50 protein-coding genes and 1 riboswitch (2 of these 51 cut by a window edge) are annotated in these 56,842 nt (G+C 73.2%); of the genes, 33 read left to right on the top strand and 17 right to left on the bottom strand.

The genetic code is table 11. The features are described 5' to 3' along the window. Nucleotides 1-114, top strand: partial view of an endonuclease/exonuclease/phosphatase family protein gene (locus AB0J08_RS06990; protein WP_360628099.1) — the final stretch only. The gene continues 630 nt to the left of window position 1, outside the view; 114 of the gene's 744 nt are visible here — the last part of the coding sequence; its start codon lies beyond the left edge, outside the window; the stop codon is at nt 112-114. A gap of 83 nt (nt 115-197) precedes the next feature. Here AB0J08_RS06990 and AB0J08_RS06995 read toward each other — a convergent pair whose 3' ends face one another. Together AB0J08_RS06995 and AB0J08_RS07000 are read right to left on the bottom strand one after the other, a co-directional pair. Next, nucleotides 198-935: a hypothetical protein gene (locus tag AB0J08_RS06995; protein WP_360628102.1), complete on the bottom strand. Its 738-nt coding sequence runs from the start codon at nt 933-935 to the stop codon at nt 198-200. 10 nt (nt 936-945) lie between these two features. Then, nucleotides 946-1,740, bottom strand: a complete 795-nt coding sequence (locus tag AB0J08_RS07000; RefSeq protein ID WP_360628105.1) for an alpha/beta fold hydrolase — start codon at nt 1,738-1,740, stop codon at nt 946-948. Between the two features lie 191 nt (nt 1,741-1,931). On the opposite strand from AB0J08_RS07000, the gene AB0J08_RS07005 reads away from it, so the two are divergent. Genes AB0J08_RS07005 through AB0J08_RS07015 form a run of 3 tightly spaced genes read left to right on the top strand, consistent with a single transcriptional unit; the run spans nt 1,932 to nt 4,689 of the window. Further along, nucleotides 1,932-2,750 (top strand): lysophospholipid acyltransferase family protein, encoded by an 819-nt coding sequence (locus tag AB0J08_RS07005; protein ID WP_360628108.1) that lies wholly within the window; start codon nt 1,932-1,934, stop codon nt 2,748-2,750. 27 nt (nt 2,751-2,777) lie between these two features. Continuing rightward, nucleotides 2,778-3,968 (top strand): DUF5931 domain-containing protein, encoded by a 1,191-nt coding sequence (locus AB0J08_RS07010; RefSeq protein ID WP_360628111.1) that lies wholly within the window; start codon nt 2,778-2,780, stop codon nt 3,966-3,968. 22 nt (nt 3,969-3,990) lie between these two features. After that, nucleotides 3,991-4,689, top strand: coding sequence for a response regulator transcription factor (locus tag AB0J08_RS07015; RefSeq protein ID WP_360628274.1), 699 nt, complete (start codon nt 3,991-3,993; stop codon nt 4,687-4,689). A 70-nt stretch (nt 4,690-4,759) separates the two neighbouring features. Here AB0J08_RS07015 and AB0J08_RS07020 read toward each other — a convergent pair whose 3' ends face one another. Further along, nucleotides 4,760-6,718, bottom strand: coding sequence for an anthranilate synthase family protein (locus AB0J08_RS07020; RefSeq protein WP_360628114.1), 1,959 nt, complete (start codon nt 6,716-6,718; stop codon nt 4,760-4,762). A gap of 302 nt (nt 6,719-7,020) precedes the next feature. Between AB0J08_RS07020 and AB0J08_RS07025 the strand changes: the two genes are divergently transcribed. Then, nucleotides 7,021-8,358 (top strand): class II 3-deoxy-7-phosphoheptulonate synthase, encoded by a 1,338-nt coding sequence (locus AB0J08_RS07025; protein WP_360628117.1) that lies wholly within the window; start codon nt 7,021-7,023, stop codon nt 8,356-8,358. 191 nt (nt 8,359-8,549) lie between these two features. Next, the gene (locus tag AB0J08_RS07030) at nt 8,550-8,831 is read left to right on the top strand and encodes a (2Fe-2S)-binding protein (RefSeq protein WP_360628120.1); all 282 of its coding nucleotides are present in this window, start codon (nt 8,550-8,552) and stop codon (nt 8,829-8,831) included. A 15-nt stretch (nt 8,832-8,846) separates the two neighbouring features. Here the strand turns inward: AB0J08_RS07030 and bfr are convergent, their stop codons facing one another. Further along, complete coding sequence (gene bfr, locus AB0J08_RS07035; RefSeq protein WP_360628122.1) at nt 8,847-9,326, bottom strand: bacterioferritin; 480 nt, start codon at nt 9,324-9,326, stop codon at nt 8,847-8,849. A 218-nt stretch (nt 9,327-9,544) separates the two neighbouring features. Here bfr and AB0J08_RS07040 point away from each other — a divergent pair, with 218 nt between their 5' ends. Next, nucleotides 9,545-10,174, top strand: a complete 630-nt coding sequence (locus AB0J08_RS07040) for a sulfite oxidase-like oxidoreductase (RefSeq protein ID WP_360628125.1) — start codon at nt 9,545-9,547, stop codon at nt 10,172-10,174. Nucleotides 10,175-10,183: 9 nt separating this feature from the next. On the opposite strand, the gene AB0J08_RS07045 is transcribed toward AB0J08_RS07040, so the two are convergent. The 5 genes from AB0J08_RS07045 to thiO all read right to left on the bottom strand — a co-directional run bounded on the left by AB0J08_RS07045 (nt 10,184) and on the right by thiO (nt 15,730). Beyond that, nucleotides 10,184-11,554, bottom strand: a complete 1,371-nt coding sequence (locus AB0J08_RS07045; RefSeq protein WP_360628128.1) for an FAD-binding oxidoreductase — start codon at nt 11,552-11,554, stop codon at nt 10,184-10,186. A gap of 141 nt (nt 11,555-11,695) precedes the next feature. Next, nucleotides 11,696-13,462: a Stk1 family PASTA domain-containing Ser/Thr kinase gene (gene pknB / locus AB0J08_RS07050; RefSeq protein WP_360628277.1), complete on the bottom strand. Its 1,767-nt coding sequence runs from the start codon at nt 13,460-13,462 to the stop codon at nt 11,696-11,698. Nucleotides 13,463-13,563: 101 nt separating this feature from the next. Next, on the bottom strand, nt 13,564-14,361 hold the full coding sequence (locus tag AB0J08_RS07055) for a thiazole synthase (RefSeq protein WP_360628131.1): 798 nt from the start codon (nt 14,359-14,361) through the stop codon (nt 13,564-13,566). A gap of 2 nt (nt 14,362-14,363) precedes the next feature. Then, entirely contained in the window at nt 14,364-14,573 is a 210-nt protein-coding gene (gene thiS / locus AB0J08_RS07060) for a sulfur carrier protein ThiS (RefSeq protein ID WP_360628134.1), read from the bottom strand. Beyond that, complete coding sequence (gene thiO, locus AB0J08_RS07065) at nt 14,570-15,730, bottom strand: glycine oxidase ThiO (protein WP_360628137.1); 1,161 nt, start codon at nt 15,728-15,730, stop codon at nt 14,570-14,572. Before thiO ends, thiS begins: the two co-directional genes overlap by 4 nt. A 3-nt stretch (nt 15,731-15,733) precedes the next feature. Beyond that, nucleotides 15,734-15,846, bottom strand: a riboswitch (TPP riboswitch). Nucleotides 15,847-15,990: 144 nt separating this feature from the next. Between thiO and AB0J08_RS07070 the strand changes: the two genes are divergently transcribed. From AB0J08_RS07070 to thiE, 3 genes are read left to right on the top strand one after another with little or no spacing between them, the layout of a single operon-like run. Continuing rightward, the gene (locus AB0J08_RS07070) at nt 15,991-17,196 is read left to right on the top strand and encodes an FAD-dependent oxidoreductase (RefSeq protein ID WP_360628140.1); all 1,206 of its coding nucleotides are present in this window, start codon (nt 15,991-15,993) and stop codon (nt 17,194-17,196) included. A 52-nt stretch (nt 17,197-17,248) separates the two neighbouring features. Further along, entirely contained in the window at nt 17,249-17,614 is a 366-nt protein-coding gene (locus AB0J08_RS07075) for an Rv2175c family DNA-binding protein (RefSeq protein ID WP_360628143.1), read from the top strand. Then, on the top strand, nt 17,614-18,264 hold the full coding sequence (gene thiE / locus AB0J08_RS07080) for a thiamine phosphate synthase (protein WP_360628146.1): 651 nt from the start codon (nt 17,614-17,616) through the stop codon (nt 18,262-18,264). The genes AB0J08_RS07075 and thiE overlap by 1 nt, the downstream gene beginning before the upstream one ends. A gap of 104 nt (nt 18,265-18,368) precedes the next feature. On the opposite strand, the gene AB0J08_RS07085 is transcribed toward thiE, so the two are convergent. Then, entirely contained in the window at nt 18,369-19,475 is a 1,107-nt protein-coding gene (locus tag AB0J08_RS07085; protein ID WP_360628149.1) for a polyprenyl synthetase family protein, read from the bottom strand. A gap of 177 nt (nt 19,476-19,652) precedes the next feature. Between AB0J08_RS07085 and metF the strand changes: the two genes are divergently transcribed. Both metF and AB0J08_RS07095 read left to right on the top strand, forming a co-directional pair. Continuing rightward, nucleotides 19,653-20,567: a methylenetetrahydrofolate reductase [NAD(P)H] gene (gene metF, locus AB0J08_RS07090; RefSeq protein ID WP_360628152.1), complete on the top strand. Its 915-nt coding sequence runs from the start codon at nt 19,653-19,655 to the stop codon at nt 20,565-20,567. A 130-nt stretch (nt 20,568-20,697) separates the two neighbouring features. Beyond that, entirely contained in the window at nt 20,698-21,564 is an 867-nt protein-coding gene (locus AB0J08_RS07095; RefSeq protein WP_360628155.1) for a hypothetical protein, read from the top strand. 42 nt (nt 21,565-21,606) lie between these two features. Here the strand turns inward: AB0J08_RS07095 and AB0J08_RS07100 are convergent, their stop codons facing one another. Both AB0J08_RS07100 and AB0J08_RS07105 read right to left on the bottom strand, forming a co-directional pair. Next, nucleotides 21,607-23,106: an NAD(P)/FAD-dependent oxidoreductase gene (locus AB0J08_RS07100; protein WP_360628158.1), complete on the bottom strand. Its 1,500-nt coding sequence runs from the start codon at nt 23,104-23,106 to the stop codon at nt 21,607-21,609. 10 nt (nt 23,107-23,116) lie between these two features. Continuing rightward, nucleotides 23,117-23,746, bottom strand: a complete 630-nt coding sequence (locus AB0J08_RS07105) for a DUF4126 domain-containing protein (RefSeq protein ID WP_360628161.1) — start codon at nt 23,744-23,746, stop codon at nt 23,117-23,119. Nucleotides 23,747-24,322: 576 nt separating this feature from the next. Between AB0J08_RS07105 and AB0J08_RS07110 the strand changes: the two genes are divergently transcribed. The 3 genes from AB0J08_RS07110 to AB0J08_RS07120 all read left to right on the top strand — a co-directional run bounded on the left by AB0J08_RS07110 (nt 24,323) and on the right by AB0J08_RS07120 (nt 26,524). Next, nucleotides 24,323-24,886 carry an SAV_6107 family HEPN domain-containing protein gene (locus AB0J08_RS07110; protein WP_360628164.1) on the top strand — a complete coding sequence of 188 codons (564 nt, stop codon included), beginning with the start codon at nt 24,323-24,325 and terminating at the stop codon, nt 24,884-24,886. 130 nt (nt 24,887-25,016) lie between these two features. Beyond that, entirely contained in the window at nt 25,017-25,769 is a 753-nt protein-coding gene (locus tag AB0J08_RS07115; RefSeq protein ID WP_360628167.1) for a methyltransferase domain-containing protein, read from the top strand. Between the two features lie 365 nt (nt 25,770-26,134). Further along, nucleotides 26,135-26,524: a DUF3040 domain-containing protein gene (locus AB0J08_RS07120; protein ID WP_329487266.1), complete on the top strand. Its 390-nt coding sequence runs from the start codon at nt 26,135-26,137 to the stop codon at nt 26,522-26,524. Nucleotides 26,525-26,628: 104 nt separating this feature from the next. Here the strand turns inward: AB0J08_RS07120 and AB0J08_RS07125 are convergent, their stop codons facing one another. From AB0J08_RS07125 to AB0J08_RS07140, 4 genes are all read right to left on the bottom strand, one after another. Then, nucleotides 26,629-29,061, bottom strand: a complete 2,433-nt coding sequence (locus tag AB0J08_RS07125; protein ID WP_360628170.1) for a DUF3488 and transglutaminase-like domain-containing protein — start codon at nt 29,059-29,061, stop codon at nt 26,629-26,631. After that, a complete protein-coding gene (locus AB0J08_RS07130) occupies nt 29,058-30,380 on the bottom strand; it encodes a DUF58 domain-containing protein (RefSeq protein WP_360628173.1) in 1,323 nt (440 codons plus the stop codon). The genes AB0J08_RS07125 and AB0J08_RS07130 overlap by 4 nt, the downstream gene beginning before the upstream one ends. Nucleotide 30,381: 1 nt before the next feature. Continuing rightward, nucleotides 30,382-31,353, bottom strand: a complete 972-nt coding sequence (locus tag AB0J08_RS07135) for a MoxR family ATPase (RefSeq protein ID WP_360628280.1) — start codon at nt 31,351-31,353, stop codon at nt 30,382-30,384. Between the two features lie 404 nt (nt 31,354-31,757). Then, on the bottom strand, nt 31,758-32,300 hold the full coding sequence (locus AB0J08_RS07140) for a carbonic anhydrase (RefSeq protein WP_360628176.1): 543 nt from the start codon (nt 32,298-32,300) through the stop codon (nt 31,758-31,760). A gap of 580 nt (nt 32,301-32,880) precedes the next feature. Between AB0J08_RS07140 and rsmH the strand changes: the two genes are divergently transcribed. The 16 genes from rsmH to AB0J08_RS07220 all read left to right on the top strand — a co-directional run bounded on the left by rsmH (nt 32,881) and on the right by AB0J08_RS07220 (nt 51,795). After that, nucleotides 32,881-33,855 carry a 16S rRNA (cytosine(1402)-N(4))-methyltransferase RsmH gene (rsmH, locus tag AB0J08_RS07145; protein ID WP_360628179.1) on the top strand — a complete coding sequence of 325 codons (975 nt, stop codon included), beginning with the start codon at nt 32,881-32,883 and terminating at the stop codon, nt 33,853-33,855. A gap of 39 nt (nt 33,856-33,894) precedes the next feature. Continuing rightward, nucleotides 33,895-34,485: a cell division protein FtsL gene (locus tag AB0J08_RS07150; protein ID WP_360628182.1), complete on the top strand. Its 591-nt coding sequence runs from the start codon at nt 33,895-33,897 to the stop codon at nt 34,483-34,485. A 143-nt stretch (nt 34,486-34,628) separates the two neighbouring features. Continuing rightward, a complete protein-coding gene (locus AB0J08_RS07155) occupies nt 34,629-36,923 on the top strand; it encodes a penicillin-binding transpeptidase domain-containing protein (RefSeq protein ID WP_360628185.1) in 2,295 nt (764 codons plus the stop codon). Between the two features lie 6 nt (nt 36,924-36,929). Then, nucleotides 36,930-38,582, top strand: coding sequence for a UDP-N-acetylmuramoyl-L-alanyl-D-glutamate--2,6-diaminopimelate ligase (locus tag AB0J08_RS07160; RefSeq protein ID WP_360628187.1), 1,653 nt, complete (start codon nt 36,930-36,932; stop codon nt 38,580-38,582). Continuing rightward, on the top strand, nt 38,579-39,982 hold the full coding sequence (gene murF, locus AB0J08_RS07165; protein WP_360628190.1) for a UDP-N-acetylmuramoyl-tripeptide--D-alanyl-D-alanine ligase: 1,404 nt from the start codon (nt 38,579-38,581) through the stop codon (nt 39,980-39,982). The genes AB0J08_RS07160 and murF overlap by 4 nt, the downstream gene beginning before the upstream one ends. Then, nucleotides 39,982-41,043, top strand: coding sequence for a phospho-N-acetylmuramoyl-pentapeptide-transferase (gene mraY, locus AB0J08_RS07170; protein ID WP_360628193.1), 1,062 nt, complete (start codon nt 39,982-39,984; stop codon nt 41,041-41,043). The genes murF and mraY overlap by 1 nt, the downstream gene beginning before the upstream one ends. Continuing rightward, complete coding sequence (gene murD / locus AB0J08_RS07175) at nt 41,040-42,473, top strand: UDP-N-acetylmuramoyl-L-alanine--D-glutamate ligase (RefSeq protein ID WP_360628196.1); 1,434 nt, start codon at nt 41,040-41,042, stop codon at nt 42,471-42,473. Before mraY ends, murD begins: the two co-directional genes overlap by 4 nt. Nucleotides 42,474-42,826: 353 nt before the next feature. After that, nucleotides 42,827-44,092 carry a putative lipid II flippase FtsW gene (ftsW, locus tag AB0J08_RS07180; RefSeq protein WP_360628283.1) on the top strand — a complete coding sequence of 422 codons (1,266 nt, stop codon included), beginning with the start codon at nt 42,827-42,829 and terminating at the stop codon, nt 44,090-44,092. A gap of 6 nt (nt 44,093-44,098) precedes the next feature. Next, entirely contained in the window at nt 44,099-45,205 is a 1,107-nt protein-coding gene (gene murG / locus AB0J08_RS07185) for an undecaprenyldiphospho-muramoylpentapeptide beta-N-acetylglucosaminyltransferase (RefSeq protein WP_360628199.1), read from the top strand. Continuing rightward, nucleotides 45,198-46,034: an FtsQ-type POTRA domain-containing protein gene (locus AB0J08_RS07190; protein WP_360628202.1), complete on the top strand. Its 837-nt coding sequence runs from the start codon at nt 45,198-45,200 to the stop codon at nt 46,032-46,034. The genes murG and AB0J08_RS07190 overlap by 8 nt, the downstream gene beginning before the upstream one ends. Before the next feature lie 362 nt (nt 46,035-46,396). Then, on the top strand, nt 46,397-47,608 hold the full coding sequence (gene ftsZ, locus AB0J08_RS07195) for a cell division protein FtsZ (RefSeq protein ID WP_360628205.1): 1,212 nt from the start codon (nt 46,397-46,399) through the stop codon (nt 47,606-47,608). A gap of 3 nt (nt 47,609-47,611) precedes the next feature. Continuing rightward, nucleotides 47,612-48,346, top strand: a complete 735-nt coding sequence (pgeF, locus tag AB0J08_RS07200) for a peptidoglycan editing factor PgeF (RefSeq protein WP_360628208.1) — start codon at nt 47,612-47,614, stop codon at nt 48,344-48,346. After that, nucleotides 48,343-49,131: a YggS family pyridoxal phosphate-dependent enzyme gene (locus AB0J08_RS07205; RefSeq protein ID WP_360628211.1), complete on the top strand. Its 789-nt coding sequence runs from the start codon at nt 48,343-48,345 to the stop codon at nt 49,129-49,131. The genes pgeF and AB0J08_RS07205 overlap by 4 nt, the downstream gene beginning before the upstream one ends. Before the next feature lie 301 nt (nt 49,132-49,432). Then, nucleotides 49,433-50,032 carry a cell division protein SepF gene (gene sepF, locus AB0J08_RS07210; protein WP_329487250.1) on the top strand — a complete coding sequence of 200 codons (600 nt, stop codon included), beginning with the start codon at nt 49,433-49,435 and terminating at the stop codon, nt 50,030-50,032. 93 nt (nt 50,033-50,125) lie between these two features. Beyond that, a complete protein-coding gene (locus AB0J08_RS07215; protein ID WP_148645520.1) occupies nt 50,126-50,407 on the top strand; it encodes a YggT family protein in 282 nt (93 codons plus the stop codon). Nucleotides 50,408-50,466: 59 nt separating this feature from the next. Continuing rightward, entirely contained in the window at nt 50,467-51,795 is a 1,329-nt protein-coding gene (locus AB0J08_RS07220) for a DivIVA domain-containing protein (protein ID WP_360628214.1), read from the top strand. A 212-nt stretch (nt 51,796-52,007) separates the two neighbouring features. On the opposite strand, the gene ileS is transcribed toward AB0J08_RS07220, so the two are convergent. After that, nucleotides 52,008-55,136, bottom strand: coding sequence for an isoleucine--tRNA ligase (gene ileS / locus AB0J08_RS07225; protein WP_360628217.1), 3,129 nt, complete (start codon nt 55,134-55,136; stop codon nt 52,008-52,010). A gap of 608 nt (nt 55,137-55,744) precedes the next feature. Here ileS and AB0J08_RS07230 point away from each other — a divergent pair. Together AB0J08_RS07230 and lspA are read left to right on the top strand one after the other, a co-directional pair. Continuing rightward, nucleotides 55,745-56,254 carry a TraR/DksA family transcriptional regulator gene (locus AB0J08_RS07230; RefSeq protein WP_360628220.1) on the top strand — a complete coding sequence of 170 codons (510 nt, stop codon included), beginning with the start codon at nt 55,745-55,747 and terminating at the stop codon, nt 56,252-56,254. 209 nt (nt 56,255-56,463) lie between these two features. Continuing rightward, nucleotides 56,464-56,842 carry the 5' portion of a signal peptidase II gene (lspA, locus tag AB0J08_RS07235; protein WP_360628223.1) on the top strand. Its footprint extends 233 nt past the window's final position, so the window shows 379 of its 612 coding nt (coding positions 1-379); it begins with the start codon at nt 56,464-56,466; its stop codon lies beyond the right edge, outside the window.

Genomic DNA, 56,842 nt, shown 5'->3' on the forward strand with positions numbered 1-56,842 from the left:
CGGGTCCTCGCCTGCGGAGTGCCGCACGGCCTGCCGGGTGTCACCGAGGCCGATCTGCGGGCCGCCACCGACCACCTGCCGGTGCTCGCCGTCCTGGAACTCCCGGCCGGCTGAACCCCTGGCCCCGAGGAGCGGCCGGACCGGGCCGAGGCCGGGTCCGGCCGCTCGGGTCGGGCGCGCGCGACGCCGGACAGGGCCTAGACGACGGCGCCGCCGTGCGGATCCTCCGGCTCGTCCTCGTCGCGTTCCTTCATCCGGACCACCAGGGTGACGAAGCCGCCGAGGAAGGCGGTCACGCCGACCCAGGCCGGCCAGCCGGCCACCTCGCGCCAGACCACCGCGTCGAACAGCAGCAGGGCCGGCCCGCCGAGCACGGCGAGCCAGGCGAACTTGGCGGTGGTGTCGGCGGCGGGCAGCGGTGGCGGCTCCGGCGGGACGAAGTGGCCCTCGTCCGTCTCCTCGGTCAGCTCGAAGTCGCGCGGGCCCGAGCCGCCCGCCGGCATCACCGGCCGGCCGGAGCGGGGCCGGGGCTGCGGTGCCAGGTCGGCGAGGTCGTCCGGGCCGGCGCGGTGGTCCGGGTTCTCCTTGAAGCCGCCCTTGGACCCGCCGCGCGCCCGGTGGTCCTCGACCTCCGGCCAGTTCGGGTTGTTGAGATCGACGGGGTCGTCGAACTGGGCGACCAGCGCGGCGAAGATCGCGTCCTGCTCGGCCTGGCTGCGCTCGGGCGCGCGCCGCACCCGGGCCGGTTCGGGCGCCGGAGCGGCCTCCGCGGTCTCCCCCGCGGGGCCCCCGCCTCTCGCACCCCCGCCCTTCGCACCCTCGGCCTTCACCTCGTCGGCCTTGGCGGCCTCGGCCTTCGCGGCGTCGGCCTTCGTGTTCTCCGCGTCCTCGCGGGGCGCCTCGTCCTCGCCGCCCGCCGTGCTGCTCTCGTGCACTTCCGGCCCTTCAGCCTTGGTGATCGTCGGATTCGACCCGGGTGACGCCCGCCGCGTGTGCGGGAGCCAGCCGTCGGATGAAGTCCTGGCCGGCCGCGAATATTTCCGCCGCGTCGTGGTCCAGCGTCGCGACGTGGTAGCTGCGCTGGCACAACCGCTCCGTCACATCGGTCGAGGATATCCGCGCCAACACCAGTTCCGAGTTGGCCGGTGAGACGACGTGGTCGTGCGGGCTGCGGAAGAGCAGCACCGGCTGGGTCACCTGCGGCAGCCGCCGGCGGACGTCCTTCCAGAGCCGGGCCAGTGACCAGGCGGCGTGCAGCGGTGTCCGGTCGTAGCCGACCTCGACCGAGCCCGGACGGGCGATGTCGTCGGCGATCCCTGGCAGGCTCGGCACCAGGTGGCGCAGGACCGGAAGCAGCACACTCGCGGGGTTGTCGGAACGCACCGACGGGTTGACCAGCACCAGCCCGGAGATCACCGGGCCGTGCAGCGCGGCCAGCCGCAGCGCCAGTGCGCCGCCCATCGACAGGGCGAAGACGAAGACCTGCTCGCACTCGGCGGCCAGCGCCAGCAACTCCCGTTCGACCTCCGCGTACCAGTCCTCCCAGCGGGTCACCTGCATGTCCTGCCAGCGGGTGCCGTGGCCGGGCAGCAGCGGCAGCGAGACGGTGAACCCGGCCGCCGCCAGTTCCTCGGCCCACGGGCGCAGCGACTGCGGTGAGCCGGTGAATCCGTGGCAGAGCAGCACACCCACCGGCCCGCCCCGGTGGCGGTACGGTTCGGCACCGGGCAGCAGCGGCATGGCGGGCTCCTTCGCGGGCGGCGGCGCGTTGGGAAACGGGGGCGGTGCAACGGCGGGCTGCGGAAACCGCATCGTCCCACGGCCCGCACACGCCGTACACCCCTGCCGGACACCCCGCCGGGGCGGGGCGGGGCGCGGGCGGTGGCCGCGGGGCATTAGGATCGACCGGTCCGCATAACAGGAGGCCCGGGTTGTTCTACCGACTGATGAAGATGATCGTCGCGCCACTGCTACGGATCTTCTTCCGGCCGTGGATCGAGGGTGAGGAGAACATCCCCACCGAGGGTGCCGCGATCATCGCGAGCAACCACCTCTCGTTCTCGGACTCCTTCTTCTTCCCAGCGCTGATCAAGCGCCGGGTGACCTTCATCGCCAAGGCGGAGTACTTCAACACGCCCGGCCTGAAGGGCAAGCTGACGGCCGCTTTCTTCAAGGGCGTCGGCCAGCTGCCGGTGGACCGCTCGGGTGTGCGCGGCGCCGGCGAGGCGGCGATCCGCAGCGCGATCGCCGTGCTGGAGCGCGGTGAGCTGTTCGGCGTCTACCCGGAGGGCACCCGCTCGCCCGACGGCAAGCTGTACCGCGGCAAGGTCGGCGGCCTGGCCCGCGTCGCGCTGGCCACCGGTGCGCCGGTGATCCCGGTCGCGATGATCGACACCGAGAAGGTGCAGCCGCCCGGCCAGGTGGTGCCCAACTTCGGCATCCGTCCGGGCATCCGGATCGGCCGTCCGCTGGACTTCTCCCGCTACCACGGCATGGAGAACGACCGCTTCATCCTCCGTTCGGTGACGGACGAGGTGATGTACGAGATCATGCGGCTCTCCGGCCAGGAGTACGTGGACATCTACGCGACCGCCGCCAAGCGGCAGATCGCCGACGACAAGAAGCGCGCCGACGCCGAGCGCAAGGCCGTTCAGAAGGCCGAACAGGCCGCCGCCAAGGCCGAGAAGGCCGAGGCGGAGAAGGCCCAGAAGGCCGCCGAGCAGGAGCAGAAGGAGAGCGGGTCGGCGTAGGCCCGCCCGCCGGGGAGGGGCGCGGAGATGACGGACGGCAATAGAACGGGGTCGGTCGGCGCAGCGGTCGCGGCCGGCGGCATGTCCGTCGAACTGCCGCTCTGGCGGGCCATCTCGTTCTTCCGGATGCTGGCGCTCTGCTACGCGGTGCTGCGCTACTTCAACTCCTACCTGGATTTCCTGCACCCCGTCGCCGGCTGGATCTACCTCGGCGCGCTGACGCTCTGGACGCTGGCCAGTACCCGCGCCTTCGCCGGACCGCAGCGCTGCACCTGGTACGTGCTCGGCACCGACCTCACCCTCGTCGTCACCGGCATCGTGATGAGCGGGATGACCGACGATCCGGCCCGGATCAGCCACGGCGCGCCCACCCTGCCCACCATCTGGGCGGCCGGCACCGTCCTGGGCTTCGCGGGCCGGGGCGGCTGGCGCTGGGCGGCGGCGGCCGGGTCGGTGATCGGGGTGGCCAACATCCTCGGCCACGGCGGTCCGACCGGCGACAACATCCACAACATCGTGCTGCTGATGGTGGCCGGCTGCGCGATCGGCTACGTCATCGAACTCGCCCGCGCCAGCGAGGCGACGCTGACCCGGGCGCTCCAGGTCGAGGCCGCGAACCGGGAGCGCGAGCGGCTCTCCCGGGACATCCACGACGGCGTGCTCCAGGTGCTCGCCCTGGTCCAGCGCCGCGGCGCCGAGCAGGGCACCGGCCGGGAGGCGGACTTCGCCGAGCTCGGCCGACTGGCCGGGGAACAGGAGCGCGCGCTGCGGGCTCTGATGAGCGGCGGCCCGCTGCCCGCCCAGCGCGCGCCGCTGGAGCCGCAGGACCTGCGCACCCTGCTCGGCCCCCACACGGACGAGCGGATCACCCTCTCCGCCCCCGGCACCCCGGTCCTGCTGCCCGGCCCGGCGGCCGGCGAGCTGGCCGCGGCCGTCGGCGCCGCGGTGGACAACGTCCGTCGGCACGCCGGTCCCGGGGCGCGCGCCTGGATCCTGTTGGAGGACGAGCCGCAGGCCGTCACGGTCAGCATCCGCGACGACGGGCCGGGCTTCGCGCCCGGCCGGCTCGGCGAGGCGGAGCAGGCCGGCCGGCTGGGCGTCTCCCAGTCGATCCGCGGCCGGCTGCTGGACCTCGGCGGTACTGCCGAGCTGTACTCGGTGCCCGGGGAGGGGGTCGAGGTCGAACTGCGCGTCCCGAGGAAGGTTTCTGATGACTGACCAGCCGATGACCGACCAGCCGATGGCAGAGCGGCCGACGACCGGCCGGCCGGCGGCCGCCGAGGCGCCGGTGCGGGTGATGGTCGTGGACGACCACCCGATGTGGCGCGACGCCGTCTCGCGCGACCTCGCCGAGGCCGGGCTGGACGTGGTGGCCACCGCCGGGGACGGCGAGGAGGCCGTCCGCCGGGCCCGCGCCTGCACCCCGCAGGTGGTGGTGCTCGACCTCAACCTGCCCGGCCTGTCCGGTGCCGAGGCCTGCCGCCAGGTGGTCGCCCAGGACCCTTCGGTGCGCGTCCTGGTGCTCTCCGCGAGCGGTGAGCACGCGGACGTGCTGGAGGCGGTGAAGTCCGGGGCGACCGGCTACCTGGTGAAGTCGGCCGGCCGCGAGGAACTGCTGGACGCGGTGCGCCGCACCGCCGTCGGCGACGCGGTCTTCACCCCGGGCCTGGCCGGGCTGGTGCTCGGCGAGTTCCGTCGGCTGGCCGCCGAACCGGGCACCCCGACGGCCCCCGCCGCCCCCCAGCTGACGGCGCGGGAGACCGAGGTGCTGCGGCTCGTCGCCAAGGGCCTGTCCTACCGGCAGATCGCCGACCGGCTGGTGCTCTCCCACCGCACGGTGCAGAACCACGTCCAGAACACCCTCGGCAAGCTCCAGCTGCACAACCGGGTCGAGCTGGTCCGGTACGCGATCGAGCAGGGCCTGGACGACGAGATCTGACGCGGTCTGACGCGGTCCGACGCGATCGGTCCCGGGCGGGGCGCGCCGTCCGGCACGCCCCGCCGGGGCCTCAGCCGCGGACGGCGGCGGCCGCCCGCAGCAGGCCGGCGACGATGCCGACCCCGTCCCGGGTGAGCACCGACTCCGGGTGGAACTGCAGGCCGGCGAAGCCGGGGCCGCGCAGCGCGTGGACGTCACCGGTCAGCGCGTCCCGGGAGACCTCGACGCCCTCGGCGGCGAGCCGGGCCGCGTCCTCGTCCGAGCAGCGCGCGGTGAAGGTGTTGTAGAAGCCCACCGTGTGCCGGGCGCCGAAGAGGTCGATCGTCTCCTGCGCGCCCTGGTGGGGCACGACCTTGCGGGTCAGCGGCAGGCCGAGGACGTCCGCGAGCAGCTGGTGGCTCAGGCAGACGGCGAGCAGCGGCGCGGTGCGGGCGCCGGAGCGGACGGCGGCCAGCGCGTCGGCGACGATCGGGCGCAGCACGGCCATCTTGGGGTCGTCGGCGGCGGCCGGGTCCCCAGGGCCGGGGCCGAGCACCAGCGGGCCGGGGTGGGCGGCGACCCGTGCGCGCAGGCCGGGCTCGTCGAACCGGGCCACGGTGACCTGGTGGCCGAGCGAGGTCAGCAGGTGGGCGAGCATCGAGGTGAAGGTGTCCTCGCCGTCCACCACCAGGGTGGGCGCGGCCTGGGTGACCGGGGCCGGCTCCTGCATCCGCAGCCAGAACGGGGCGAGGTCGGCGCGCCGGGCGTCCAGCGCGGCTTGGACCCGGTGGTCGTCGGCGAGCCGCGGGCCGGACGGGTTCGGCACCCGGGCGGGGGCCGGGCGGGCGCCGATCGCGGTGAGCACCCCGGCGGCCTTGGCATGGGTCTCGGCGACCTCGGAGTCCGGGTCGGAGTGGCGGACCAGGGTCGCCCCGACCCGGACGACCAGTCGGCCGGTGGCCGGGTCGATGTCGGCGGCGCGGATGCAGATCGGGGAGTCCAGCTGCTGACCGCCGCTGGCCGAGCGGCCGATCAGGGCGAGCGCGCCGGCGTAGTAGCCGCGCCCGCCGCGCTCGTAGCGGCTGATCACCCGGGTGGCGTTCTGGACCGGGCTGCCGGTGACGGTGGCGGCGAACATGGTCTCCTTCAGCACCTCGCGGACGTCCAGCGAGGTGCGCCCGCGCAGCTCGTACTCGGTGTGCGCGAGGTGGGACATCTCCTTGAGCCGGGGGCCGAGCACCTGGCCGCCGAGGTCGCCGACGGTGCACATCATCTTGAGTTCCTCGTCGACCACCATGGTGAGCTCCTCCAGCTCCTTGGGGTCGCGGAGGAAGGCGAGCAGCGAGTCGATGTCGGAGCCGCCGGCCGGATAGCGGTAGGTGCCGGAGATCGGGTTCATCACGACCGTGCCGCCGCTCTGGCGGACGTGCACCTCGGGGGAGGCGCCGACCAGCACCCTCTCGCCGGTGTGCACCAGGAAGGTCCAGTAGGCGCCGCGCTCCTGTTCCAGCAGCCGGCGGAAGAGCGTGAGCGCGAGCGCGGGGGAGCAGTGTCCGTCTGCGGCTCCGCCGGGGGCCTCCAGGGTGGCGGTGAAGTCGCGCCGGATCACGAAGTTGGCGCCCTCGCCGCGCCCGATCTCCTCCGCGATCACCCGGCGGACGATGCCGGCGTACTCCTGGTCGTCGATGTCGAACGCGCCGCCGGTCAGCGTGAACGGCACCTGCGGGAGCGCGCGGGTCAGTTCGGCCAGCGGGAGGGCGTACTGCTCGGTCACCGACAGCGCCTGCAACGGGGTGGCGTCGTCCACCGCCTCGAAACCGCGCTCGCGGATCTGCCGGTAGGGGACGAGCGCGAGCAGGTCGTGCACCGGGCCGTCGGCCGGGACGCCCGCTCGGACCGGCAGGTCGGCGAGGCGCTCGTAGCCGTCGACGGTGCCCAGCAGCACCTCGACGGTGTCCGGGGCGAGCCGGGGGGCGCGGCGGTGCAGCAGGGCGAACGCCGGGGCGTCGGGGCCGGTGAGGCGGGCGAGCAGGTCGGCAGCGGTGGTCACGGTGGCGGCTTCCTTCCGGGAGGGCGGGGTGCGGTGACTCGGGGTTCCGCTCCCGGGAGGGCCGTCTGCGCAAACGCCGACGGCCGCCCCGAGGGGCGGCCGTCGTGTTCGTCTAGGAACGCGCGTTCTGTGGGCCACCCGAGGGGTCGGCCCACCACCAGGAGAAGGTGTGCGGCGTGTTCATGCGTCGAGAGTAGCGGATCCGGCGGGCGGCGTGAGGCGCCTCACACGAATGTCCACCGGGTGTCTCACCCACCGAGCGGCGGTCACAAATCGGTTGTCCCACCCCGTAGCCTTGCCGTGTGACCGTGACGAATCCCCACCCCTGGCAGTCCCTGCCCGCGGCGCAGCAGCCTGAATGGCCGGACCACGAGGCTCTGCGCAAGACCCTTGCGGAGCTCGCCTCCTATCCGCCGCTCGTCTTCGCGGGCGAGTGCGACCAGCTGCGCGCCCGGCTCGGTGCCGTGGCGCGTGGTGAGGCGTTCCTCCTGCAGGGCGGTGACTGTGCCGAGGCCTTCGACGGTGTCTCGGCCGAGCACATCCGGAACAAGCTGAAGACCCTGCTGCAGATGGCGGCCGTGCTGACGTATGCCGCCTCCGTCCCCGTGGTGAAGGTCGGCCGGATCGCCGGCCAGTACTCCAAGCCGCGCTCCAAGTCGACCGAGACCCGTGACGGCGTGACGCTGCCGGTCTACCGCGGCGACTCGGTGAACGGCTTCGACTTCACCCCCGAGTCCCGCAACCCGGACCCGGAGCGCCTGAAGCGGATGTACAACGCGTCCGCCGCGACGCTCAACCTGGTCCGCGCCTTCACCACCGGTGGGTACGCGGACCTGCGCCAGGTGCACGCCTGGAACCAGGACTTCGTGCGCAACTCGCCGGCCGGCCAGCGCTACGAGCAGCTCGCCCGCGAGATCGACAACGCGCTGGCGTTCATGAACGCCTGCGGCGTGGCGCCGGAGGAGTTCAAGACGGTCGAGTTCTACTCCTCGCACGAGGCGCTGATCCTCGACTACGAGACCGCGCTGACCCGCGTGGACTCGCGCACCGGCGAGCTGTACGACGTCTCGGGCCACATGGTCTGGATCGGTGAGCGCACCCGCCAGCTGGACCACGCGCACATCGAGTTCGCGTCCAGGATCCGCAACCCGATCGGGGTGAAGCTCGGCCCGACCACCTCGGTCGACGAGGCGCTCACCCTGATCGAGAAGCTGGACCCGGAGCGCGAGCCCGGTCGGCTCACCTTCATCACCCGGATGGGCGCGGGCAAGATCCGCGAGCACCTGCCCACCCTGGTGGAGAAGGTCACCGCCTCCGGTGCCCAGCCGGTCTGGATCTGCGACCCGATGCACGGCAACACCTTCGAGGCCTCCAGCGGCCACAAGACCCGTCGCTTCGACGACGTGCTCGACGAGGTCAAGGGCTTCTTCGAGGTGCACCGTGCCCTCGGGACCCACCCGGGCGGCATCCACGTGGAGCTGACCGGCGACGACGTCACCGAGTGCGTCGGCGGTGGCGACGAGGTGCTGGTCGACGACCTGCACCAGCGCTACGAGACGGCCTGCGACCCGCGGCTCAACCGCAGCCAGTCGCTGGACCTCGCCTTCCTGGTGGCCGAGATGTACCGCGGCGGCAACTGAGCCGTCGCCCCCGGCGGGCCCCGCGGCCGGCCAGATGTGACGAAAGCCCCTCCGGATTCGGGATTCCCGAGCCCGGAGGGGCTTTTTCAGGCCCGGATCGCCGGGTAAGGTAAGGCTTAGTGAGCTAAGGCATGCCTTAGTCAAGATCGATTCGAGCCAGTCGCCCTCGCACCACCCCGGGAGAGCCCGCGATGTACGTGTGCATGTGCCATGCGGTCACCGAGGCCCAGGTGAAGAAGGAGATCGACGCGGGTGCCAACACCCCGCGCCAGATAGCCCGGGGCTGCAAGGCCGGCACCGACTGCGGGTCCTGCGTCCGGCGCATCCAGGCACTGCTCGGCGAGCACGGCGCGCGGCCCTGCCCGACCGCCCGCCTGGCGGCCAAGCTGGGCCTGGCCGACTCGGAGGCCGAGCCGCAGGACGGGGCCGGGGCTCCGGTCGCCCCGCCGGCCCGGTCGCTGCGCGCGGCCTGAGGGCACGGCCGGGGCTCAGGACTCCGGCTGCTCGATCAGCTGGGCGAGGTAGAGTGCCTCCCCGAGCTTCTCCAGGAGTTCCAGCTGGGTGTCGAGGTAGTCGATGTGCTGCTCCTCGTCGGCCAGGATGGACTCGAAGATGTTCGCCGAGGTGACGTCGTTCTTGGCGCGCATCACCACGATCCCGCGCTTCAGCCGGTCGATCGCCTCGACCTCGACCTGGCGGTCCGCCTCGAACATCTCCTTGACCGTCTGGCCGATCCGGACGTGGAAGAGCCGCTGGTAGTTGGGCAGCCCGTCCAGGAAGAGGATCCGGTCGGTGAGCACCTCGGCGTGCTTCATCTCGTCGAAGGACTCGTGCCGGGTGTACTTGGCGAGCTTGGTCCAGCCGAAGTTCTCCTGCATCTTCGCGTGCAGGAAGTACTGGTTGATGGCGGTCAGCTCGGCGGTGAGCTGCTCGTTGAGGAATTCGATGACCTCTGTGTCGCCCTTCATGGCGGTGCCTTCCTGCTTCGCGTCCGGGACTCACGGCCGTACCCTCCGGCTGCACGCATCCTGGCACCGCGCCGGGGCGAAATTCCAGTAAGTTCACACTCACTAGGACATGTGTCGGAATATCCGATTTGGTCTCTCATTGGGCCGTCCGGGCGGGGCGCACGGCGCCCGAAAGGGGCGCGCGTCGGGCGTTGTCCGCCGTCTGTCACCATGGAGCCATGGGTCAGTCCGAACAAGAACCACTTCCGCCGTCTGACCCGAGACTCCCCCCGGGGCAGCGGACGCAGCGTGGCTGGCCCGCCCTGCACTACGGGCCCGTACCCCGCTTCAAGCCGCTGGCCTGGGACTTCCAGGTGTTCGGTGCCACCGCCTCGGCGGAGAAGCACCGCTGGGACTTCGCCGGCTTCAACGCCCTGCCCCGTACGACGGTCCACGCCGACTTCCACTGCGTGACCAAGTTCTCGATCCTCGGCAGCGACTGGACGGGCGTGTCGGCCTCGGCCGTGCTGGAGGAGGTGCCTCCGGCGCCCGGCGTCACCCATGTGATGGTCTGGGCCGAGTACGGCTACAGCGCCAACCTGCGGCTGGCCGACTTCGCCGACCCCGCGACGCTCTTCGCCACCCACCGCAACGGCGAGCCGCTCACCGCCGAGCACGGCTTCCCCGTCCGGCTGGTCGTCCCGCACCTCTACGCCTGGAAGGGGCCCAAGTGGGTGCGGGCGGTCGAGTACATGCGGGCCGACCGGCGCGGTTTCTGGGAGGAGCGCGGGTACCACAACCTGGCCGACCCCTGGCGCGAGCAGCGCTACTCCTACCAGGAGGAGCCGGGCGACGGCCCGCTGCGGTAGACCCGGACCCTAGGGCCGGATGTTCTGGTTCAGGTGGAACAGGTTGCCCGGGTCGTACCGCCGTTTCAGCTCCGCCAGGCGGGTGTAGTTGCCGCGGTAGTTGGCCTCGATCCGGTGCTGGTCGTCGTGGTCCATGAAGCCGACGTAGCCGCCCTCGTCGGAGTGCGGGGCGAGCGCGGCGTAGTAGTCGCGGACGAAGGCGGTGTTCGGCGCGTCGTCGGCCGGGTCCGGCCAGGCCGCCAGGAGCACGGTGGCGAAGGTCGCCTCCCGGTGCGCGAAGGCCGTCGCGTCGGCGGGCACCCGGTGGCAGGCGCCGTTGATCGGGTAGATGTGCACCGCCGAGTGGACCGTCGGCACCAGCGGGCCGTGCTCGGCGTGCGCGGCGATCGCGCCGTCCGTCAGCTCGCTCGCGAAGACGCCCTTCCAGTACTGCTGGAGGCCGGGCGGCAGCAGCGGGTCGAAGGCCGAGGCGAAGGCCGGGTACGGCACCGGGCCGACCCCCTCGGCGAACACGGGTGCGGCGTCCCGCAGCGGGGCCAGGACCTCCTCGGCCCGCTCCGGCGGCCCCGACCAGCACGGGATCAGCAGGATGAAGGGGTCGCCGACCCGGTCCTCCGGGATGAACGGCAGCGGCGGCGCCCGGTGGAAGCCGGGGAAGAGGCCCAGCTGTTCGGGGGCCTCCCGGATGTACTCGCGGTAGAACCGCAGCACATCGGCCGCGTGCTCCAGCTCGTAGACGAACGGCCCGGCGACCACGTCCTTGACCGGGCTCAGCCGGTACTCGAAGGACGTCACCGCGCCGAAGTTGCCGCCGCCGCCGCGCAGGGCCCAGAAGAGGTCCGGCTCCTCCTCCTCGCTCACCGTCCGGAACCGCCCGTCGGCGGTGACCACGTCGGCCGAGATCAGGTTGTCGCTGCTCAGCCCCAGCCCCCGGGCGAGGTGGCCGAAGCCGCCGTTGAGGGTCAGCCCGGCGATGCCGGTGGTGGAGATGATCCCGCCGGTCACCCCCAGTCCGAAGGCGTACCCGGCGTCGTTGAGATCGCCCCAGGTGACGCCGCCCTCGCAGCGGGCCGTCCGGCGCACCGGGTCGATCCGGACGCCGCGCAGGCCGGAGAAGTCGATCACCAGGCCGTCGTCGCAGGTGCCGAAGCCGGGCGCGCTGTGGGCTCCGCCGCGTACCGCCAGCTCCAGCGCGTTCGTCCGGGCGAAGTCGACGGCGGCCATCACGTCCCCGGCGTGGGCCACCCGGACGACCGCCGCCGGCCGGCGGTCCACCATGCCGTTGTAGACCCGGCGGGCCTGTTCGTAGCCCTCGTCCGCGGGGGTGATCACCGCACCCCGTACGCGCTCCCTCAAGCCGTCGACGGACCGTCCGCCCATGGCGACCACATCCTCGGGTACCGGCCGCCGCGCAGCCCCGTCCGGAGATCCCGGCGCCGCAACCCTCCTGGCCGTGGCAGGCGGGGCCGGGCAGGCCTGGTCCCACGCTACGCCGGCTGGCCTCAAGGCCAGGCAAAATCCTTAGAGGAAAGGGAAGTTGACCGTCACCACGGAGCGCTGCGGGCGGCGCTCGCCCGGGGCGGGAGACTGGCTGGAGACCTTGCCGGTGCCGAACAGGTTGACGCCGCTGCTCTGCATGGCGAACCCGGCGGCCTGCAGCGCCTTCGCGGCGTCGTCCTTGGACATCCCGGTGACGTCCGGGACGGGCACCATGCCCTTGCTGACCACCAGCGACACCGGGGTGTTCTCCGGCACCTGCTGCCCGGCCACCGGCGAGCTGCTGATCACCGAGCCCTCCGGCACGGTGTCGTGGTACGTCTCGGTGACACCACCGCGCGCCAGCTGCGCCCCGGTCAGGGCGGCGGCGGCCTGCTCGGCGGGCCGGCCGGCCAGCTCGGGGACGGCGATCCGCTTCGGGCCCCGGGAGACGGTGACACCCACCGCGTCACTCTTGCGGGCCCGCGCCCCGACCCCGGGGTCGGTGGAGATCACCTGCCCGGCCGGGACGCTCTCGCTGTACACCTCGCTGAACCGACCGTGCATCCCCGCGCCGTCCAGGATCCGCTGCGCCTCGGCGCGGTCCTTGCCGATCACACCGGGCACCGTCGTGTACAGCGCGCCGGAGAGCGCGTAGGTGGTGCCGCCGACCAGCAGCACCAGGGCCGCCAGGACGGAGGCCCAGATCAGCGGCTTGCGCGGGAGGCGGCGCCACGGGCCGCGGCGCCGGGTGCGCGCCGGCGGCGGTTCGTCGTACGGGCGCGGCTCGGTGAGCAGCTGGTCCATCACCTCCGGCGGGACGTCCAGCACGCTGGTGCGCTCGACCGGCGGCGCCACGACCGCCGGCCGTATCACCGAGGTCGGCTCATTGGTCGGGTACTGCGGGCTGGGCCGGGTGGAGGCGGGCGGCTCGGCGTCCAGCTGGGCGGGGGTGAGCGCGCGGCGGGCCCGCTGAAGGGAGGCCAGCAGCTCGACCGCGTCGTACGGGCGGGCCCGCGGGTCGCGCGCGCAGGCCCCGGCCACTATCGCGTCCAGCTCGGGGACGACGCTCGGCACGGTCAGCGACGGCGCCGGAACGTCCTCGTGCAGGTGGCGGTACATGACCTGGACGGGGTTCTCGCCGGTGTGCGGGCGGTGGCCGGTGAGCATCTCGTACAGCAGGATGCCGGCCGCGTAGACGTCCACCCGCTGGTCGGTCCCGGCGCCGGGGCGGATCTGCTCGGGGGCCAGGTAGGAGACGGTGCCGAGGACGGTGCCGGTGGTCGCGGTGCCGGAGCTCGCCGCGCCGTCGCCGGCGTTCAGCACCCGGACCAGGCCGAAGTCGGCGACCTTGACCAGGCCGCCGTCGGTGATCAGCACGTTCTCCGGTTTGACGTCGCGGTGGACCAGACCGGCCCGGTGGGCGGCGCCGAGCGCGGCGAGCACCGGCTCCAGGACGTCCAGGGCGGCCCGGATGGACAGTGCGCCCCGGTCCCGCAGCAGGTCGCGCAAGGTCCGGCCGGGTACGTACTCCATCGCGAGGAACACGTGGCCGCCGTCCGCGCCCTGGTCGAAGACGTTGACCACGTTGGGGTGCGCGAGCCGGGCCACCGCCTTGGCCTCGCGGATGAACCGGCCGGTGAAGTCCTCGTCGCCGGCGAGCGAGGGGTGCATCACCTTGACCGCCACGACCCGGTCCAGCCGGGTGTCGGTGCCCCGGTAGACGGTGGACATCCCGCCGGCCGCGATGCGCTGCTCGACCCGGTACCGACGGTCGAGCAGGGTACCGATCAGGGGGTCGTGCAAGGCCATGTCCACCCGGCGATTCTAGTGCGCGGGCCGGCCCCGGCCCCGGGAGGCACCGCTCCCGGGGCGGTCTGTGCCCGGCTTGTGACACCCCGGACGCTCCGGGCTCAGAACGCCGGGTGCTCGCGGGTGTCCAGGTCGGCCCGGCCGGCCATCGCCGAAGAGGCCTCGGCGTGGAAGCGGCGCGGGATCCGGCCGGCCCGGTGGGCGAGCCGGCCGGCCTCGACGGCGTGCCGCATCGCGTCGGCCATCAGCACCGGCTTCTGGGCACGGGTCACCGCCGAGGCGAGCATCACTGCGGCGCAGCCGAGCTCCATCGCCAGGGCGACGTCCGAGGCGGTGCCGGCGCCCGCGTCCAGGATCACCGGGACGCCCGCGCTCTCCACGATCAGCTGGAAGTTGTGCGGGTTGCGGATGCCCAGGCCGGAGCCGATCGGCGAGCCCAGCGGCATGATCGCCGCACAGCCGACGTCCTCCAGCTTCCGGGCCAGTACCGGGTCGTCATTGGTGTAGGGCAGGACGGTGAAGCCGTCGTCGACCAGTGTCTCGGCCGCGTCCAGCAGTTCGATCGGGTCGGGCAGCAGGGTCCGCTCGTCGGCGATGACCTCCAGCTTCACCCAGTCGGTGCCGAGCGCCTCGCGGGCCAGCCGGGCCGTCAACACGGCCTCGCCGGCGGTGAAGCAGCCCGCCGTGTTGGGCAGGACGCGGATGCCGTTGCGGGTCAGTACGTCCAGGACGGAGCCCTGGGTGGTGGTGTCGACCCGGCGCATCGCCACGGTGGTCAGCTCGGTGCCGGAGACCCGCAGGGCCTGCTCCAGGACCTCCAGGCTGGGGGCGCCGCCGGTGCCCATGATCAGGCGCGAGCCGAAGGTCGTCCCGGCGATGGAGAACACGTCGTCGGCCATGGTCAGCCTCCCTGGACGGCGGTGAGGATCTCGACCCGGTCGCCGGCGGCCAGCCGGGTCAGCGGCCACGAACCGCGCGGCACCACGGCCTCGTTGAGCGCCGCGGCGACGCCGGAGTTGGCCTGGCTGAGGGTGGTCACCACCTCGGCCAGGGTGGTGTCGGCGGGCACCCGGCGGGGCTCGCCGTTGACGGTGAGTTCGATCTCGCTCATGCGGGGGCCTTCGTGGTGAAGCGGGTGGGGGAGAACGGCGCGGCGAGCTCGGGCGTCGCGCCGGTGACCAGGTGTTCGGCGACCAGGTCGGCCGTCACCGGGGTGAGCAGCACGCCGTTGCGGTAGTGGCCGGTGGCGGCGACCAGGCCGGGCAGGGCGGTCGGCCCGAGCAGCGGGGCGTTGTCCGGCGAGCCCGGGCGCAGCCCGGCGGAGGTCTCCACCAGGGGCAGCTCGGTGATGCCGGGGACCAGCTCGTGGGCGTCGCGCAGCAGCTCGTACACCCCGCCGGCGGTGACGGTGGTGTCGTAGCCCTGCTCCTCGCTGGTCGCGCCGATCACCAGCTCGCCGTTCTCGCGTGGCACCAGGTAGAGGTGCTGACCGCGCACCACCGCGCGGACGTTGCGGGAGAGGAACGGCCGGTAGGCGGGCGGGATCCGCAGCCGCAGGATCTGGCCCTTCACCGGGCGGATCGCCGGCAGCACGCCCTCGGGCAGGCCGGGCAGCAGATGACTGCGGGAGCCGGCGGCCAGCACGATCCGGTCGGCGGTCAGGGTTTCCCGCGTGCCCAGCTGGGCGCCGACGGCCCGGCCTCCCTCGACCAGCAGCTCGGTGGCCTCGGCGCGGTGCAGTCGTACGTTCGCCCGCTCGCAGGCGAGGACCAGGGCCCTGGCCAGCCGGCGGCCGTCCACCTGGTGGTCGTCGGTGACGTGCAGGCCGCCGCGGACGCCCGGGGCGAGCATCGGCTCCAGCTTGCGGGCCTCCCGGCCGGTCAGCCACTGCGAGTCGAGGCCGAGCCGCCGGTGGAAGGCGTGCAGTTCGCGCAGTTCCTCGCGGTCGTCGGAGTCGAGGGCGACGGCGACGGTGCCGCACTGGCGGTAGCCGGTGTCCTGACCGCCGGAGGCCTCGGCGAGTTCGGCGGCGAAGGCCGCGTACCGCTCGTTGGAGGCCATCCCGAGGCGTAGCAACGGCTCCTCGCCGTACTGGAGTTCGGTGACGGGGGCGAGCATGCCGGCCGCGACCCGGGCGGCGCCGCCGCCGGGGTCCGGGTCGACCACGGCGATGTTCCTCACCCCGAGCCGGGCCGCCCGCCAGGCGACGGCGAGGCCGATGATGCCGCCGCCGATGACCAGCACGTCGGCATGGGTACCTGCTGCCAAGCGTGTCAAAGTCGCTGTTCTCCCTTCGCCGGTATGACCCGGATCAGGTTCGGACGGTCGCAGGCCGTGTCAGCCCGCCTCTCAGCCCGGTCCGCCGGGCTCCCGTGATGGTGCCCCCACCATAACTCCGGGGGTTGTCGCCACCGAAGGCGCGTACGAGGGCTGGACGGCGGGCTGGACGGCGGAGTGGTCGGCGGGTCGGCCCCGGGCCGGGTGCGGGGCTCGACGGCCCTCTGGTGCCCCGGACGGGCGCCAGTACAGTGACGGGCGTGGCAGAGCTGAGCGGGACGGATCAGGTGGTCGTGGTCGGGGCCGGGCTGGCCGGGGCGCACTGCGCCGCGGGCCTGCGGCGGGGTGGCTGGCGGGGGCGGATCCTCCTGGTCGGCGAGGAGCCGCACCAGCCGTACGACCGGCCGCCGCTCTCCAAGGAGGTGCTGCTCGGCAAGGCCGAAGCCACCCCGCTCGACCTCGACCTCGCGCAGCTGGGCGTCGAACTGCTCACCGGCCGCCGGGCCACCGGCCTCACCCCCGGTGTGCTGCACACCGACGCCGGCGACCTGCCGTACGACGCCCTGGTGCTCGCCACCGGCGCCACCCCGCGCGCGCTGCCCGGCGCCGAGCGCGCCCACCTGCTGCACACCCTGGACGACGCGCTGGCCCTGCGCGCCCTGCTCCGCCCGGGGCTGCGCCTGGTCCTGGTCGGCGCGGGCTGGATCGGCGCCGAGGTGGCCACCGCCGCCCGGGCGGCCGGCTGCGAGGTCACCGTCGTCGAGGCGGGCCCGGCGCCCGTCCCCGGCGCACTGCCGCTCGGGATCGGCCGGGCGATGGCGGCCTGGTACGCGGAGGCCGGCGTGGAGCTGCGCTGCGGCGTCGGGGTCGCCGCGGTCGAGCCCGGCGCGGTGCTGCTGGCGGACGGCTCGCACCTGCCCGCCGACGAGGTCGTGGTCGGCATCGGCGCCCGCCCGGCCACCGACTGGCTGGCCGGCTCCGGCGTCGGGCTGGACGCCGCCGGCGCCGTCCTGGTGGACGAGCGGCTGCGCACCACCCTGCCCGGCGTCTACGCGGCCGGCGACTGCGTGAGCTACCCGTCGGCCCGCGCCGGCGCCCGGCTGACCGTCCAGCACTGGGACCACGCGCTGCAGTCCGGCGGGGCCGCGGCCGCCGCCGTGCTCGGCGCGGACCTGCCGTACGACCCGGTGCCGTACTTCTGGTCGGAGCAGTTCGGCCGGATGGTGCAGTACGCCGGGCGGCACGGCGACGGCGACGAACTGCTCTGGCGCGGCTCACCGCAGGACCGCTCCTGGGCGGTGCTCTGGCTGCGCGACGGCACGCTGCGCGCCCTGCTGACGGTGGACCGCCCGCGCGATCTCACCCAGGGGCGCCGCCTGGTCGAGCGCTCGGCGGTGCTCGATCCGGTGCGGGCGGCGGACCCGGCGGTGGCACTGAAGTCGGCCGTCGCGGGGTAGCCCCGGCGGCGGATTGGTGCGCGGCGGGCCGTGGAGGTGGCAGTCTGGTGACGTGAGTGAGATCGAAAGCAAGATTGAAGCCCTGGTCACCGAGTGGATGTACCTGCCCGACATCTCGGAGCAGTGGGGGGTCCGGGTCACCGAGGTGCGCGACCTGGTCAAGAACGGCGGGCTGATCGCCGTCCGGCGCGGCCCGAACAGGTCGCTCCAGGTGCCGGCCGCGTTCATCGACGGCCCGGGCCTGGTCAAGCACCTGTCCGGCACCCTGACGGTGCTGCGCGACTGCGGGTACAACGACGTGGAGATCCTGGAGTGGCTCTTCACCGAGGACCCGTCGCTGCCAGGCAGCCCGATCCAGGCGCTCCAGGAGAACCGTGGCACCGAGGTGAAGCGCCGTGCCCAGGCGATGCTGATCTGATGGCGGCGGACACACCGCGTCGGCGGCTCGCCGACGCCCGGCTCTACCTGTGCACCGACGCCCGCCGCGAGCAGGGCGACCTCGTGCAGTTCCTGGACGCGGCGCTGGCCGGCGGGGTGGACATCGTCCAGCTCCGCGACAAGAACCTGGAGGCCAAGCAGGAACTGGCGGCGCTGGAGGTCTTCGCCGACGCCTGCCGCCGCCACGGGAAGCTGCTCGCCGTCAACGACCGCGCCGACGTCGCGCACGCGGCCCGGCCCGACGTGCTGCACCTCGGGCAGGACGACCTGCCCGTCCCGGCCGCCCGGGCGATCCTCGGCGAGGACGTGCTGATCGGCCGCTCCTGCCACGCCGAGTCCGAGGTGGACGCGGCGATCGCCGAGCCCGGCGTGGACTACTTCTGCACCGGCCCGGTCTGGCCCACCCCGACCAAGCCGGGCCGTCACGCGCCCGGCCTCGGCCTGGTCGCCCACGCGGCGAAGCAGACCACCGACCGGCCGTGGTTCGCCATCGGTGGCATCGACCTGGGCAACCTGGACGAGGTGCTGGCGGCCGGCGCGAGCCGGGTCGTGGTGGTGCGCGCCATCACCGCCGCGGACGACCCGCGGGCGGCGGCCGCCGCGTTCGCCCGGCGGCTGCGGGCGGTCTGACCCGGACGGCTGCCGCCGTCCCGGTACTCCCGGGCAGGGGTTCCCGGCCCGCGGTCGGAGCCTCCGGCACATCAGGGGCGACGCCGCCCCCGTGCCGGAGGCGCTCAGTGCTTGCGGACGGTGGCGGCCTCGGCCAGCGCCAGCAGTGCCTCGCGGGCCCGCTCGTCGGCCAGCGGCGCCGCCTCCAGCGCGGCCAGCGACTGCCGCATCAGCTCCTCGATCCGCTGCTCCACCCGCTCCGGCGCGCCGCTGCGCCCGACCAGTTCGCGCAGTCGGGCCACCTCCTCGGGCGCCAGGTCCGGCGCGCCGAGCCGCTCGTCCAGATGACGGGCGTCGGCGGCGGGCAGCCCCCGCATCGCGTGCGCGACCAGCAGCGTCCGCTTGCCCTCGCGCAGGTCGTCCCCGGCGGGCTTGCCGGTGACCGCAGGGTCCCCGAAGACGCCGAGCAGGTCGTCCCTCAGCTGGAACGCCTCGCCCAGCGGCAGGCCGAACGCCCCGTACGCCTCGACCAGCTCCGGCCCGGCACCCGCCAGCAGCGCGCCGACCTGCAGCGGCCGCTCGATCGTGTACTTGGCCGACTTGTAGTGCAGCACGGTCCGCGCCCGGTCCAGCGCGCCCTCGTCCGCGGAGTCCCCGGCGACCGGTTCCAGGACGTCCAGGTACTGGCCGACCATGACCTCGGTGCGCATCAGGTCGAACACCGGCTTGGCGGTCAGCACGGCGGCCGGGTCCAGGCCCGAGCGCAGGAACAGCTCGTCGCACCAGATCAGCAGCAGGTCGCCGAGCAGCACCGCCGCCGAGGCGCCGAACTGCTCGCGGTCGCCGCGCCAGCCGCTCGCCCGGTGCAGCGCCTCGAAGCGGCGGTGGACGGAGGGCAGGCCGCGCCGGGTGTCGCTGCGGTCCATCAGGTCGTCGTGGACCAGCGCGCTGGCCTGGAGCAGTTCCAGGGCGGCCGCGGCGTGCGCGATGCCCTCCCCGGCGGCGGGGCCGCCGGCGCCGCGCCAGCCCCAGTAGCAGAACGCCGGGCGCAGCCGCTTGCCGCCGTCCAGCAGGAAGTCGCGCAGTGCCTCGACGGCGGGCGTCAGCTGCGGGGAGATCTTCCCCAGCAGGGCCGACTGGCCGTCCATGAACCCGGCGAGGGCGGCGTTGACGCGCTCGCGCACGTCCTCCACGTCGATCGGGTTGGCCGGCCGGTTGCTGGACGAGGTCACGATGAGGCTCCGGAGGTTTCGCTGGGGGTGCGGCAAGCGTAGCCGGACGGACGCGAACAGCTGTCCGGACGAGGCCCGGTTACCCGGGTCGGCGGTAAGCGGAATGTCGTCCATCAATTGTCTCAATACCTGGAACCGGGTTGTCCGTGCCCTTCGGCCGACGGTTAACCTGCCACCATGGCACTCGGCATCGCTACCACCAGAACAGACCGCGCTTCGACGGTCCGCGAGCTTCTGGCGGCCGGCAAGCGGTCCTTCTCCTTCGAGTTCATGCCCCCGCGGACCGAGGTCGGTGAGCACCGCCTCTGGGACGCCATCCGCCGCCTCGAACCGCTCGACCCCAACTTCGTCTGCATGACGTACGGAGCCGGTGGTTCCTCGCGCGAGCGCACGGTCAACATGGTCGGCCGGATCGCCACCGAGACCACGCTGACCCCGGTGGCCCACCTGACCGCGGTGGACCACTCGGTCGCCGAGCTGCGCAACATCATCGGCCACTACGCCGACCAGGGCGTGCGGAACGTCCTCGCCGTGCGCGGCGACCCGCCCGGCGACCCGACGGGCGAGTGGGTCAGCCACCCCGAGGGCGTCACCTACGCCTACGAGCTGGTGGAGCTGATCAAGGGGATCGGCGACTTCTGCGTGGGCGTCGCCGCCTCGCCGAACATGCACCCACGCTCGACCGACTGGGACGAGGACATCCGGCACTTCGTGGCGAAGATCCGCTCCGGGGCCGACTACGCGATCACCCAGATGTTCTTCGAGGTCGACGACTACCTGCGGCTGCGCGACCGCGTCGCGGCCGCGGGCTGCGAGGCGCCGATCATCCCGGAGATCATGCCGGTCACCAACGCCAAGCAGCTGGAGCGCTTCCCGCAACTGAGCGGGTCGGCCTTCCCGGTCGACCTGGAGGAGCGGCTGCGGGGCGCGATCGACGACCCGGCGGCGCTGCGCGCGATCGGCATGGAGCACGCCACCGCGATGTCCGAGCGGCTGCTGGCGGAGGGCGCCCCCGGGCTGCACTTCATCACGCTCAACCACTCGACCGCGACGCTGGAGATCTACCAGAACCTCGGCCTGCACCAGCGCTGACCGGGCCGCGTTCCCGGCCGGCCCGGCCCCCGGACGGGCCGGGAACGCGATGCGGTACCCGGGGCGTTCAACCGGTACAGTCGCCGCACACGCGCGGCGAGCGCGGGCACGCGACTGGAGGTAGCGGGCGATGGGCATCGGATACCTGCTGCTGTACGCCGCGTTGGCGGTGGTGGCGCTCTGGCTGCTGGCCGAGCTGCTGCTGCAGAACCGTGCCCCGGTGCACTGGCGCGCGCTCGCCCTGGCCGGCTTCCTCGGCGTGTCCGCCGGGATGGCGGCCGGCTCGGTCGTGGTGATCGGCGCGGGCGCCGCGCTGTTCGCGCTGGGCCAGACCCTCGTCACTCTCTCCGTGAAGCGCGGCTACGCGGCCGGCTGGTCGCTGCGCCGGCCCGACGGCGGCCTGCCCGGTCCGCTGGCCAAGGTGCCCCTGCTGGGTGCACTGACCGGTGGTGCGGCCGTGGCCACCGCGGTGGCGGCCGAGCGGATCGGCACGGTCAGCGCGGTCGAGGAGACCCCGGAGCCGGTCGCGGTGGCCGAGGACGTCCCGGCCGTCGAGCAGACCGCCGCCTTCGAGATGCAGGAGCTCGCCGCGGACGGCGTCTACGCCCCCGGCTACTACGAGCAGCAGCAGCCCGCCCCGCAGGCCCAGCCCGACCCGTACGCCGAGGCCTACCAGGCCGGCTACGACGCCCCGCAGCAGCAGCCCGTCTGGGACGCGAACGCCCAGCAGCAGTGGCAGACCCAGCAGCAGCCGGCCGTCGCCTACGACCAGGGCTACGGCACCTACCAGCAGCAGGCCGTCCAGCCGGACCCGTACGCGGGGTACCAGCAGCAGGTGGACGCGTACGGCGGCTACCAGCAGCAGCCCGACCAGTACGGCTACGACCAGCAGGCCCAGCAGGCCCAGCAGCAGTGGCAGCCCCACCCGGGCATCCCGCAGCAGCCCGGCTACGACTACGGCTACCAGCAGCAGACCACCTGGCAGCAGCAGGGCTGAGCCCGCTCCCCGGACCGCTGTTCGGACCGCCCGGCCGACTCCTCAGGCCGGGCCGATGAGGTTGGCCGCGATGCAGGCCGACATGCCGACCCGGGCCAGCCCGCCGCCGGGGTGGGCCGCGCCGCCCACCAGGTAGAGGCCGGGGAGGGGGGACTCGTTCGCGCTCCGGAGCCAGTTCCCGCCGTGGCCGGCCAGGGCGGGTCGGGGGACGGCGCCCATGAAGGCGCCGGTCTCCCGGCGGGTGTCCTCGGGCGTACGCACCACTCGCCACAGGACGCGTTCGCGCAGGCCGAGGCCCGCTGCGTCGACATGGTCCAGCAGCCGCTCCGCGTAGCGGTCGGCCAGGCCGGGCTCCGTCCAGTCGACATCGCCCTGCGCCGGGACGGTCACGGTGAGCACCGCGCTCTCGTGGTCGCCGTCCGGCCGCAGTGACGGGTCGTCGGGCCGCAGGACCTGTACCGTCGGGCGTTCGCAGAGGTCGGCGCTGAGGGTCAGCGCGTTCCACTCGGCCGCCGGGTCGGCGGCATGGACGACCGAGCGGTGCGCGGTTCCCTCCGGACGGCCCCCGCGCAGCGCGAGCAGCACGGTGAACCGGCCGTTGGGCTCCTCGAAGTGACCCCACTCGGCCGGGTCGCCGCCGCCCGGCCACTCGGCGATGCGCCGGCTGAACAGCGACCAGGCGTCCATCGAGGAGATCACCAGGTCGGCCTCGATCCGGCCGGCCGCGGTGTCGACACCGCACGCCCGGCCCTCCTCGGTGACCACCGAGGTGACCTCGGTGTCGAAGCGGAACTCCACCTTGCGCTGCTCGCAACGGCGGTACACCGCGTCGGCCAGCGTGCGGATGCCGCCCTTGACGTACCAGACGCCGAAGGACTGCTCCATGTACGGCAGGACGGTGGCGCTCGCCGGGGCGGTGTTCGAGTGGAGGCCGAAGCGCAGGGCGTATTCCTCCAGCAGGGCGGTCAGACCCGGGTGGCCGCCGAGCTCCCGGGTGGCCACGTCGGTGAGGGTCCACGGCCTGGCGCCGAACAGGCGGGCCAGGCCCCTGCGGGGAGGCGCCGGGTACGGGTCGGTGTGCAGCGGCGCGGGGTCGGCCGGGAGCGGCTCCTCCAGCAGCGGGCGGCGGGTGGCCTCCCAGACCGTGCGGCCGTGGTTCATCACCTCGGCCCAGCGGGCGCCCGAGCCGGCGCCGAACGCCGCGTCCAGCGCCTGGATCACGCCGCCGCGGGACGCGTTGGGCAGCAGCAGGTCGGTGCCGTCGGGGAACAGGTGCCGGCTCTCCGGGTCGACCGGGGCCAGCTCGACCAACTGCTCCAGCGGCTCCCTGCCGGTCTTCAGCGCGAGGTCGCGGTAGACGGCCGGGAGGGTGAGCAGCCCGGGCCCGGTGTCGAAGGCGAAACCGTCGCGCTCGTACCGGCCGACCATGCCGCCGTACGTCCCGCTCGCCTCGCAGACCGTCACCCGGTGGCCGAGCGTCGCCAGCCGGGAGGCCGCCGCGAGCCCGCTCATTCCTGCGCCGATGATGACGATCCGTGCCATGGACCGCATCCTACGGCCGGGCGACGGGCACCCTCTGCGCCGGTCGTACGCCCGCCGCCCGGGCGGCCCGGCGCTCGCGGCGGCGATCCCGGAAGCGGCGGATCCGGCTGACCGCGAACCAGACCAGCAGCAGGCTGACGGCCAGCAGCACGGCGGCGATCGAGGCGGCCAGCCACGGATGGAAGATCGCCAGGGTGACCAGTGCGGCGACCGAGACGTCCTCCGCCAGGCTCACCGCGATGTTGCTGGCCGGTTCGGGCGAGGTGTTGACCGCCATCCGCAGCGAGGCCTTCACCAGATGGCTGACCAGCGCGGTGGTGCCGCCCATCGCCCCCGCCGCGACCTCGCCCAGCGAGCCCGGGTCGGCGCTCGCCAGCAGCGCGCCGACGGTGGCGCCCGCGATCGGTCGGATCACGGTGTGGACGGTGTCCCAGAGGCTGTCCACGTACGGGATCTTGTCGGCCACCGCCTCCAGCAGGAACAGCACCCCGGCGGCGACCAGCACGTCGGTACGCTCCAGCGCGGCCGGCACCGAATCCGCCCCGGCGAACCGGCCCAGCAGCCCGAGCAGCAGCACCACCGCGTACGCGTTGATCCCGCTCGCCAGTCCGCTGGTGAAGATCAGCGGAATGATCGTCATCCGTTCCTCCTCGGGACAGGGCCCTCGTGGCGCCCGCCGGGATCCGCCCGGCGCGCCGTACCGTACCGGGACGCCGGCCGGGCGGCCGCCGGTTCCCGCCCTCACGCAACTGAGTACGGATACTCAGAAGCCCGGTTGAGTAGTTGAGCGGATGGCCTCCGACCTGCGCAGACGGGACAGTAGTGACACCGGGACGGCGGCGCGTCGGGCGCTGCGGCCCCGGGACGGCGGACAGGTGCCGTCCAGCGGGCACGGGGGGCCGCGGACGTCACCGGTGGGTCCGCACGGGAGCCGGTCGCAGGCCGCGCACCGCCGACACGGGGCGGCGGAGCGGGGTCAGGGGGGACCGGCCACCCGGAGGGGGGTTCCGAAGCGGCGGCCGTGGGGGGCGGCGCTTCGGCGGGGGGTGCGGGGCGGTGGGGCGCAGGGGCCGGCGGAGTCGGCCGGCGGGCCGCCGCCCGCACGCGCGTCCGGAGCCGGTGCGCACCGCCGCACGGCCGCATTGTCAGTGGCCCCGGTCACGATGGAGGAGCACGGACCACCCGGTCCGCGCGCTGCCTCGGACCGGGGGAGACCATGACCATCAGCAGTCCTGAGCCCGTCACCACCCGCCTCCACTCCGCCGCGCACCGACCGGACGCCCACCGCCCCGCCCCCGGGGACGTCCATCCGGTGGTGCGCCGGGTCGCCGCTCCGCCCGCCGCCCTCGACCTGCTCGCCGACGCGCACCGCACCCTCGCCGGGGCCCGCGCCCGGGAGGACCCGTTGGAGCGGTACGCCGCCGCCCACCTCGCCGCGCTGCGTACCGTCGCGGCGGTGCTCGCCGCGCGTGGCCGGCCGGAGAAGAGCCCCCGGCGCCGCCAGGCCATCCGCAGCGCCTGGGAGGTGCTGCCCGAGATCGCCCCCGAGCTCGCCGAGTGGGCGGTGTACTTCGCGGCCGGCGCCCGCCGCCGGGCCGCCGCCGAGGCCGGGATCCGGGGCGCCGCCTCGGCCCGCGACGCCGACGACCTGATCCGCAACTGCGCGCTCTTCCTCCGGCTGGTCGAGCGGCTGCTCGGTCTGCGTCCGACGCCGCCCGCCCCGCGGCTGCCGCTGGACGACGGCGAGGGCGACGGCCACGACCCGGCCCCGCCGCGGTGACGGGCGGAGCAGCCCGGCCCCGGCCCGGTCCGGGGCCTGCCGGGTCGATCTCGGCGCCCGGCGAGATCGACCCGGCAGGGCCTAAGGTGGAGGCATCCTGATCGATCTGCACGTGCCAAGGAGCCCGACCTTGTACCCGACGCGTCCCCGCAGCGCCCTGCGTACCGCCGTGGTGTGGGAGGTGGTGCGGGCAGCCCTGGAGAAGCGGGCGGCCGAGCTGGACCAGCCCGTGCTCGACGTGGTCGACACCGGCGGCGGCACCGGCAACTTCGCGGTGCCGGTCGCCCGGCTCGGCCACCGGGTGACCGTGGTCGACCCGAGCCCCGACGCGTTGTTCGCGCTGGAGCGCCGGGCCGTCGAGGCCGGCGTCACCGACCTGGTCCGCGCCGTCCAGGGCGACACCCAGACGCTGCCCGAGCTGGTCGCCCCCGGCACCGTCGACGCGGTGCTCTGCCACGGGGTGCTGGAGGTGGTGGACGACCCGGCCGAGGCGCTCGGCAGCCTGGCCGGCACCCTGCGCCGCGGCGGCTTCGTCAGCCTGCTGGCCGCCAACCGCAACGGCGCGGTGCTGGCCCGCGCGCTCGGGGGCCACTTCACCGACGCCCGCACCGTCCTGGAGGCCGCCGATGGCCGCTGGGGCGCGAGCGACCCGATGCCGCGCCGCTTCACCGGCGAGGAGCTCGACCGGCTGGCCGTCGGCGCCGGCCTGCGGGTGGACTCGGTGCACGGCGTCCGGGTCTTCGCCGACCTGGTGCCCGGCGTCTTGGTGGACACCGAGCCGGGCGCGCTGGAGGCGCTGCTCAAGCTGGAGGAGGCCGCCGCCGAGCAGCCCGCCTTCCACGCCGTGGCGACCCAGCTCCACCTGCTGGCCACCCTGGCCTGACCCCGGCTTCTCCCACGGTTCTCCGGCCGGTCTCCTCGCCGTCTGCGCCGAAGCTCCCCAGGTCCCGGCCGATTCCACCAGCTCGGGCACTTGTCCGGGACCGGCGGCGTTGAGCACTGTGCGGCCCGGACCGCCCGGTACGGCCCGGCCCTCGCGTGGCCGACCGCCCCGCAACGGGCCCGTGGACCGTATGATCTGGGTAAAGCCGGAAAGCATGACAGCCGGATGCATGGGGCATATGGACGACACGGGCCTGGGCCCCCGTACAGGCGTCCGACCGCGTGTTCTGAAGGCTGATTGGACTTTGCCACCCCGACCGGGGCGGCGGACCGGTCGCACCGGCGACCGACGAGTAGGAGGACTCCGTGCCGCTCTCGGAGCACGAGCAGCGACTGCTCGACCAGATGGAGCGAGCGCTGTATGCCGAAGATCCCAAATTCGCGACGGCGCTCGAGGGAACCGGCCTGCGCACCTACACCCGTCGGCGGGTCTATCTGGCCGTCGGAGGCTTCGTGGTGGGCATCGGCCTGCTGATGGGCGGCATGGTCGTCCCGGACCAGATCTGGGTCAGTGTGGTGGGGTTCCTGGTGATGCTGGGGTGCGCGGTCTTCGCCGTCACCGGCTGGCGCCGCGGGCCCGCGGGGCAGGCCTCCGGCCCCCGGCCGGCCGCAGCGCCGCGCCGCAAGGCGGGGGTGATGGACCGGGTGGAGCAGCGCTGGCAGCGCCGCCGGGACGAGCAGACCGGCGGCTTCTGAGTCACCGGCCCCACAGAGAACACCGCGAGGGCGGGCAGTCGGATCGACTGCCCGCCCTCGCGTTCCGTGTGCGCCCGGTGTCGGCGTTTCGTGTGCGCCCCGTGTCAGGACGCCTCGCGGTCCCCACTCCTGCGGCGGCGCAGCCGCTCCCGGCCCCGGCGCAGCGGCGCGGCCGCCCGGGAGACCCGGCCGCGTGCCGCGAGCCGGGCCGCCAGCGCCGCATCCGAGAGCTGCCACCAGAGCTTGGCCGAGGACGGCGGCAGCAGCACCGCCTTCGTCCGGCCGACCCGTCCGGCGCCGGCCCGCAGGCCTTCCCGGGCGGTCCGGACGTCGGCCGCCACGGGCGTGGACACCTCGGCCGAGCGGGCGTAGAGCACCCGCTCGGTGGCCAGGGCGACCCGCCCGGCGGCGGCCGCCGAGGCCTCGTCGAGCTCGGCCGCCTCGGCGATCCGGCGGGCGGCGGCGCGCGGGGTGCGCGACTCGTCCGGCGGGATGCCGAGGTCCCAGGCGGAGTCGATCAGCTCGTCCCAGGCGGCCAGCACCTGTGCGTCGGTCGGCTCGGTCGGGCCGTCCCCGCCGGGCCGGCGCCGCCCGGCCGCACCGATCCGGCGACGGCGCAGCAGCTCCCGCCAGACCATCGGGGTGAGCAGCAAAGCGAGCACCAGCAGCACCGCGGCCAGGGTGGTGAGCACCTGCCAGGAGAGCAGCCAGGAGTCCTCGTGGGCGCCGGCCGTGGTCCTGCCCTTGTCCCCGCACTCGCCCATGCGGCGCAGCTTGGGGTCGCAGGCGCTGCTGCTGGAGGGCGCCGCGACGGGGGCGGTGCTCTGGGCGGCGGCGGTCGGTTGCTGGGTCGGCGCGGTGGCGGGCGCGGCGACCGGCTCGGTGTAGTGGGGCTGCACGCCACGGGTCGGTGTGGGCTCGAAGCGCAGCCAGCCGAAGCCCTGGAAGTACAGCTCGGGCCAGGCGTGGTACATCAGGCCGTTCACCGAGTAGCGGTCGCCGCCCTTGGCGTCGCCCGGGGTGAAGCCGACCGCGACCCGGGACGGGATGCCCAGGGTGCGGGCCATCGCCGCCATGGTGGAGGCGAAGTGCACGCAGAAGCCCTTGCGGTCGCGCAGGAAGTCCGCGATCGCGGTGCTGCCGGTACCGGCCTTGATCCTGGTGTTGTAGGAGAACTCGGAGCTGGTGAACCAGTCCTGCAGCGCCAGCGCCCGGTCGTACGCGGTGGGCGCGTTCCTGGTGACCTCCTGGGCCTTCTCCCGGACCACCGGCGGGAGGTCCCTGGGCAGCTCGGTGTAGTACTCGGAGAGCTTGGACGGTACCGGCCCCGCGCTGCGCAGCTCGGCGGCGGTGGGCCGGACGTCGTAGGCGGTGGCCTTGTAGCGCAGGCCCTTGATCGCCTTGTCCTTGGAGGACAGCACGGTGCCGGTGAGGGTGTCCACCTTCCAGTCGCCGGGGTTGGGGACGCTGACGCTGCTGGCCGGGTAGGGCATGGGCAGCCAGCTCGACTCCAGCTTGTCGGTGGCCTGGAAGTCCCCCGGCTCCGCCGGGATGTCGGTCTTCGCCAGGCCCTCGGGCGCGGGGAGGCCGTCCCTGAGCTCGGTCACCGCGGGGTTGCTGAGCTTCCACGCCGTGCCGTCGAACCGGTCCAGCGAGCCGGTGCGCAGGTACGCGGTGTCCGCGAGGCTGCTGTCCATCCGGTAGGTGAGCAGCTCGACGTCGCTGGGGGCGGCCAGGGCGGCCTCCAGGGTGACCAGCGGATCGAGGGTGGTGACGCCTCCGGCGCGGGTGCCGCCCGACCCGCCGGCCGAGCCGGTGTGGACCAGGCCGCCCTCCCAGCGCGGCAGGAAAGCCGGCACCAGCAGGGCCAGCGCGAGCGCCAGGACGCCGATCCGCTGGCCGCCCTGGCTGAGCGTTCCGGAGCCCTCGCCCTGGCGCGTGCCGCGGAAGACCCGGCCCCAGCGGGAGACCCGGTCCTGCCCCTCGGCGAAGAGCAGCACCAGGTAGCCGGCGGCGGCGAGGCCGAACCAGACCCAGCTGCCGCCGTCGCCGGCCAGCCCGTTGCCGACCGAGTAGAGCGCCAGCAGCGGCAGCCCGGCCAGCGCGGAGCGCCGGTAGGTGACCGCGACGGTGTCCACCGCGATGGCGATCAGGCCGACGGAGCCGACCAGGATCAGCCGCAGGCCCGGATCGGGCGGCGCGGGGATGGCGTACTCCTGGATGTCGTCCAGCCCGCTGCGCAGGACCTGGCCGAGGGTGTGCACCGACTCGGCGCCGGGCAGCACACCGCCCCAGAGGGCGGTGGAGCTCGCGAAGCCGACCAGCAGCAGCACGAACAGGACGAGCAACTGCCCGAGCGGCACCGTCCAGCGGTAGAACGGGGTCCGGCGCAGACCCGCGCCGGCTGCCGCGACCACCGCGATCACCAGGTAGGCGTGGGTGATCCAGCCCTTGGTGGTGAGCAGGGGGATCAGGCAGAGCGCGGCCAGGGCGGTGGCCAGCGCCGAGTACACGGTCAGTTTGGCCCGGGTGGTCACGCGCCGGCCTCATCTCGGTAGGGGGAGGGCGACTCGGTCCGGTCGGCGGCCTGCCAGAGCTCCGGCGCGGAGTCCCCGGCGCGGACCGGCAGGACGGTCCAGCCGGCCTCGCGCAGCTGCCGCACCCGGTCGCGGAACTCCTCCCCGCCGGTGTCGGGCGCGAGCATCCGCAGACCGGCCCAGGTGCCGGTGTCGAGCAGGAAGGCGACGGCGCCGCCGGTGCGGCCCCGCAGTCGGGCCAGCCGGGCGGTCTGGGCCTCGTCCAGGTCGCCGAGGACGGCGACCAGCAGGCCCTCGCCGGAGCTGCGCAGGGGCTCCTCGGCGCGGGAGAGCCCGCCGCCGTCGGAGAGGTCGACCACCGCGAGCGCGTCCAGGATCAGGCCGGAGGCGTCGGCGGCGGTGTTGCCGCCGCCGGCGTCCGGGCCGGGCACGCAGTGGCCGGTGTCGGTGAGCAGCCGGGTCTGGTAGCCGAGCTCCAGCAGGTGCACGGAGACCGAGGCGGCGCAGCTGACCGCCCATTCGAAGGAGGACGCCGGGCCGCTGCCGCGGTGGCCGGTCTCCCGGGTGTCCAGCAGGACGGTCGCCCGGGCCTTCTTCGGCTGCTCCTCGCGACGGACCATCAGTTCGCCGTACCGGGCGGTGGACTTCCAGTGCACCCGGCGCAGGTCGTCGCCGTGCCGGTACTCGCGCAGGATGACGTCGTCGTCACCGGCCAGCGCCAGGGTGCGGGTGTGGCTCTCGCCCTGGCCGACCCACTCGCCGCTGAGCCGCACGTGCGGCAGCTGCTGCACCTGCGGCACGACGGTGAGCACGTCGGAGGCGGTGAAGGAACGGTTGACCTCGCACATCCCGAACGGGTCGGAGAGCCGCAGCTGGAGCGGGCCCAGCGGGTAGCGGCCGCGCAGGTCGGAGCGGACCCGGTAGGAGACCTCGCGGTGCCCGTGCGGCTCGACCCGGTCCAGCACGAAGCGCGGGCGCGGCCCGAGCACGTACGGGACCTTGTCCTCCAGCAGCAGCAGGCCGGTGGGCACCCGGGAGACGTTGTCGACCCGCAGGTGGACCCGGGCCTCGTGGCCGGCGACGGCGCGGCGCGGGCTGAGCCGGCGTCCACTGGCCACCCGGTAGCGGGTGTTGGCCAGCAGCAGCGCGGCGGCCAGCGGCAGCGCTGCCAGCAGGACGCCGACGCGCAGCAGCGCGTCCTGGTCGAGCAGATAGGCACAGACCACCGAGGTGGCCCCGGCGGCGAGGAAGGAGCGGCCCCGGGTGGTGAGGCCGTTCAGGCCGGCGCGCAGGCCCGACGGTGCGTCGGACGGTCCCACCTCAGCCCCTCCGCAGGGCCGGGCCGGCCTGGCCCTGCGGGCGCGGCAGCGGCAGCCGGGCGACCAGGTCGGTCACGATCTGCTCGGAGGTGCGGCGGCTCAGCTGGGTCTCGGCGGTCGGCATCAGGCGGTGGGCGAGCACCGGGACGGCCAGGCGCTGGATGTCGTCCGGGGTGACGTAGTCGCGCCCGTCCAGCGCGGCGGCGGCGCGGGCCGCCCGGACCAGGTGCAGGGTGGCGCGCGGCGAGGCGCCCAGACGCAGCTCGTGGCTGGTGCGGGTGGCGCCGACCAGGTCGACGGCGTAACGGCGGACCGGGTCGGCGATGTGCACGGTGCGCACCAGGTCGATCAGCTTGAGGATGTCGGCGGCGTGCGCGACCGGCTGGAGGTCCTCCAGCGGGCTGGCGCCGCCGTGCACGTCGAGCATCGCGAACTCGGCCTCGGGGCTCGGGTAGCCGATCGAGATCCGGGCCATGAAGCGGTCCCGCTGGGCCTCCGGGAGGGGATAGGTGCCCTCCATCTCGACCGGGTTCTGGGTGGCGACCACCATGAACGGCGAGGGCAGCTCGTAGCTGGTGCCGTCGATGGTGACCTGGCGCTCCTCCATCGACTCCAGCAGCGCGGACTGGGTCTTCGGCGAGGCCCGGTTGATCTCGTCGCCGACCACGATCTGGGCGAAGATCGCGCCCGGGCGGAACTCGAAGTCGCGCTGGTGCTGGTCGAAGATGTTGGTGCCGGTGACGTCGGAGGGCAGCAGGTCCGGAGTGAACTGGATGCGCCGCACCGTGCAGTCGACGGACCGGGCCAGCGCCTTGGCCAGCATGGTCTTGCCGACGCCGGGTACGTCCTCCAGCAGCAGGTGGCCCTCGGCGAGCAGGACCGTCAGCGCGATCCGGACGGCCTCCGGCTTGCCCTCGATCACGCTCTCGATGTTGGCCCGGACCCGCTCCACCACGGCGGCGAGCTCGGGCAGGCCGACCGGGCGGTAGCCCTGCGCCCCCTGGTCGCTCCCCGCGCGACCTTCGAGACCGGCCTGATCGTTGTAGCTCGTCACCCGTACGCTCCCTGGCACACTGCGCCCGCCTCACCCCGAGGCGGGCCCACCCCATGCTGGACGCGGCTCCTCCGGGAGCGGTTCCGTAGCGGGAGCCGGTGCCGGGGTGGGGCCTGCGGCTGGCCGCCCCAGGTGGTTCGGGGTCCGACCGGCAGGCGCATTCTCCCCCGGGCGGTGGCCAGAAGTCACCACCCGGCCGAAAGCACCGGGGAAGCCGTGGGGTGGGCGGGACACCCGGTCGGGCGGGGGAGTGCGGCGGCGGGAGTTCCGGCTGGGCCCGGACGACGCTGGCCGGGCCGGAAGCGGCCGGTGGACGGGGTGGGTCAGGCGATCTCGCGGAGCAGCCCGGTGTGGACGTCGAAGACGAAGCCCCGGACGTCGTCGGTGTGCGGCAGGAAGGGCGAGGTGCGGACCCGCTGCATGGACTGCCGGACGTCGCTGTCGAGGTCGACGAAGGCCTCGACCGCCCACTGCGGACGCTGGCCGACCTCCAGCTCCAGCTCGCGCCGGAAGTCCTCGGTGAGACCGAGCAGACCGCAGCCGGTGTGGTGGATCAGGGCGACCGAGCGGGTGCCGAGGGCGCGCTGGCTGATGGTGAGCGAGCGGATGGTGTCGTCGGTGACCACGCCGCCGGCGTTGCGGATGACGTGGGCGTCGCCCAGTTCGAGGCCGAGCGCGGCGAACAGGTCGAGTCGGGCGTCCATGCAGGCCACCACGGCGATGCGCTGGACGGGTCGGGCGTCCATGCCGCCGTCGCGGAAGGTCACCGCGTACTCGCGGTTGGCCGCCACGAAGCGGTCGATGATGTTCGGTGCGGCGGTGTCGGCAGCGGCTGTCGGCCTGGGCCGGTCGGGGGTCACTGTCATGGTGAAGACGTTAGTGCGAATTCGGTGTCCGTGGTGAGGCCGAGGGCTACAGAGCGGGCGGCTGTGACCGAGTGCATATCGACAACCGGGCAGGGCCGAGGACGGGCCGGCGAGGTGTTCCGGACGGGTTTGTCCGGCCTCGTCGGGGCCGGGGCGCGCGGCCGCGCCACGCGACCCCCTCCGGTGCCCCCGACGGGCCGCCGGACGGCCGCGACCTGCGGTGATCCGTACCGCCGCCCGGGTGGTGCGCCGGAGCGGACCATTGACTGACGGGGTGTCCGCGATAGAGTTGCGGCGCAGTGGAGCACACTCGCCGAGGCCCGTCAACCGGGCGTTCTCCGGCCGGTGCGACGGCCGACGCGGCCGGTGGCCTCCACCCGCTCCGTGCCACCTGGCGCACCTTCCCCGGCGCCGGGCGGTCACGATCTTCCCCCTGAGCGGGCGGGGACCACGGGCCGCGTCCCGGCCGCCGGCGGCTGCCACCGCCGCCCCAGGCGCCGACTCCGGCACACAGTGGGCCAAAATGGTCGGAGCTCCCGGACGTCGGGCTGCTTCGCACCGAAGAAGGGCGCCACCGCGCATGAGCACCAACGATCCGGCCCCCAAGCACGTCCCCGTGATGCTGCAGCGGTGCATGGACGCGCTGGCCCCGGCGATCTCGCAGCCCGGCGCCGTGGTGGTGGACGCCACGCTCGGCCTCGGCGGGCACAGCGAGGCCCTGCTGACCCAGTTCCCGGACGTCCGACTGGTCGCGGTGGACCGCGACCCGGCGGCCCTGAAGCTCTCCGCCGAGCGGCTGGCGCCGTTCGGCGACCGGGCCACCCTGGTGCACGCCGTCTACGACGAGATCCCCGAGGTGCTGGAGCGCCTGGACATCCCCCGGGTGCAGGGCATCCTGTTCGACCTCGGCGTCTCCTCGATGCAGCTGGACGAGGCCGAGCGCGGCTTCGCCTACTCCCAGGACGCCCCGCTGGACATGCGGATGGACCAGACCCGGGGTCTGAGCGCGGCCGAGGTGCTGAACACCTACAGCCACGGGCAGCTGGCCAGGATCCTCAAGGTGTACGGCGAGGAGCGGTTCGCCGGGAAGATCGCCTCGGTGATCCTGCGCGAGCGGGAGAAGGAACCGTTCACCAACAGCGCGCGTCTGGTCGATCTGGTGCGCAACGCCATTCCGGCCGCCACCCGCCGTACCGGCGGAAACCCGGCCAAGCGCACCTTCCAGGCGCTGCGGATCGAGGTCAACGGCGAGCTGGAGGTGCTGGACCGGGCGATCCCGGGTGCGCTGGACGCGCTGGCGCTGGGCGGGCGGATCGTCGTGATGTCCTACCAGTCGCTGGAGGACCGCCTGGTCAAGCAGTACTTCGCGGCGGGCGCGACCAACACCGCCCCGCCGGGGCTGCCGTTCATCCCGGAGGAGCACCAGCCCTGGCTGAAGCTGATCACTCGCGGGGCCGAGCAGGCCACCGAGGAGGAGATCGAGGAGAACCGGCGTGCCGCGCCCGTGCGACTGCGGGTGGCGGAGAGGATCAGGGACCGAAGCACCCGGGGCTGACCAGGTTCGCGGGGCGGTCCGAAGGGCGGAGGAGACAGCGTGGGGCCGGTGGCCGGAGGCGGGGCGGGGAGCGCGGTGCTCCCCGGGCAGGGCGGCAGGGCGCGGATCACGGTCCGGCCGGGACGGCGCCCGGTACGGGGGAGGACGCCGTTCGCGGTCCTGGTCGTGGTCCTGCTCGCGGCCGGGCTGCTCGGACTGCTGGCCCTGAACACCGCACTCAACGAGGGCTCCTTCGAGCTGTCCAGACTGCAGCGGCAGACCACCGTGCTCACCGACGAGCAGCAGGGCCTGCAGCACCAGATCGACCAGAACTCCGCGCCGGACTCGCTCGCCCGCCGGGCCGTCGAACTCGGCATGGTGCCCGCCGGGGGGATGGCCTTCCTGGATGTCCCGAACGGCGGCAAGGTGCTCGGTACGCCCGGACCGGCGCAGGACAGCCCCCCGGTGAAACGGTCCACCACCGAACCGTGGCCCGGGAAGCAACCGTCGCCGAGCGCCCCGGCCGCACCACCGTCCGGCGGTGACACCACCGTCCAGATCAATCCGGCCGTTCCGGCCGCTCCCGTTCCCGCCGGTTCGCCGGCCGCGCCCCAGCCGGCGCCGACCGCGACCGGAGGTACGGGCCGATGAGCGAGCGAGTCGTCAGTGGGTGCGCGCGTTGTGCGAAGCGCTCGCCGAGGGTAGTGGGGTGGGCGCATGAGTGAGCGGAGCGAGCGAGTCGTCAGTAGGTGCGCGTTGTGCGAAGCGCTCGCCGAGGGTAGCGAGGTGGGCGCATGAGCACGCCCCGACAGCCCACCGGTGGGACCGGCGGCGCCGGTGGCCGCCGACCCGTCGCCAAGGGCGCCGCACCGCGGCAGACCCTGCGCGGCCAGGCCGGCAAGGCGCAGCCCCCGAAGGCCCAGCCCGCCAAGGCGCAGCCGGTCAAGCCGCAGCCCGCCCGGTCGAAGCAGCCGCCGCCCGGGCAGCCCCCGAAGGCCCAGCCACCCAAGGCCCAGGCGTCCAGGGCTCAACCTCCGAAGGCCCAACCCCCGAAGGCCCAGCCGGCCAAGGCCCGGGATCCGAAGGCCGCCGGCCGGTCGCCCCGGGCCCCGCAGCAGCGCCGCCCGGAGGGCCGCCCGCCCCTGCGGGGCCAGGCACCCGGCCGGCCGCGCCCGAAGTCCCGCCCGGCGCAGCGCCCGCAGTCGAGGGCGATCCGACTGGCCGACCCGCGCCGCCGGCTGCGGGTGGTCACCGTCGCGCTCTCCCTGGTGTTCTCGGTCTTCGCCGGCCGCCTCGTCCAGCTCCAGTTGCTGGACTCCGACGCGCTGGCCGCCGACGCCAACACCAACCGCTACCTGGACATCCCGATCACCGCCGAGCGCGGCTCGATAACGTCCGCCGACGGCGTGGCCCTGGCCACCACCGTCGACGCGTACGACATCACCGCCGACCCGGCCATGTTCACCCCGGAGGCGGCCGGCATCCCGGACGCCCCGGAGCAGGCGGCCGCGCTGCTGGCCCCGATCCTCGGTCTGCCCAAGGAGAAGATCGCCGCCGACCTGCACACCCCCAAGACCCGCTACAAGCGGCTCGCCGCCCAGCAGAGTCCGGACGTCAAGAACCAGATCAGCGACCTCAAGGCGGGCCTGGAGAAGCAGGCCGGCTCGCGGGCCTGCGGGGCCCAGAAGCGCCTGCTCAACAGGGCCGTGGACGAGGGTGGCCGGACCAGGCTGGACAACGAGTGCGTCAACCCGCTGGCCGGGGTGTTCAACCGGGAGACCCAGAAGCGGGTCTACCCCTCGGACGGCCTGGCCGCGAACCTGGTCGGCTTCGTCAACGCCGAGGGCGAGGGTGCCGGCGGCCTGGAGTCGCAGTACCAGAAGGTGCTGGCCGGCAAGGACGGCCACAGCAGCTACGCCCAGGCGGGCGGCCGGCTGGTGCCCACCGCCGGGGGCTCGCTGGACCCGGCCGTGCCCGGCACCGACCTGAGGCTGACCATCAACCGGGACATCCAGTGGGCCGCCCAGCGCGCCATCACCGACCAGGTCGCCAACGCCGGGGCCGAGAAGGGCTATGTGATCGTCCAGGACGTGAAGAACGGCCAGGTCCTGGCGATGGCCACCTCGCCCGGCTTCAACCCCAACGACCTGAGCACGGCCAAGTCCTCCCAGCTCGGCAACACGGCCCTGCAGGACGCGTACGAGCCGGGCAGCACCGCCAAGCTGATGACCATGGCCGCCGTCCTGGACACCGGCAAGGCCACCTGGGACACCAAGGTGACCGTGCCCTACCCGCTGGTCCGCGGCGACGTGGCGTTCAAGGACGACGTCTGGCACGACACCTGGTACCTGACGCTGGCCGGCGTGCTCGCCAAGTCGTCCAACATCGGCACCATCGAGGCCGCCCAGACCCTCGGCGCCACCCAGCCGGAGGCCAACAAGGTGCTCTACGACTACCTGCGCAAGTTCGGCATCGGTGAGCAGACCGGCCTCGGCTTCCCCGGTGAGACCTCCGGCCTCCTGGACAAGCCGGAGGACTGGAAGGCCTCGAAGCAGTACACCATCCCGTTCGGCCAGGGCCTCTCGGTGAACGCCCTCCAGGCCACCTCGGTCTTCTCCACCATCGCCAACGGCGGGGTCCGGGTGGCCCCCAGCGTCGTCCAGGGCACCACCTCGCCGGACGGGCGGTTCACGCCGGCCGCGCCCGGGGCGCAGTCCCGGGTGGTCGGCGAGCAGACCGCGAAGACGCTCACCGAGATGCTGGAGTCGGTCGTCACCGACGAGCAGGGCACCGGCGGCAAGGCGGCCATCCCCGGCTACCGGGTGGCCGGCAAGACCGGCACCGCCAACCGGGTGGACCCGAAGACCGGCGGCTACCGCGGCTACACCGCCTCGTTCATCGGCTTCGCACCGGCCGACCAGCCCCGGGTCACCGTCTCCTGCGTGATCCAGGACCCGGTCAACGGCCACTTCGGCGGCCAGCTCTGCGGCCCGGTTTTCAAGCAGGTGATGGAGTTCACCCTGAAGACTCTGCAGGTGCCGCCGAGCGGTAGCGAGGCACCCAACCTGCCCGTCGAGTGGAAGCCGTGATCGACCATGAGCAACGAGCGGGCCGGGCGGGACGACGGCACGGCGAAGGCCCGGTTTGGCCCTGGACACCCTCCGACGGATAGCCTGCCCGCCGTGCCGAAACCCGATCAAACCACCGTGAGCCCGCCCCGCCCCGCCCGGGCGCGGGCCCTGCCGCTCGCCGAGCTGGCCCGTCTGCTCGGCCTCGCGCCGGTCGAGGGGGCCCCCGTCACCGGCGTCACCCACGACTCCCGCGCGGTGCGCCCGGGCGATGTCTACGTGGCCTTCCCGGGCGCCAACCACCACGGCGCGGCCTTCGCGGCCCAGGCCGCCGCCGCGGGCGCGGTGGCGCTGCTCACCGACCCGGCCGGCGCCGAGCTGGCGGCCGGCTCCGGCCTGCCGCCGCTGGTGGTCGACCGGCCGCGGGCGCGGATGGGCGAACTGGCCGCCGCGGTCTACGGCCGGCCGTCCGAGCGGCTGCTGATGATCGGGCTGACCGGCACCAACGGCAAGACCACCACGTCCTACCTGGTCGAGGGCGGTCTGCGCGGCGCCGGGCGCAGCCCCGGGGTGATCGGCACCGTCGAGATGCGGGTCGGCGACGAGCGGATCAAGAGCGAGCGCACCACCCCCGAGGCCACCGACCTGCACGCGATCCTCGCCGTGATGGGCGAGCGCGGCGCGGACGCGGTGACGATGGAGGTCTCCAGCCACGCACTGGTCTTCGGCCGTACCGACGGCGTGGTCTACGACGTCGCGCTGTTCAACAACCTCACGCCCGAGCACCTCGACTTCCACCCGGACATGGAGGACTACTTCCAGGCGAAGGCCCGGCTCTTCCAGCCCGGGAAGTCCCGGCTCGGGGTGGCCAACCTGGACGACCCGTACGGGCGCCGGCTGGTCGCCGAGGCGAAGATCCCGGTCACCTCGTTCTCGGCGACCGGCGCGGCGCAGGCCGACTGGCGGGCGGTCGACGTCCAGCTCGGCCCGGTCGGGTCGACCTTCCGGGTGCTCGGCCCCGACGGTGCCGAGGCCGACGCGTCCGTCCCGCTGCCGGGACCGTTCAACGTGGCCAACGCGCTGGCCGCGATCGCCGTGCTGGTGACCGCCGGGCTGCCGCTGGAGCAGGTCGTCGCCGGGGTCGCCGCGGTGCCCGGCGTGCCGGGCCGGCTGGAGCGGGTGGACGCCGGACAGCCGTTCGTGGCGGTGGTCGACTACGCCCACAAGCCCGACGCCCTGCGGGCCGTCCTCGCCTCGCTGCGCGAGGTCACCAAGGGCCGGCTGCACGTGGTGGTCGGCTGCGGCGGCGACCGGGACCCGCACAAGCGCGCCCCGATGGGCGCCATCGCCGCCGGGCTCGCCGACACCGCCCTGCTGACCAGCGACAACCCGCGCAGCGAGGACCCGTTGGCGATCCTCGCCACCATGCTGACGGGCGCCGCCTCGGTGCCCGAGGCCGAGCGCGGCGCCGTCTTGGTCGTGCCCGACCGGGCCGAGGCGGTGCACCTCGCGGTGGCCCGTGCCCAGGCCGGCGACACCGTGCTGGTGGCCGGCAAGGGCCACGAGCTCGGCCAGTACGTACGAGACGAGATCCGCCCCTTCGACGACCGGGAGGTACTGCGGGACTCGATCACGCGGACCACGGCCGCCCGGGGCACCGGAGGAGTGGAGCAGCCGTGATCGCACTGACCCTCGCCGAGGTGGCCGCGGCCGTCGGAGGCACCCTGGACGGCGCCGACCCCGGGACCGCGGTGACCGGCCCGGTCGAGGTCGACTCCCGCAAGGTGCGCGCCGGCTGCCTGTTCGCGGCCTTCGCCGGCGAGCACGTGGACGGCCACGACTACGCCGAGCAGGCGGTCGCCGCCGGCGCCGTCGCGGTGCTGGCCTCCCGCCCGGTCGGGGTGCCCGCCGTGCTGGTCGACAGCGTGGTGGACGCGCTCGGCAAGCTGGCCCGGACCGTGGTGGCCCGGGCCGAGTCCACCACCGTGGTCGCGCTGACCGGCTCGGCCGGCAAGACCAGCACCAAGGACCTGATCGCCCAGCTGCTCCAGCGGCTCGGCGAGACCGTCTACCCGCCCGGCTCGCTCAACAACGAGATCGGGCACCCGATGACCGCGCTGCGGGTCGAGTCCGGCACCCGGCACCTGGTGATGGAGATGGGCGCCCGGCACAAGGGCGACATCGAGTACCTCACCTCGATCACCCCGCCGCGGATCGGCCTGGTGCTGAACGTCGGCACCGCGCACGTCGGCGAGTTCGGCTCCCAGGAGGCGATCGCCGAGGCGAAGGGCGAGCTGGTCGAGGCACTGCCCGCGGACGGCGCGGCGATCCTCAACGCCGACGACCCGCTGGTGCGCGCGATGGCCTCCCGCACCAGGGCCCGGGTGGTGTACTTCGGGGAGTCCCGGGAAGCCCACATCCGGGCGCAGGATGTTCGCCTGGACGCCACCGGACGGCCATCGTTCACGCTGAGCACCCCAGCCGGTTCCGCAGCCGTACAGCTGCGCCTGTACGGTGAGCACCACGTCTCGAACGCCCTCGCCGCCGCCGCGGTGGCGGTGGAGCTCGGGATGTCCGTCGACGACACCGCCGAAGCGCTGAGTGAGGCGGGTGCGCTGTCCCGCTGGCGCATGGAGGTCGTCGACCGGGCCGATGGTGTCACCGTCGTGAACGACGCCTACAACGCGAACCCCGACTCGATGCGGGCCGCGCTGCGGGCGCTGGTCTCGATCGGAGGACGCGGCCCGGAGCGCCGCCGCACCTGGGCGGTGCTCGGCGAGATGCGGGAGCTCGGCGAGGAGAGCCTGGCCGAGCACGACGCCATCGGGCGGCTCGCGGTACGGCTGGACGTCACCAAGCTGGTGGCGGTCGGTGGACGCGAGGCGGCCTGTATGGAACTGGGCGCTAGGAACGAAGGTTCGTGGGGTGAGGAGTCGGTGCTGGTGTCCGACGCGGACGCGGCGGTCGAACTGCTGCGCAGTCAGCTTCGGCCGGGGGATGTGGTCCTGGTGAAGGCGTCCCGTTCGGTGGGGCTGGAGAAGGTGGCCGAGACACTTCTCGCGGACGGTGCGGCCGAGTAATGAAGCAGATCCTCTTCTCCGGCATGATCGGCCTGGTCCTCTCGCTGCTCGGGACCCCGGCCCTGATCAAGCTGCTCGCCAAGCACGGCTACGGCCAGTACATCCGTGACGACGGCCCCAAGGCGCACCACAGCAAGAAGGGCACGCCCACCATGGGCGGCATCGCCTTCATCCTGGCGACGCTGATCGCCTACTTCGCGACCAAGGCGATAACGGGCGAATCCCCGACCGCCTCCGGTCTGCTGGTGCTGTTCCTGACGGTGGGTCTGGGCCTGGTCGGCTTCCTGGACGACTACATCAAGGTCGTCAAGCGCCGCTCGCTCGGCCTGCGGGCCAAGGCGAAGCTCTTCGGCCAGTCGTTCGTGGGCCTCGCCTTCGCGATCCTGGCCCTGCAGTTCAGTGACGACCGCGGGCTCTCGCCGGCCTCCCAGCACCTCTCCTTCGTCCGGGACTTCGGCTGGTCCGTCGGCCCGGTGCTGTTCGTGATCTTCGCGTACTTCATGATCGCCGCGATGTCGAACGGCGTGAACCTGACGGACGGTCTGGACGGCCTGGCCACCGGTGCCTCGGTGATGGTCTTCGGGGCCTACACCTTCATCGGCGTCTGGGAGTACGGCCAGAGCTGCGCCTACTCGATCTCGGCCACCGCCAACTGCTACGACGTCCGCGACCCGCTGGACCTCGCGGTGGTCGCCGCCGCCCTGATGGGCTCCTGCTTCGGCTTCCTCTGGTGGAACACCTCGCCCGCCAAGATCTTCATGGGCGACACCGGCTCGCTGGCCCTCGGCGGCGCCCTGGCCGGTCTGGCGATCTGCTCGCGCACCGAGCTGCTGCTCGCACTGCTCGGCGGCCTCTACGTGATCATCACCCTCTCGGTGATCATCCAGGTCGGCTCCTTCCGGATGACCGGCAAGCGTGTCTTCAAGATGGCCCCGCTGCAGCACCACTTCGAACTCAAGGGCTGGACCGAAGTCCTGATCGTGGTCCGGTTCTGGATCATCCAGGGCCTCTGCGTGGCCGTCGGCCTCGGCCTCTTCTACGCGGGATGGGTGACGGGATGACCGGACCCGACTGGACCGGACTGCCGGTCGCCGTCGCCGGCCTCGGCGTCTCCGGGATCAGCGCCGCCCGGGTGCTGCACGGCCTCGGCGCGCTGGTCACCGTCGTGGACGGCGGCTCCGGCCCGGGCCTGGAGGCCCGCGCCGCCGAGCTGCGGGCCCAGGGGGTGACCGTCCGCCTCGGCGACGGCGACAGCCTGCCCGAGGGCACCCGGCTGGTCGTCACCTCGCCCGGCTGGCCGCCCAGCAGCCCGCTGTTCGCCGCCGCCGAGGCGGCCGGCGTCGAGGTCTGGGGCGACGTCGAACTGGCCTGGCGCCTGCGCCGCCCGCTGGCGTCCACCGGCGAGCCGGCCCCCTGGCTGGCCGTCACCGGCACCAACGGCAAGACCACCACCGTCCAGATGCTCGCCTCGATCCTGACCGCCGCCGGCCGGCGCACCGCCGCCGTCGGCAACGTCGGGGTCTCGGTGCTGGACGCGGTGCTCGACGAGGAGCCGTACGACGTGCTCGCCGTCGAACTCTCCAGCTACCAGCTGCACTGGGCGCCCTCGCTGCGCCCGTACGCGGCGGCCGTGCTCAACCTGGCGCCCGACCACCTCGACTGGCACGGCTCGATGGAGGCGTACGCCGCCGACAAGGGCCGGATCTACGAGGGCAACGTCGTCGCCTGCGTCTACAACCTGGCCGACCCGGCCACCGAGGCGCTGGTCCGCGAGGCCGATGTCGAGGAGGGTTGCCGGGCGATCGGGTTCGGCCTCGGCTCGCCCGGCCCGTCGAACCTCGGCGTGGTCGACGGCCTGCTGGTGGACCGCGCCTTCGTGCCGGACCGGGCCAAGAACGCCGCCGAGCTGGGCTCGGTCGCGGACGTCCACCCGCCCGCCCCGCACAACATCGCCAACGCCCTCGCCGCCGCCGCCCTCGCCCGGGCGTACGGGGTGGACGCCGCGGCCGTCCGGGAGGGCCTGCGGGCCTTCCGACCGGACGCCCACCGGATCGCCGAGGTCGGTGTGGTCGACGGGGTCACGTACATCGACGACTCCAAGGCCACCAACACCCATGCCGCCGCGGCCTCGCTGGCCGCGTACCGGCCGGTCGTCTGGATCGCCGGCGGCCTGGCCAAGGGCGCCGCGTTCGACGACCTGGTGCAGGGCGCGGCCGAGCGGCTGCGCGCGGCGGTGCTGATCGGCGAGGACCGTGCGCTGATCCGGGAGGCGCTGGCGCGACACGCACCGGATGTCCCGGTGGTCGAGGCGGCCGAGGGCCAGACTGGCGCGGTGGCGATGGCCGAGGTGGTCCGGACGGCCGCGTCGCTCGCCCGATCGGGTGACACGGTGCTGCTGGCCCCGGCCTGCGCCTCGATGGACATGTTCACCAACTACGGCGAGCGCGGCGACCTCTTCGCGGCGGCGGTCCGGGACCTCAACGACCACTGAGGCGGCACAGCGGCCCGGTACCCGGTCCACCCCTGTACGGGCGGACGAGCCGAAGGACCGCCGCCGTGCGGGCCGACGAGCCCAAGGGCCGCCGCTGTACGGGCGAACGAGCCGAAGGGCCGCGCCGGCGCCGAAAGGGAGAAGCGAGGACGCCCTGAGGAACGAGGGGCGTTGGAGCGCCGACCGTCGGCGCCGGGTCGAGCGGCCCGGAGGCGAGCCGAGCCACAAAAAGAGGGGAGCGTGCGGTGGCGGGGCAGGGCAGGGTGGGCGGTTCCAGTGCGTCGGACGAGGGCCCCGCCGATCCGTGGCGGGTGATCTCGGCCACCACGACCGCCTACAAGTCGGCCGGCCCGATGGCCCGTCTGCAGGCCTTCAGGGCCCGTCTGCGGTACACCCTCGACCGACCGCTCACGCCCTATCTGCTGATCATCGGCGCGACGCTGCTGCTGGTGGTGCTCGGTCTGATGATGGTCTTCTCGGCCTCGCAGATCCTCGCGCTGGGCCAGCACCGTTCGACCCAGTTCTACTTCTTCAAGCAGCTGGTCGCGGTGCTGCTCGGCTTCTCGCTGCTGGTCGGCTTCGCCCTGGTGCCGGTCGCGGTGCTCCGGGTGATCGTCTACCCCGTGATGTTCGGTGTGATCGGCGCGCTCGCGCTGGTCGCGATCCCCGGCATCGGGGTGGAGGTCAACGGCAACCGGAACTGGCTGGACCTGGGGTTCTTCCAGTTCCAGCCATCCGAGTTCGCCAAGCTCGCACTGGTGCTCTGGGGCGCGGACCTGCTCGCCCGAAAGCAGCGAAACGGCACCCTCGACCAGTGGAAGCACCTGCTGGTCCCGCTGGTGCCGGGCGCGCTGCTGCTGCTCGCGATGATCATGCTCGGCGGGGACATGGGCACCTCGATGATCCTGGTGGCCATGCTCTTCGGCCTGCTCTGGATGGTCGGCGCCCCGATGCGGCTGTTCGTCGCCACCCTCGGCGTCGCCGTCGTGGTCTGCACCGCCCTGGTGGTCACCGTCCCGCACCGGGCCGAACGGCTCTCCTGCATCGGGGTGACCAAGCTCGACCCGGCCGGCGCCTGCTTCCAGGCCCTGCACGGTGTGTACTCGTTCGGACTCGGCGGTCTGTTCGGTTCGGGCCTCGGCGCCGGCGTCGAGAAATGGGGCCAGCTCCCGGAGGCGCACACCGACTTCATCTTCGCCACGACGGGCGAGGAACTGGGCCTGGTGGGGACGCTGTCGGTGATCGGTCTCTTCGCGGCACTAGGCTACGCGGGTATCCGTGTGGCCATCGGTACGAAGGATCCCTTCGTCAGGTACGCCGCGGGAGCCGCCACCACCTGGATCATGGCTCAGGCCGTGATCAACCTGGGGTCGGCGCTGGGACTGCTGCCCATCGCGGGCGTCCCGCTCCCGCTGTTCTCCTACGGCGGTTCCGCCATGCTGTCGGCCATGTCCGCGATCGGTGTGCTGTTGTGCCTCGCACGCAGCACCTCGGGCGCGAAGGCGGCCCTGGCCGCCCGGAGCAAGAACTCCCGGATCAGGAGACGACTGGCCCGGGTGCTGCCACGACGACGAACCACAGCGCGCCCGGCCCCGGTGCCGGCACGCAGGGAGCGGTGAATTTCGGTGCATGTCGTACTCGCCGGCGGGGGGACCGCCGGTCACATCGAGCCGGCCCTCGCCCTCGCGGACGCCCTCCGCAGGCACGACCCGTCCATCGGGATCACCGCCCTGGGCACCGAGCGCGGCCTGGAGACCCGGCTGGTACCCGAGCGGGGTTACCACCTGGAGCTGATCCCGGCCGTTCCGCTGCCCCGTAAGCCCACCCCCGAGCTGATCACCGTCCCGGGCCGGCTGCGCGGCACCGTCCGGGCCGCCCAGGAGATCATCGAGCGGGTCAACGCCGACGCGGTGGTCGGCTTCGGCGGCTACGTGGCGATGCCCGCCTACCTGGCCGCCAAGCGGGCCGGGGTGCCGATCGTGGTCCACGAGGCCAACGCCCGGCCCGGCCTGGCCAACAAGATCGGCGCCCGCTACAGCGACTTCGTCGCGGTCTCCACGCCGGACAGCAAGCTGCGCGACTCCCGGTACATCGGCATCCCGCTGCGCCGGACCATCGCCACCCTGGACCGCAACGCGTCCCGGCCCGAGGCCCGGCACTACTTCGGCCTCGACCAGCGGCTGCCCACCCTGCTGGTGTCCGGCGGTTCGCAGGGCGCGCGGCGGCTCAACGAGACCGTCACCGCCATCGCGCCGCGGCTGCAGCAGTACGGCGTCCAGATCCTGCACGCCGTCGGCCCGAAGAACGAACTGCCACAGGTGGACGACATCCCCGGGATGCCGCCGTACCGCGTGGTGCCGTACGTGGACCGGATGGACCTCGCGTACGCCGCCGCCGACCTGATGCTCTGCCGGGCCGGCGCCATGACGGTGGCCGAGCTGGCCGCGGTCGGCCTGCCGGCCGCCTTCGTGCCGCTGCCGATCGGCAACGGCGAGCAGCGGCTGAACGCCCAGCCGATGGTCAAGGCCGGCGGCGGCCTGCTGGTCGACGACGCGGAACTGACCCCGGACTGGGTGCTGCAGAACGTGCTGCCGGTCCTCACCGACCCGCAGCGGCTCTGGGACATGAGCCGGGCCGCCGCCGAGTTCGGCCGCCGGGACGCCGACGAACTGCTGGTCGGCATGGTCTACGAGGCTATCGAGGCCGCCAGGGGTGGCCGCCGTCGTGGCTGACGGTCGGCTCGCCGATCCACCCCCGGCCGGCGGCCGGGGGACGCCTCCCGGCCGTCGGGCCGGGGGCGGGTACCCGCAGGAGGAGGTGGAGTTCGGGGACGAGGACCACTCGCCCCGGCTCCGGCTCTCCCGGCGGGGCATCGTGGTGCTGGGTGCGCTCGGCGCCACGGTGCTCGGCGTGCTGGCCTGGCTGGTGTTCCTCTCCTCGGTCCTGGACGTGCGCAGCGTCGCGGTGCAGGGGGTGCAGGACGACAAGCTGACGGTCGACCAGGTCCGGGCGGCGATCGGCACGGTCGGCGCCGGTCCGCTGGCCCGGGTGGACCTGGACGACGCCACGCGGCGGGTGGAGGCGATCCCGCGGGTAGCCCGGGCCGAGGTCTGGCGGGGCTGGCCGCACACCCTGCGGGTGAAGATCACCCAGCGCACCGCGGTCGCCGCCGTCAAGGGGGAGGACGGCAGATTCACCCAGGTGGACGCGGAGGGCGTGAGCTTCGCCACCGAGGACGCCGCCCCGGCGGGCGTACCGGTGGTCGAACTGCGGCTCAGTCAGCAGGCGAACGACGTGGCCACCGTGATCACCCGTCCGCAGTTGGTGCAGGGGGCCGTGGCGGTGGCCGCCGGCCTGCCGGCCGAGGTCCGGCAGCGGGCCGGGGCGGTGCTGGTGCACTCCTACGACGACATCCAGCTGCAGCTCAGCGGGGGTGCCACGGTGCGCTGGGGGAGTCCGGAGCAGATCGATCGAAAAGCCCGGGTGCTGGTGGCACTGATGAGTCAGAAGGGTACGAACTTCGACGTCAGTGCACCGGAGGCGCCGGCGGTGTCGGGATGATCCGGTAGGTTCTCTCTCTGGGGGAGGGGTTGACGCCTTTCGGTGACGGCCCGACCCTTGGTGGTCACCCCGGTTTCATAAGCCGGTTGATGATCACATAGGCTCAAAAGAAAAAGGGAAGCTCGGCGTGTTCGTTGAAACGCGTGCCCGGAGCCACCTAGTGTCCTGTGTCACCAGACTGTGTTTCCTGGTGATGTGACGGAGGCACAGGACTAACCCTAAAGGTCAAGTTTAGGGTTGGGGTCGGCGGTCGGCATTTCGGACATTCAGTCAGAAACCAGGCTCCCTACCCATCGACATCCGTCGGTACGGCACCCCACGGGGCCGGCCGACCCGGAAATTCGAGGCGAGAGGCCTTCGACGTGGCAGCACCGCAGAACTACCTCGCAGTCATCAAGGTCGTCGGCATCGGCGGCGGTGGTGTCAACGCCATCAACCGGATGATCGAGGTCGGTCTCAAGGGCGTCGAGTTCATCGCGATCAACACCGATGCGCAGGCCCTCCTGATGAGCGACGCCGACGTCAAGCTCGATGTGGGCCGTGAACTCACCCGGGGCCTCGGCGCCGGCGCCAACCCCGAGGTCGGCCGCAAGGCCGCCGAGGACCACCGCGAGGAGATCGAGGAGGTCCTCAAGGGGGCCGACATGGTCTTCGTGACCGCGGGCGAGGGCGGTGGAACCGGCACGGGCGGCGCGCCGGTCGTCGCCAACATCGCCCGCTCGCTCGGCGCGCTGACCATCGGCGTGGTCACCCGCCCCTTCACCTTCGAGGGCCGTCGCCGCGCGAACCAGGCCGAGGACGGCATCGCCGGCCTGCGCGAAGAGGTCGACACCCTCATCGTGATCCCCAACGACCGGCTGCTGTCCATCTCGGACCGCCAGGTCAGCGTGCTGGACGCGTTCCGCTCCGCCGACCAGGTGCTGCTCTCCGGCGTCCAGGGCATCACCGACCTGATCACCACCCCCGGCCTGATCAACCTCGACTTCGCCGACGTCAAGTCCGTCATGTCGGAGGCCGGTTCGGCGCTGATGGGCATCGGTTCGGCCCGGGGCGAGGACCGCGCCAAGGCGGCCGCCGTGATGGCGATCTCCTCGCCGCTGCTGGAGGCCTCGATCGACGGCGCCCGCGGCGTGCTGCTCTCCATCTCCGGTGGCTCGGACCTCGGCCTGTTCGAGATCAACGAGTCCGCCCAGCTGGTCAGCGAGGCGGCGCACCCCGAGGCCAACATCATCTTCGGTGCGGTCATCGACGACGCGCTCGGCGACGAGGTGCGGGTCACCGTGATCGCGGCCGGCTTCGACGGCGGCCAGCCCCCGGCGATCGTCCGCGACCCGGTGGTCAAGGCCACCCCGGCGACGCCGCCGGCCGCCTCCCCCGAGCGTCCGGCGAGCCGGCCCTCGTACGGGAGCATCGGCTCGGTCACGGCCCGTTCGGAGAGCGAGGCCCCGGCGCGTTCGGCGGAGAGCCCGGCCACCACGACGGCCGCTCCGGTGCCGCCGCAGGTGCAGCCGGCCCGCCAGCCGTACGTGGAGAGCCCCGCCGAGGAGCTCGACGTGCCGGACTTCCTGAAGTAAGCAGTGGTCGATCACGCAGTACGCAACGGTGCTCACTTCGCCTTCACCGATCGGTGGGGCGGGGTGAGCACTTCGCCGTACGGGGAGCTGAACCTCGGCGGCGCGGTGGGGGACGACCCGGGCGCCGTCCGCCGCAACCGGGCGATCGCGGCCGGTGCGCTGGGCCTCGACCCGGCGGACGTGGTCTGGATGAACCAGGTCCACGGCGCGGACGTGGCCGTGGTGACGCGGCGCCAGCCCGAGGGGGAGGCCCCGACCGTCGACGCGGTGGTCACCGACCGGCCGCTGGCGCTGGCGGTGCTGACCGCGGACTGCACGCCGGTGCTGCTGGCCGATCCGGTGGCGGGCGTGGTGGGCGCGGCCCACGCGGGCCGGCCCGGGCTCGCGGCCGGAGTGGTGCCGGCGGTGGTCCGGGCGATGGTCGGGCTGGGCGCCGAGCCCGGGCGGATCACCGCCGCGACCGGGCCCGCGGTCTGCGGCCGCTGCTACGAGGTGCCGGAGCGGTTGCGTGCCGAGGTGGCCGGGCTGGTGCCGGCCGCGCACGCCGAGACCTCCTGGGGCACCCCGGCCCTGGACGTGCCGGAGGGAGTGGCGGCCCAACTGGCCGCTGCGGGAGTCACCGAGTTGGTGCGATCATCGGTCTGCACCCTCGAATCCGCCGATCACTACTCCTATCGCCGCGAGCAGCGCACTGGCCGGCTCGCGAGCTACGTCTGGTTGGGCTCTGATCACTCATGACGAACGACATCTACGGACCGTTCCCGGGCAGTGCGGATTTCCTGGCCGCGCTGACGGAGGGCCAGCGGGCCCGGTACGAGGAACTCGGCACCAACCTCGACGTCGTCGAGCGCCGGATCGCCGACGCGTGCGTGGCCGCGGGGCGGGCGCGTGACGAGGTGAGGCTGGTCGTCGTCACCAAGACCTACCCGGCGCAGGACAGCGCGCTGCTGGCCGCACTGGGCGTCACCGATGTCGCGGAGAACCGCGACCAGGACGCGGCGCCCAAGGCGGAGCAGTGCAGAAACCTTCCGCTTGACTGGCACTTCGTCGGCCAGCTGCAGACCAACAAGGTCCGCTCGGTCGTCCGGTACGCGAACCACGTGCACTCGGTGGACCGGCCGCGGCTGGTGGAGTCGCTCTCGGCGGCGGTACTCAAGGCCGAGCGCCCCGAGCTCGGCTGCCTGGTGCAGGTCGCGCTGGAGAAGGAGCACGGCGAGGGCGAGGGCCGCGCCGGGGTCGCCCCGGCGGAGGTCGGGGCGCTGGCCGACGCGATCGCCGCCGCGCCCGGGCTGCGACTCGACGGTGTGATGACCGTCGCCCCGCTCTCCGGGCCGCTCGCGGGGGACCCGGCCCGCGCCTTCGCGCGGTTGGCGGAAATCGCAACCGCCGTACGGACGGCCCATCCTGCTGCCACCATGGTTTCCGCGGGAATGAGCGGTGACCTCGAGCAGGCCGTTGCCGCCGGTGCGACACATGTGCGCGTCGGAACGGCGGTACTCGGAGTGCGGTCACCCCTCAGGTAACGTCACCGGGTAGTAGATCAGACTGCAGGACAAAATAGGACAGAAACTAGCAGCTTTCCAGAGCGCTAGCGAACCGTGGATCGCAGCTCCGCGGCCCCCACCCACGAGTTCTGAGCGGCCGTCGGCCTGACGGCTCGTCGTGGGCGGACCGCGGAATCCGCAGGCGGGGCCCGACGGCCCGGCCGTCGGTACGGAGCCGGTCCACCACGGAGCGAGCAGGGCGAGCGACCATCGAGAGGCGCGCGTTCGCGAAGCGACCACCGAGCGCAGCGAGGTGGGCATGAGCGGAGGAGACAGGAGCATGGCCGGCGCAATGCGCAAGATGGCGGTCTACCTCGGCCTCGTGGAGGACGAGACGTACGACGGCCAGGGGTACGACCCCGACGACGACTACGACGCGGACCCCGAGCCGATCCGAACGGGGCGGACGGAGGACATCCCCCGGCCCGCCGCGGCACCCGCCCCGGTCTCCTCGATCACGCCGCAGCCGGTGCCGGCCGCGGTGCCGATCCGCCAGGAGACCCCGAGGATGGCCCCAGTGTCGTCCATCACACCCGAACGCCGCCACAACCTGGAGAAGAGCGCCCCGGTGATCATGCCCAAGGTAGTGAACGAACGAGAGCCCTACCGCATCACCACGCTGCACCCCCGGACCTACAACGAGGCCCGTACGATCGGGGAACAGTTCCGTGGCGGGACCCCGGTGATCATGAATTTGACCGAGATGGACGACACCGATGCCAAGCGGCTCGTAGACTTCGCCGCTGGACTCGTCTTCGGTCTGCACGGCAGTATCGAGCGCGTGACACAGAAGGTGTTCCTGCTGTCGCCTGCTAACGTCGATGTCACGGCGGAGGACAAGGCTCGGATCGCCGAGGGTGGGTTCTTCAACCAGAGCTGACCCGGCCACGACTTTACGTGTGGATCTGATCGACAGTGAGTTAGTGACAGGCAGCACGGCCGAAGGGCCGAGAACCGGGGAGAGGGAAGCGCGATGGGGATCGTGTGGGCGGTGCTCTATTACGCGCTGACCGTCTTCCTGGTGTTTCTGCTTGTACGGCTGGTGATGGACTGGGTGTTCCAGTTCGCACGTTCGTGGCGGCCCGGCAAGGCCATGGTCCTGGTCCTGGAGGCCACGTACACTGTCACGGATCCGCCGCTCAAGCTTCTTCGGCGGTTCATTCCGCCGTTGCGTCTCGGGGGCGTGGCGCTCGACCTGTCCTTCTTCGTACTGATGATCATTGTGTATGTCCTGATCTCGCTTGTGCGGCCCTAGTCGTAGGTGAGCGATGCGACAGGATGCCGGTGTGCCGACGATCACGTTGAGGTGAAGAGATGCCATTGACCCCCGAGGACGTTCGGAACAAGCAGTTCACGACCGTCCGCCTGCGCGAAGGCTATGACGAGGACGAGGTCGATGCCTTCCTCGACGAGGTCGAGGCGGAGCTGACCCGCCTTCTCCGCGAGAACGAGGACCTGCGCGCCAAGCTGGCCGCCGCGACCCGTGCCGCCGCGCAGAACCAGGCCAACATGCGCAAGGAGCCGCCGCAGGACTCGCGTCCCGGCGCCCCGGTGCCGGCCGCCATATCCGGCCCGCCGGTGCCCGGGCAGCAGCAGGGCCCCGGTCCGCAGCAGATGGGTGGCCCCGGCGGCCCGCAGCAGATGGGCGGCCCGCAGCAGCAGCAGATGGGCAACCAGCCGCTCGGCCTGCCGTCCGGCGCCCCGCAGCTCCCGTCCGGTCAGGGCGGCCCGATGGGCGGCCCGCAGCAGCAGATGAACCAGACCATGGGCGGCCAGCAGCAGCTGGTGCAGCCGATGGGCGGTCAGATGCTCCAGCCCATGGGCGGCCCCGGTGGTCCGCAGCAGATGGGCAACCCGATGGGCCAGGGTATGGGCCAGCAGCAGATGCAGCAGATGGGTGGCCCGATGGGCCAGCCGCAGCAGATGGGCGGCCCGCTCGGCGCTCCGATGCAGCAGCAGCAGAACCCCGGTGGCGACAGCGCGGCCCGCGTGCTGGCGCTCGCCCAGCAGACCGCCGACCAGGCGATCTCGGAGGCCCGTTCCGAGGCCAACAAGATCGTCGGCGAGGCGCGCAGCCGGGCCGAGGGCCTGGAGCGCGACGCCCGTGCCAAGGCCGACGCCCTGGAGCGGGACGCGCAGGAGAAGCACCGCGTCGCGATGGGCTCGCTGGAGTCCGCGCGCGCCACGCTGGAGCGCAAGGTCGAGGACCTGCGGGCGTTCGAGCGTGAGTACCGCACGCGGCTGAAGTCCTACCTGGAGACCCAGCTGCGCCAGCTGGAGTCGCAGGCGGACGACTCGCTCGCTCCGCCGCGCATCCCCGCCACCGCCTCGCTGCCGCCGGCCGCGTCGTCGATGGCTCCGGCCGGTGCGTCCGCGATGAGTGGTGCTCCGAGCTTCGGTGGCAACCAGCCGTCCTTCGGTGGGAACCAGCCCTCGTTCGGTGGTCAGAGCTCCTTCGGCGGCAACAACGGTGCGCCGAGCTTCGGCGGGCAGTCCTCCGGTGGCAACTCCGGTGCGCCGCAGATGCAGCCGGCCGGGATGACGCAGCCGATGGCGGCCGTCCGTCCGCAGCCGCCGCAGCCGATGCAGCAGGCACCGGCGCCGATGCGCGGGTTCCTGATCGACGAGGACGGCGACAACTGAGGTTGTAGCCAGGCATTTCGAGGGCGCCCCTGCCGTGACTTCCGGGTCATGACGGGGGCGCCCTCGTCCGTGCCCGCGGGTAGTGGGCAGGGCGGCGGAGCCGGGAGCGGCTCCGGACGCGGCGAAGCCGCCGCCACCCCGGGTGGGGCGGCGGCGGCTTCGGGGTTCCGGTCGGGCCCGGTGGATCAGGCCGGCGGCTCGGACCCGGTGGATCAGGCCTTGCGGAGCTGGAAGGCGAGGCCGAGGCCCTCGTCCGAGAAGGTCTCGGACTCCCAGTCGGCGGCGCCCGCCGCGAAGTCGGTGGCCAGCACCTCCTCGGCGACCAGCGGGCCGTGCTCGGCGATCGCCTCGGCGGTCTCCTCGTTGGCGGCCCGCCAGCGCAGCACGATCCGGTCGGCGACGTCGAGGCCGGAGTTCTTCCGGGCCTCCTGGATCTGGCGGATCGCGTCCCGCGCGACGCCCAGGCGCTTGAGCTCCGGGGTGATGTGCAGGTCGAGCGCGACGGTGGCGCCGGACTCGTTGGCGACCGCCCAGCCCTCGCGCGGGGTCTCGGTGATGATCACCTCGTCGGGGCCCAGCTCGATCCGCTCGCCGTTCAGCTCCACGCCGGTGGTGCCTCCCCCGCGCAGCTCGGCGGCGAGCTGCGCGGCGTCGGCGGCGGCGACCGCCTTGGCCACGTCCTGGACGCCCTTGCCGAACCGCTTGCCCAGTGCGCGGAAGTTGGCCTTCGCGGTGGTGTCGACCAGCGAGCCGCCGACCTGCGCCAGCGACTCCAGGGCGGAGACGTTGAGCTCCTCGGCGATCTGCGCGCGCAGGTCGGCCGGCAGCTCCTCCCAGCCCTGGGCGGCGATCAGCGCGCGGTAGAGCGGCTGACGGGTCTTCACGCCGGACTCGGCGCGGGTGGCCCGGCCCAGCTCGACCAGCCGGCGCACCAGCGCCATGTGGCGCGAGAGGTCCGCGTCGATCAGCGCCTCGTCCGCCTCCGGCCAGGTGGCCAGGTGGACCGAGGCCGGGGCGTCCGGGGCGACCGGGACGACGAGGTCCTGCCAGACCTGCTCGGTGATGAACGGGGTGAGCGGGGCCATCAGCCGGGTGACCGTCTCCAGCGCCTCGTGCAGGGTGGCGAGCGCGGCGGCGTCGCCCTGCCAGAAGCGGCGGCGGCCGCGGCGGACGTACCAGTTGGAGAGGTCGTCGACGAAGCCGGAGAGCAGCTTGCCGGCGCGCTGGGTGTCGTAGGCCTCGAAGGCCGCGTCGACCTCGCGGACCAGGGTGTTCAGCTCGGAGAGCACCCAGCGGTCCAGCTGCGGGCGCGCCGCCGGGGCCGGGTCGCTCACGGAGGGCGCCCAGCCGCAGGTGCGGGCGTACAGGGCCTGGAAGGCGACGGTGTTCCAGTAGGTGAGGAGGGTCTTGCGGACCACCTCCTGGATGGTGCCGTGGCCGACCCGGCGGGCCGACCAGGGCGAGCCGCCGGCCGCCATGAACCAGCGCACCGCGTCCGCGCCGTGCTGGTCCATGAGCGGGATCGGCTGCAGGATGTTGCCCAGGTGCTTGGACATCTTGCGGCCGTCCTCGGCCAGGATGTGGCCCAGGCAGACGACGTTCTCGTAGCTGCTCCGGTCGAACACCAGCGTGCCGACGGCCATCAGCGTGTAGAACCAGCCACGGGTCTGGTCGATCGCCTCGGAGATGAACTGCGCCGGGTAGCGCTTCTCGAACAGCTCCTTGTTCTCGTACGGGTAGCCGTACTGGGCGAAGGGCATCGAGCCGGAGTCGTACCAGGCGTCGATCACCTCGGGCACCCGGGTGGCGGTGCCGGAGCACTCGCGGCACGCGAAGGTGACGTCGTCGATGTACGGGCGGTGCGGGTCGAGGCCGCTCTGGTCGGTGCCGGTCAGCTCGGAGAGCTCGGCCAGCGAGCCGACGCAGGTGAGGTGGCCCTCCTCGCAGCGCCAGATCGGCAGCGGGGTGCCCCAGTAGCGGTTACGGCTCAGCGCCCAGTCGATGTTGTTGTTCAGCCAGTCGCCGAAGCGGCCGTGCTTGACGTTCTCCGGGTACCAGTTGGTGGCCTCGTTCTCACGGATCAGCGCGTCCTTGACGGCGGTGGTCCGGATGTACCAGGACGGCTGCGCGTAGTAGAGCAGCGCGGTGTGGCAGCGCCAGCAGTGCGGGTAGCTGTGCTCGTACGGCAGGTGGCGGAAGAGCAGGCCGCGCTCCTTGAGGTCCGCGACCAGGGCCTCGTCCGCCTTCTTGAAGAACTGGCCGCCGACCAGGGGGACCTCGGGTGCGAAGGTGCCGTCGGCGAGCACCGGGTTGACCACCGGCAGGCCGTAGCGGCGGCAGGTCGCGAGGTCGTCCGCGCCGAAGGCGGGGGACTGGTGGACGATGCCGGTGCCGTCCTCGGTGGTGACGTAGTCGGCGTTGAGGACGTAGTGCGCGTTCTCGATCTCGACCAGGTCGAAGGGGCGCCGGTACGTCCAGCGCTCCATCTCGGCGCCGGTGAAGGACTCGCCGGTGGCCTCCCAGCCTTCGCCGAGCGCCTTGGCCAGCAGCGGCTCCGCGACGACCAGCCGCTCGGTGCCGTCGGTGGCCACCACGTAGGTGACCTCGGGGTGGACGGCGGCGGCGGTGTTGGAGACCAGGGTCCACGGGGTGGTCGTCCAGACCAGCAGCGCGGCCTCGCCGGCCAGCGGGCCCGAGGTGAGCGGGAAGCGGACGAACACCGACGGGTCGACGACGGTCTCGTAGCCCTGGGCCAGCTCGTGGTCGGACAGGCCGGTGCCGCAGCGCGGGCACCAGGGGGCGACCCGGTGGTCCTGGACCAGCAGGCCCTTGTCGAAGATCTGCTTGAGCGACCACCAGACCGACTGGACGTAGGACGGGTCCATCGTGCGGTAGGCGTCGTCGAGGTCGACCCAGTAGCCCATCCGCGTGGTCAGCTCGGTGAAGGCGTCGGTGTGGCGGGTCACCGACTCGCGGCACTTGGCGTTGAACTCGGCGATGCCGTACGCCTCGATGTCCTGCTTGCCGGCGAAGCCCAGCTCCTTCTCGACGGCCAGTTCGACCGGGAGGCCGTGGCAGTCCCAGCCGGCCTTGCGGGCGACGTGGTAGCCCTTCATCGTCCGGTAGCGCGGGAAGACGTCCTTGAAGACGCGGGCCTCGATGTGGTGGGCGCCCGGCATGCCGTTGGCGGTCGGCGGGCCCTCGTAGAACACCCACTCGGGGCGGCCCTCGGACTGCTCCAGGCTGCGCTGGAAGACCTTGCCGTCCTGCCAGAAGGACAGGATCCGGTGTTCGAGGGCAGGCAGATCCACCTGCGCGGGGACGGAGTTGTAGGTGGTCATCGCGGCTGTCAACCTCCGGCGGATATGGGCTGGATCCGACGGAGGGACGAGACGGCATGCCGCCCCGCGGTACCACCCTCCTTGGCCGCGATGCTGCTGCGACCCTCTTGTTTTGGGCTTGCTGCCGGGTCTACCGGGCTGCTGGGACCCGCCCAGCGGCCGTTCTTCCGGCGGCTCCGGGGTGATCTTCCCGCCGTGCACACCCCCGGGCTCGCACCGTCCCCGGGTCGCTGGTGGCTGCGTACGTCGGTACTCGTCCCATCTGCGCCTTGCCGGCTCAGTCTATCGGCAGTCGCAAGTCGGTTTGTCCGGCGCCGCCGGGGCGCGCGGTGGCGGTTAGGCGGGGGTGTTCTGGGCACAACTCTGGTCAGCGCGCGGGGCGGGGCGGCTGTGACGGCTGCCTGGGTGGGATCATGGCGAGGCGTCGGTATGTCAGGTTGTGACCGGTTTTGATGGGGATTATCGTTCCGGCACTGGAAGCCGCCGGGAACCGGCGGCTCGATTCGTTCGTAGATGGGGTCGAAGCCATGGCTGATGAGGCAACCGGCGCGGGTACCGTCACCAAGCGGGCTCGCAAGGCCGTGGCAGGCGAACCAGGGGAGGGGACCGTGACCACTACCGCACGGCACAAGACCAGCAACGATTCCGCGCTCGTGGCCCCCGGCCGCACCCGCGCCCCGGCCCCGGCCGCGGTCCGCAGCGGTGGCGCCGAATCGGTGGACCCGGCCGAGCTGCCGGTCCGCCCGGGCGAGGACCCGTGGACCTCGGAGGAGGTGCACGAGCTGCACGCCGAGCTGATCACCGAGTTGGACCGGCTGCAGAACGAGATCGAGGCCGCCGAGGCCGCGATCACCGGGCTGATGCGTGACTCCAACGACGGAGCCGGCGACGACCAGGTGGACGCCGGTACGAAGAACATCTCGCGGGAGAGTGAGCTGGCACTGGCCAACAACGCCAGGGACAGCCTCGCCCAGGTCGAGCGTGCGCTGGCCCGGCTGGAGGGTGTCGGCTTCGGAACGTGCGAGTCCTGCGGCCAGGCCATCGGCAAGGCCCGGATGCAGGCCTTCCCCCGGGCGACGCTCTGCGTCCAGTGCAAGGCCAAGCAGGAACGCCGCTGACCGGGGCGACGCGGGGGGTCGGGCTTGCCGTACGCTCGACCCCGTAACGTCGCCTGACTCGTCGAGGTCGGCGACCACCGGCCCACTCTCCCCCGCCCTTCGGCTCCGGGGGACCCTCATCGGCAGCGGAGCGGATCATCAGTACGCAAGGTTCCCCCCAGACGCGGGACGAGTCCGTCCCGACCCCCGCCGACGCCGTGGAGGAGGCCGTGGCCGAGCCCGGTGAGGTGACCGCTCCGGCGGAGCGCGAGGCGCCGACGGGACGCCGGCGGATCGGCGTCCTGCTGGGCGTCGCGCTGGTCGCGTTCCTGATCGACCTGGGGACCAAGCTGCTGGTGGTCGCCCGGCTGGAGAACCACGCGGCGATCAAGGTGATCGGCGACGTGGTGACCTTCCAGGTGATCCGCAACTCCGGAGCCGCCTTCGGCATGGGGCAGGCGCTGACCATCGTCTTCACGGTGATCGCCGCGTCCGTCATCGTGGTCATCTGGCGAATCGCCCGCCGGCTGTACAGCCTCCCGTGGGCGATCGCGCTCGGGCTGCTGCTCGGCGGGGCGCTGGGCAACCTCACCGACCGGCTGTTCCGCT

The organism is Kitasatospora sp. NPDC050463, assembly GCF_040655255.1.
In the GTDB taxonomy this organism is placed as follows: domain Bacteria; phylum Actinomycetota; class Actinomycetes; order Streptomycetales; family Streptomycetaceae; genus Kitasatospora.

Bases quoted from the DNA above. Each gene is read 5' to 3' on its own strand.
- metF (WP_360628152.1), top strand. From the start codon at position 19,653: ATGGCACTCGGCATCGCTACCACCAGAACAGACCGCGCTTCGACGGTC.
- AB0J08_RS07160 (WP_360628187.1), top strand. From the start codon at position 36,930: ATGAGCAACGAGCGGGCCGGGCGGGACGACGGCACGGCGAAGGCCCGG.
- AB0J08_RS07095 (WP_360628155.1), top strand. From the start codon at position 20,698: ATGGGCATCGGATACCTGCTGCTGTACGCCGCGTTGGCGGTGGTGGCG.
- ileS (WP_360628217.1), bottom strand. From the start codon at position 55,136: ATGACCACCTACAACTCCGTCCCCGCGCAGGTGGATCTGCCTGCCCTC.
- AB0J08_RS07030 (WP_360628120.1), top strand. From the start codon at position 8,550: ATGTACGTGTGCATGTGCCATGCGGTCACCGAGGCCCAGGTGAAGAAG.
- pknB (WP_360628277.1), bottom strand. From the start codon at position 13,462: ATGGCCTTGCACGACCCCCTGATCGGTACCCTGCTCGACCGTCGGTAC.
- rsmH (WP_360628179.1), top strand. From the start codon at position 32,881: ATGAGCACCAACGATCCGGCCCCCAAGCACGTCCCCGTGATGCTGCAG.
- AB0J08_RS07205 (WP_360628211.1), top strand. From the start codon at position 48,343: ATGACGAACGACATCTACGGACCGTTCCCGGGCAGTGCGGATTTCCTG.
- AB0J08_RS07040 (WP_360628125.1), top strand. From the start codon at position 9,545: ATGGGTCAGTCCGAACAAGAACCACTTCCGCCGTCTGACCCGAGACTC.
- sepF (WP_329487250.1), top strand. From the start codon at position 49,433: ATGGCCGGCGCAATGCGCAAGATGGCGGTCTACCTCGGCCTCGTGGAG.
- AB0J08_RS07000 (WP_360628105.1), bottom strand. From the start codon at position 1,740: ATGCCGCTGCTGCCCGGTGCCGAACCGTACCGCCACCGGGGCGGGCCG.
- mraY (WP_360628193.1), top strand. From the start codon at position 39,982: ATGAAGCAGATCCTCTTCTCCGGCATGATCGGCCTGGTCCTCTCGCTG.
- AB0J08_RS07010 (WP_360628111.1), top strand. From the start codon at position 2,778: ATGACGGACGGCAATAGAACGGGGTCGGTCGGCGCAGCGGTCGCGGCC.
- thiE (WP_360628146.1), top strand. From the start codon at position 17,614: ATGGCGGCGGACACACCGCGTCGGCGGCTCGCCGACGCCCGGCTCTAC.
- thiS (WP_360628134.1), bottom strand. From the start codon at position 14,573: ATGAGCGAGATCGAACTCACCGTCAACGGCGAGCCCCGCCGGGTGCCC.
- AB0J08_RS07140 (WP_360628176.1), bottom strand. From the start codon at position 32,300: ATGACAGTGACCCCCGACCGGCCCAGGCCGACAGCCGCTGCCGACACC.
- murD (WP_360628196.1), top strand. From the start codon at position 41,040: ATGACCGGACCCGACTGGACCGGACTGCCGGTCGCCGTCGCCGGCCTC.
- AB0J08_RS07215 (WP_148645520.1), top strand. From the start codon at position 50,126: ATGGGGATCGTGTGGGCGGTGCTCTATTACGCGCTGACCGTCTTCCTG.
- AB0J08_RS07105 (WP_360628161.1), bottom strand. From the start codon at position 23,746: ATGACGATCATTCCGCTGATCTTCACCAGCGGACTGGCGAGCGGGATC.
- AB0J08_RS07100 (WP_360628158.1), bottom strand. From the start codon at position 23,106: ATGGCACGGATCGTCATCATCGGCGCAGGAATGAGCGGGCTCGCGGCG.
- AB0J08_RS07055 (WP_360628131.1), bottom strand. From the start codon at position 14,361: ATGGCCGACGACGTGTTCTCCATCGCCGGGACGACCTTCGGCTCGCGC.
- AB0J08_RS07220 (WP_360628214.1), top strand. From the start codon at position 50,467: ATGCCATTGACCCCCGAGGACGTTCGGAACAAGCAGTTCACGACCGTC.
- AB0J08_RS07155 (WP_360628185.1), top strand. From the start codon at position 34,629: ATGAGCACGCCCCGACAGCCCACCGGTGGGACCGGCGGCGCCGGTGGC.
- ftsW (WP_360628283.1), top strand. From the start codon at position 42,827: ATGGCCCGTCTGCAGGCCTTCAGGGCCCGTCTGCGGTACACCCTCGAC.
- AB0J08_RS07045 (WP_360628128.1), bottom strand. From the start codon at position 11,554: ATGGGCGGACGGTCCGTCGACGGCTTGAGGGAGCGCGTACGGGGTGCG.
- AB0J08_RS07015 (WP_360628274.1), top strand. From the start codon at position 3,991: ATGGCAGAGCGGCCGACGACCGGCCGGCCGGCGGCCGCCGAGGCGCCG.
- bfr (WP_360628122.1), bottom strand. From the start codon at position 9,326: ATGAAGGGCGACACAGAGGTCATCGAATTCCTCAACGAGCAGCTCACC.
- AB0J08_RS07110 (WP_360628164.1), top strand. From the start codon at position 24,323: ATGACCATCAGCAGTCCTGAGCCCGTCACCACCCGCCTCCACTCCGCC.